This window comes from Deltaproteobacteria bacterium (assembly GCA_021737785.1).
Taxonomy (GTDB): Bacteria; Desulfobacterota; DSM-4660; order Desulfatiglandales; family Desulfatiglandaceae; genus AUK324.
The window spans coordinates 1-57,350 of the sequence record JAIPDI010000024.1 but is presented as its reverse complement, the minus strand read 5'-3'; the positions used below and the strand labels follow the sequence as shown (position 1 = coordinate 57,350).

The window sequence follows — 57,350 nt, the reverse complement described above, 5'->3', positions numbered from 1 at the left end:
GGGGCGTTCGATGGGGGGTCGCGTTAAAATCGGTGGAACACGCAAGGAGGTTGTCAAAGACGGCAACCGTGGTCGTATCATATTCATCCGCGCCCCCGCAAATCATGGCGTCCTGCATCCCGAATTTGATCGTCTCGTAGCCGAAACCGATGGACTGACTGCTGGTGGTACAGGCGGTGGAGGAGGCGATTACCCTTCCGGTGATCCCGAACATCTTGGTGATGTTCACCGCAGTGGTATGAACCATGGATTTGAGATAGTCCACCGCGCCTATGGATGAAAACTGCGATTGGGATTTGCTGAAAAAATGCTTATAGATAGACCTTTGAACCGTCGGGCTTCCGTGGGTGGAGCTGAATGCAACCCCTACGCGACCGGAAGAGAGCATCCCTGGGTCCATTCCCGCGGCCTCAATGGCCTCCTTTGCCACCTGGCAGGCATAGAAGGACACCGGTCCCATGGTCTTACGGAATTTTCGCTCAAAATCATAGGCAATGGGGTAGTTCACTGTTCCGAAAACCTTTGAATGGATACGGTCGGACAGCAGGCCGTCCTCCAGCAGGGTGGCTACTCCTGACTTCCCATTTACGAGACTGTCAACAATCTCATCTTTCTGATGGCCGATAGGCGTTATTGCAGCCGCGCCCGTAATTACCACCCTTCTTTCCATGGCAGTTCCTATTATTCGTCTGTAGATTGTCGATTGATGATCAAAAACCTGAATATTAAAACCTGAAAAAAGCATGAAATGCGATTCATTCAGGGGATGGAGATTCCGGCAAAACGCGCTGTGACGCGTGTCGCGCGATCACTATGAACCAGGGGAGAAAATCTTATTGCGACGGCTGAGGCTGGAATTCAGTTCCCGATCTGACATTACCGGTATTGCGCGCGACAGAATGGCCGTAGGGGTGACTTCAGGTCCTTATCCTGGCCATAATTTCGACATAGTCTATGACCTGGTTGATCGTTCGAATATTCATGGCCTGTTTTTTTTCATTTTGGGTAAGCGCTGAACCGAGAAACTCCTCAATTCTGCTTAACAGGTCCAGCGCATCAATACTGTCAAATTCGTGTTTGTCGCCTAAATCATCATTCAGACCGGGATTTTCGATCTCGAACTCCTCTTTGAAGATCTCCAGGATCTTGGATTGTATCTCATCTCGGGTCATATGGCAGATCTCACTTTACGATCTCTTTCTTCCACATCGTGTGGCTTCAGGTGAACTGCATAGGGCGCAAGGAATAGGGCTTTCGGCGCCTCATCCCGCCTCTGAAGATCACAGCCCTCACTCCTGCAGCCGCGCTAATGAGAGGCCTGCGGCTCCAGGAAGGGTTCAAAATGGTACCATTCCAGGGGACTTTGATAAAGGGCCTGCTCGAGAAGATGGGCGTATTCCTGGGCAGACCCCTGGATTGCCTCGGTTCTTCGGGAACGGGACGACATCCTGACATATTTCGGTCCGATGATCTTAAAGCGGTATTCCCCTCTGCCGACGCGAAATGCGAAAAATACAAACAGGGGAGCGCCGGAAAGGAGGGCGAGGATATGGGGCGCCGCCGGTAATTTGACCTTGTGTCCCAGGAACCGGACATGGACCGTCCGCTGTTCCTGATTCCATAATACATCGCCGGTCATTGAAACAAATCCGCCCTCCTTTAACATGCGCAAGCCTTCAATTATGGCAAAGGGTGAGCCTCCATCCTGGTCTATGCCGACAATCTTCACGCCCCCCTCTGTTAAACTCTGTTTCTGGACATGCTCGATTTGATCCTTCTGTTTCACGCCCATATAGAGGAGGAGGTTCATTTCAGGGCTTTTCGTCTTTAAAAGATGGGCTGCGATCTCCCAATTTCCCAGATGGGACATAAGGATAATGCCCCCCTTGCCCTCCTTATGAACTGCTTCAAGATCTGCCCACCCTTCGGAGGTATACGTCAAGGACACCGGCTTCCGGAGCCGCAGCCGGTCGAGAAAAATATGTGAAAAATTGTGGTATTGTCTCCATGCACACCCTAACGGAAAAAACCGGCCGCTGTCTGGAAAGACTTCTCTATAGAATCGCATGCTGACCCGAACTCTTTCGGGAGAAAAGAGGAAAAATCCGGTGGAAACCATCCAGACCATGAACTCCACGACCCATGGCGGAGCTGTTTTGGACAGTGACGTGACAACCTCGTAAAACCATTTTTGCACCGGCGATGTTTCACCCCTTATCCATGGCCATGGCATCCCATGGCAGGAAAGCTACCGCCCATGTTCCCGGCCCCATGTGTGCGCCGGAGGTCAAGGAGAGGGGTCGCAGCATGATTTCGGCAAAAGGGTAGCGCGTTTTGATCTCTTCCATAACCGTCTCCTCCACCCACGATCTGTTGTCGGAGTATTGGAGCATGATAAATGCCTTCGAGCCCTTCCGGATGGAGGCGTCAAGCTTCCGGAGGGCAAATTGCAACTGATCGTTTTGATCCCTTACCACCCCGACCTTCTTTGCCCCTTCGGCCGTGGGACTGATAATCGGCTTCATATGGAGCATATCGCCGAAAAAGGCGCTCGTTTTGGACAACCGCCCTCCGGCTGCCAGATACTGAAGCCTGTCGAGGAAGACATATTCTTCACACGCACCAACAGCCCTGTTTGCAAACTCGATAACCGCATGGGGGTCGGTTGCCCGGGTTGAAAACCTGGACGTTAAGAGGGCGATGGTCCCTAAACGTCCGGAGGCCGCAGTCGTATCAATCACCGTCAGCCGGTCATCAGGGTCATTGGTTTGCTTCCATCCCATGATAACATCATAATTCCCCGTATAGACCGCCCCGACGCAGAGGTAGAGCACCCTGTCATGTTGATTTAAGACGCTCTGATAATGCTGGTGGCGCTCAAAAATGGATGCCTGGGATGTTGAAACCTTTATGCCTTCTCTCATCCGTTTATAGAGTTCGGATGGCGAGAAGAGGGTTTCGGGCAGGGACCTCTCTCCGACGGTGATATAGCTGTCAAGGAGTGTCATGTCATGGGTATCCGAGTCTTCACGCGTAACAGAACCGGCCGCGTCGGTCATGATATGGATGCATCTTGAAGTCTTCTGGTTCCTGAAACGGGCGACCTGCGTGCCCAGGTTATCGTCCGACCACGCTACGATATCGCCAAGGGCCTCTATCTCTTTCCTCACCTTTTCTCTGTCAATGGTGTGGAAATGGACCTTCAGGAAATCATCGTGGGGGATGACCAACATGCTCTCCAGGTTGCCGGATAAACTGCTGATGCCCCCTTGACCTCTGGCGGCCAACTGAACGACCGTATCGACACAATACCCCTCTTCCAGGTCCTCGTTGAAAGCGGCCGAAACCTTCAGCATATCTTTGAATGTTGTGGTTACCGGCTGAAACTGAGCGGCCTTATTGCTGAGACTGACAAAAAATCCTTCAAAGAAAATATACATTCCAAGGGCGCCCGAGTCCACCACCCCGGCCGTCCTGAGTCTGGGAAGAAGTTCAGGCGTTGATCGTACGGTTCTTTCCAGATGGGAAACCAGCTCTGTTACAGACGGGTCATCCAATCGGACGCCATCCTTTCCCAGGGCCTCTGCCATCTCGTCGAAAATCGTGAGCATGGTCCCCGGCACCGGATCATGGACCGCCTGCCAGGCCGCATCCCTCCCCGACCTGGCTGCCTCGGGGATGGCATCCATCGAATCCGCATGGATAAACTCTGAAAAAAACCGGGCCGCGATGTTTCCCGAATTCCCACGGGCCGACATCAATAGCCTGTGCACGGTCTCTTCCCGGTGGGTATCCAATTGCCGCAACGGGGACAGGCTCACCACCAGATTTCGTCCGGTATCTCCATCGGCCACAGGGAAGACGTTAATCTCATCCAGAAGCCCGGACCAGGCGGCTATCCGTTCAAAACCCAGAATAAGTGCCTGCTGAATCATGGCTGCTTCCACTTCAAAACCCCAGGGCCCTTCGGATTTCCTCCGGAATTTCCAACATCATCTCCATTTCGGGATATTTCACCGCGACCTGATCGCCTCTTCCTTTGGTAAAGATCTCATCCCTTCCGTCAAGCCTTATCTCAAAATCTATGACAATCTTGATCTTTGCCTCAACAATAGTTGCGGTGCAACAGAATTCGTCGCGATACCGCAATGGCAGGATGTGCTTTGTGTTCGTCTTGGTAATCGGAAAAAGGTAGCCTGTCTTCTCATAAAACTCCCAGAGATCAATCCCTGCCTTGTTGAACACCCCAAACCTTGCGATATCAAAATATTTCAGGTAGTTGCCATGCCAGACGATCTGCATGGGATCCACATCATGAAAAGGAACCGTCATCCTCACTTCATGGCTGATGGTGATTTTTTTCGTCATCTCCTCCGACATACAGAAATACCCGATAAGTGAGACCGTTGTCCTATATTTCAGCAATTCTGAGCTTGGAATTCAGATGTTCCGAATCTCCCGTTTGCAGTGTCGCCGTAAGACGACTCCAGACACTCACGGCCCCGCTGCAACCCTATACCATCCGTGCAAAAGGCAACATGAGGATTGCCGGTTATATTCGACGTCTTCAGGTGAAAAAGAGTGTGAAGGCACCCGGTTCAGCGAGGCCTGAGTACCGGGAGGATAACCCCGCCCGAGGGGATGACGTGAACATTGCGGCCGGGGGAAACAGCCTCAGCCAGCTCAAAGGCCTCCTGTAGATCCCCGGCATGGGCAAAGCCCATTTTCCCTCCCTCTTCCCTGGAAATGTCTTCAGAGACCAGGATTGTCTTGAATCGGTGCTGGGTAGCCAGTGTCATGGCCAACGCCATGTTGAAATCGATGGCGCCTCCCTCCATGATCAGGCGGTTCTCCCGGAAATGATCCAGAACGCCCCCCAAGAGATCATGACCATGGTCCTCGTGAAATCGTTCAAAGCGCTCCACAAAAGGATCCGGAAGCTCCCCCGCAAGATCTGCACACAGGATGATACAGCCCCCCTCCCGGGTCACCATGGCGGCCGGGGCCAAAGGCTTGACGATCTGGGGACCTTCTGAATAGGGAAACGAGGTGATGACGGTCAAATCCGCCTTTTCAGGAAACTCCTGAGAGATAATTCCCCTGCTTCTCTCGATGCCCGCGAGATGGGCGTGCACCGGATCGCCGCAAACGAGATCGTGGGCCTGATCCTTCTGATCGAGGACGGTGTTTATGATGAAATCCAGGCCGGCTTCCCTTGCGATGCCCGAGACCTGTTCATAAAAGGGATTCTCCGCCACCTTTCCTAGGGCGGTACCCTCATGAAAGGTGTATTTGAAGTGATGCTCCCGTATGGAATCAAAGTCTGCCACCCCGGGGAAGAGGATCTTCCCGCCCCCGCCGAATCCGTTCATGGGATGGGGGAAGATGGAGCCTATCCCGATCTTGAATCCCGCCTCCTTGACTGCCCGATTAATTTTGACCCACTGCCCTGTGGGAAGCCGGCCCACCGGGACCAGGTCCGGCGCGCGACAGTCGTGATTGACAAATGAATATCGTGCCAGGAGATCTGTGCCGAACGCGCCCGCCAATTCATCGGACGTCAATCCCCGATGGGTGCCCAAGGCCATAACCATGACGATATGGTCATCGGGGATGCGGACCTCCTCCAGTTCTTCAAGGACCGCTTTCAGGATAATCCCTTTGGGCGAGGCCCGGGTCAGATCCTCAACCAGTATGGCCACCGTGTCCGACGGCGAAAGCTGTTCCTGCAATGTCGGCGATCCCACCGGACAGTTCAAGGCCCTCTTTGCCAGGCCGCCGATGTCTGCGGCGGGAGGCGGGTCCTTGGGGTCGGCGAAGGTCAGGAGATTCCATCCGGCAGGAAGGTCAAAGAAAACCTTCCGCCCTTTCTTCACAATAAAAACATTCCCCATCCGAATCTCTCAACCTGTGGTTCTCTCAACTTCCAAGGCCCTGACTTCTGCGCGTTAATGCCTCAGACCAGCAGGTACTTTTTCTTTACTTCTTCGTTTTCCCGCAGATCATCGATGGTTCCGTGATAGCGGATGGCCCCGTTATCAATCACGTACCCCCGGTCGCTGAGGCGCAGGGCGACCTTCTGATTCTGCTCGGCCAACAGGACGGTGAGCCCTCTCTCCCGAAGTCTGCCGATCCGTTGTTCGAGGTCATCCACAATAAGGGGCGCCAGGCCTTCCGTGGGTTCATCTAAAAGGAGAAAGTCGGGGTTGGTCATGAGGGCCCGGGCAATGGTCAGCATCTGCTGTTCTCCGCCGCTCAGAAAACCGGCCTTTCGGGAATCGATATGGCCCAGGGCAGGAAAAAAATCATAGACCCCTTGTTTGGTCCAGGGGAAGGGCGCTTCCACCTTGCGCTCGGATATGTCGAGGTTGTCGCCCACCGTCAAATCGGCAAAGACCCTGCGGTTATCCGGCACATATCCCATGCCCTGGCGGGCCAGTTGATAAGGCTTTCTCCCCTTGATGGATGTTCCCTTGAAGCGGATGCTCCCCTCCTTGGGCGGAGTCAGACCCATGATGCTCCGCATGGTGGTGCTTTTTCCGGCGCCGTTTCTCCCCAGAAGACAGACGATTTCCCCTTGAGTCACCTGGAGCGACACGCCGAACAGGATGTGGCTCAGGCCGTAATAAGTATGAATTCCTTCCACTTGCAGCATGATCAGGCCCCCCCCAGATAACATTCCTGAACCTGACGCGAATTGTGGACAGCCTCCGGTCCTGCCTGGAGGATGGTTACCCCCTGATGCATGACCATGATGCTCTGGGCCACATTGAAGACCATCTCCATATCGTGCTCGCAGAAGAGGATAGTCAAGCCCTGTTCATCCGCCAGTCGCCGGATGAGCGCCATGGTCGCCCCGGTTTCTTCGGCGGACATCCCGGCCGTGGGCTCATCCAGCACCAGGAGTTGCGGATTATTGCCCAGGGCGATGGCGATCTCCAATGCCCTCTGGTCTCCATGGGCCAGGGCGCCTGCGATGGTATCCGCCTTATCAAAAAGGCCCACATTTTCCAATATTCTCCGGGTCTCCTCCAGGGCCATTGTCCGGACAGGGCGGAACAGCCGGGTGCTCTTCCGCTGCTGGGACAGGACAGACACCTGCACATTCCGAAACACGCTGAGCCGGGGGAAGATATTGGCGATCTGGAATGAACGGGCAATCCCTTTCCTGCAGATTTCATAGGGGGGGAGCCTGGCGATGTCCTCATTATTGAAGGTGATTCTTCCCATATCCGGCTTGAGCTGCCCGGTGATCAGGTTGAAAAGGGTCGTCTTGCCTGCGCCGTTCGGTCCGATGACCGCCACCAACTGGCCCGCCTCCACCGTGAGATCGGCGCCGCCCACCGCCCGGAAGTCGTCAAATGATTTGTGTAATCCCTTCACCCGCAGCATTTATCTATATTCCTTATGTTTCCGCCCGCCCAGTTTTTCCAACAGGTAGCCCCATACCCCTTCCGGCAGGAAGAAGATGAGGAGGATCAGCATGATACCGAGAATCAGGGTCCAGTACTCGGTGTAGGTTCCTACGAATGTCCTGAGGGATACGATGATGGCAGCCCCGAAAATGGGTCCGGCAAAGGTGAACCATCCTCCCAACAGGCACATGATGAAGACCTCCAGAGAGAAGACCCAGAAGAGAAGATCTGGAAAAACAGACCCTTCCACCACCACAAAGAGGACCCCTGAGATCCCTGCAAAGAAGGTGGCGATGACGATGGCCATGAGCTGGTGGTGCCTCACATGGATGCCGATGGCCTCGCACCGTTCGGGGTTATCTCGAATGGCCTGGAGCGTGGCGCCGAAAGGGGACTTGTAGATCAGGTACAGGACAAGTAGGGAGAGGGTGAGAAGGATCAGACCGCAGTAGTATGCGCCTGTGGACGAGGCGATCAGCGAAGGAAGGGGGATGCCGTGGATTCCGTCGTCGCCGCCCGTAACGTTGTACCAGCGGAAAGCGATGGCCCAGAGGAGCGATCCCAATGAGATCTGGAGCATGCCGAAATAGAGCCGGTTAAGCCGGACGCAGAAGACACCGATAACGAGTCCTACAAAGGCGGCCGCAAAAGGCCCGGCCACGAGTCCCATCCATGCGGGGAGGGACGTCTTGGTCAGCATCAGAGCGGCGGTATAGGCCCCGACGCCGTAGAAGGCCCCATGGTGAAACTGGAACAGACCGCCGTGTCCCACGAGCATATTGAGGCTCATGGCCAGCAGGGCCATCACAAAGATGACGGCAAGAATATAGACATAGAACCTGGGGAGGAGGGTAGGCAGAGATGCCAGTATGACCAGCATGACGGCTGCAGGTCCGAACGATTTCAGGTTGAAGATTCCCTTCGACACGATCCGCTCCTCCTTACCAGACCGATTTAAGCAGCCCGGTAGGCCGCCAGATCAGGATGATCACCACCTCAAGATAGGGAAAGACAATGGCGAACTGAGGCAGAAACAGCACGCCGAAGGACTGGGTGATGCCGAAGATGAGGGAACCGACCATGGCCCCCCACATATTGCCCAGGCCCCCGATGGTGACGATAAGAAAGGCATCCATGATGATGTCATGGTCCATCCCGATGGTGATGCTCACCGTGGGGGAGACCAGCGCCCCGCCCAATCCTGCCAGGAAGCATCCCAGCACAAAGGCAAAAGCGAAGACCCAGCTCACATTGATCCCGATGGCGCCTACCATCTCCCTGTCCACCGCTGCCGCCCGCGCGATCTTTCCGACCCGGGTCTTATTGGAGAAGAGCCAGAGCCCGACGGCCACCAGGGGGCCGACGACCAAGAGAAAGAGGTTGTAGCGGGGAAAGGGGGCCTCGAACAGGGTAACAGACCCCCGGAAAAATTCGGGGGCCATAATGGACCGGTAATCCGCCCCCCAGACCATCTTAACCAGATCGCCCAGGATGAGCATGAGCGCAAAGGTGAAGAGGAGGAGCATGAGGTGCTCTCTTTCGTACAGATGACAGAACAGGGAGCGTTCGGCGATGAGGCTCACTGCGGCCACCACGAAGGGAGAGAGGATCAGTGCCAGCCAGAATCCGAGAGGTCCTCCGCCGAACAGGTGGGAGATACTGAACGCGGCGAAGGCGCCGATCATATAGAGGGAGCCGTGAGCGACATTGGGGACCCTCAATACACCTAATACAAGGCTCATCCCGGAGGTTACCACAAAGAGGATCATGGCACGGCTGAGACCTACCAGGAGATGGCTGCCCAAAGCAGGAAGGGTAATGGTCTGCAATAATTCCATGGCATGGGTTCCTTGAAAGGATTCAGGAATTGAGGAATCAGAGAATGGATCATCTAATGCCTCAACCCCCGAATGAACAATCCCTCAATCGTGCCGGACTACTCGCCCCGCGCCGCCTTAATTTCGTCACAGGTGGGCATGACCTCGTCGCCGGTGAGGGTGACGATCTCAGTGGAAATCGCGAAATCCTTCCCCTCTGCCTTTTTGGTAACGCCCAGATACATGGGAAGCACGACCTGATGGTCGCAGGCCCGCATCTCCAGTTCACCCACAGGACTTTGAATCTTCATCCCCTCCAGGGCATCAATGAATTTTTCCGTGTCCAGAGAGCCCGCCTTTTTGAATGCCTCAGCGATGTAATATGCAGTGATATAGCCGTGGAATGCGGGGAACCCGGGCGCCTGACCGTATGCGGCCTCGAATTTCTCTACAAACGCCTTGTTGGTTTTGGAGTCGGGATAATAGAAATGGTAATCCATAGTCCCCATCACGCCCTCCGGGGCCTCTGACCCCAACGGTTTCAGGACGGCGTGATCCGTGGCCGTATGGATCCAGATGGGGACCTTTTCGGCCATGCCTGTGGCCTTGACCGCCTTCAAGACGTTGGTCATACTCTTTCCGCCCGTGCAGAATATGACGGCATCCGGTTTTGCCGCCAATATGGCGGTGATGTAAGGCGTCAGGTCCGGCTCGCCCGGCTTCCACCACGATTCCCCGATCTTCTCCACATCGGGTTTCCCGGCCTTCAAGTTTCGCCATGCAGCGTTGCCGATGGCGTGTCCATATTCATAGTCATCCCCGGCAATCCAGTATTTGACATAGGGCTTTTTGGAAAGGGCCACCCCGCCGGCCTTTCCGGCCATGGCCGTGTTTTCGCCGGTGGAGAAGACGTAACGATGACCCTTCTCGCCGGTGATTTTTTCACTCTTGGAGATCCATGCAATAAACGGCACCTTTTCCTTTTTGGCAATGGCCTCTGACACGGCCATGGCGGCCCCGCTGTTGATGGTGCCCACAATGACATCCACATCCTCCCGCATGACCAGTTCCTTGGCCATGTTGAGGGCAAGGTCCACCTTGAATTTGGTATCCCTCTTGGTCCACTCGATTTTGCCCCCCAAGACCCCTTCCTTGTTGATTTCGTCCACGGCCATTTTGAAGCCGTTGAGCGCGTCATTGCCGTAAACGGCCGCAGGCCCGCTGTAGCAGTCGATGATCCCCACCTTGATATTCCGGGCCTCCGCATGACCTGGCAGAAAGACAAGCGTCATGGCCAAAAGACATCCGAGCAGGGCGATGCCCGCCACTGAAAACCCCTGTTTCATTCCTTTCCCTTTCCTCATTGCGTTTCCTCCCTCTATTTGTGGTTGCTGTATCGAACCTCAGGCGCGTGTGCCGATATCCCCTGAGGCAGTGGATCCTGCAATCGTGATTCACCCGCGGATCTCCCTTTAGGGATCATTGACGGAGTGGGACATGGCCCTTTCTTACACGCTGAACCTTGCCCACTCATATACATCTTGAAACCGGCGAGGTCAACCTGAATATGCTGGCAGGCGCCTCTGGCTGCAGCCTGCCGTCAAATGAGTCGTCAACGCCGTGTATCAGAGTCCCAGGCTTTCATTGATCAAGACGATCTTGACCCTCCCTTTGGGGAAGGACTTCTGGGTAATGGTCCAGGTGTTGCAAATGCGGTCCGGGGATTTGCATTCCTCGCAAATAGATGTTTTTACGCAAGGCGCCTTCTTATCCAACCGCATGGCATTGGCAGGTGCGGCATATTCCTTGATCCGTACCATCGCCGCCTCCAGATCGGAAGCGATTTTGTTCCTGCCGACCAGGATTACCACATGTCTGGGGCCGAAGGTGATCGCGGCCACACGGTTGCCGGTCATATCCAGGTTGACCAGCTCCCCTGTCTCTGTTACGGCATTGGTTCCGGTGATGAAGAGATCTGTCAAGAGGGACTGCCTTCGCAGCTCCAGGGCATCCTCCGGGGTCAGGGACTTGTTGAAGGTGTCCAGGACCTCCAGGTTCGGCATCCCCTTCAGCGCGTCATAGAGGCCGGTGGCGATAAAGGTCATGGACCCTCCCCATGAGATACGGCGGGGGCTTATTTTGGGAAGGATCTTTTCCAAGACCAGATGGCCTGCATCAACGGCATTGTCTGCGATGAACACCTCGAAATTATTGTTTTCCAATGCCTCCTTGAGGGCTGTCAAACGAAGCTGCCAGTAATGATCAATCGGATGCTCCATGCTGTTTCCTCCCTTCCAAATAGAATAATATTGCCCGAGCGCAATTGGCACTTGCCAATCACCCTTCCTCAGAGTCCCATGAATTTAGCGGCGATGCCCTTCATGATCTCGCTGGTCCCGGCAAAGATGGAGAGCACCCGGGCATCTCTCCAGGCCCGGGCGATCGGATATTCCTCACAGTATCCGTAGCCCCCGTGGAGCTGGACACACCCGTCGGCCACACGCATGGCCATTTCAGAGGTCCAGTATTTGGCCATGGATACATTGACCACCACATTGGCCCCTTCCATGTGATCCACGATCAGCTTGTCCACAAATGTCCGGCCCAGCCGGATCTCGGTGGCCATCTCAACGATCTTGAACTGGGTATTCTGAAATTTTGAAATAGGGCGGCCGAAGGCGCTCCTCTCCTTGCAGTATTGGATGGTCATTTCCAGCATGCGTTCGGCAGCGGTGACCGCGATAATACAGCACATGAGCCGCTCCTGCTGGAGCTTTTCCATCAGTATCATGAAACCGCCGCCCTTATTTCCCAGACGGTGTGTCCCGGGGATGCGACAGTCGCTGAAGAAAAGTTCGGCCGTGTCCTGGCTGTGCCATCCCACTTTCTTAATCTTTTTTCCCTTTTCAAACCCCGGGGTGCCTTCCTCCACCAGATAGAGATCAATGGCCTGATAGGGATTTTCGATCGTTGGATCTCTGGCCGCCAGGACCACCAGCCCGCAATTCAGCCCATTGCTGATAAAGGTCTTCTGGCCGTTGATCACGATTCCATCCCCATCTTCCACGGCAGTGGTCCGGATGGCTGCCAGATCGCTTCCGGTGTTGGGTTCGGTCATGGCCACGGCAGTGATCAGCTCTCCGGAAACGCATCCGGGAAGGTATTTTTTCTTGAGTTCTTCGGAGCCGAATGAGGTGATGTAGGGGACCACAATATCGCTGTGAAGCGGCGCGGCCAATCCGGTGTTGCCCGTTTTCCCCAATTCCTCGGTCAGGATGACCGAATAAAGAAAATCAGCCCCCAGTCCGCCATACTCCTCGGGCACATCCATACAGAGAAACCCCTGCTCCCCCATCTTCCGCCACACGCTTTTGGGGACCCTTCCGGCCTCTTCCCATTCGTCGGTATAGGGGATGACCTCTTTGGCAAAAAACCGCCTGACCGCCTCCCTGAAAATCCGGTGTTCCTCTGTATATTTAATTATTTCCAATAGATGTTCCTCCTCTCCGTGATTGTTGGTGGAAAATACCATCCTTATCGGAATTGCGGAGATGCGATTACCGGATTTCGGATGCCTTACGCTTGAAGCGTGAACCCGATAAACTCAATACCCCGGGTAACCCAAGAACCCCACTACACCCGCATCCGGGGGCTCTAATCCCGGTCCTCCTCATTCAATGGCAAAGCGTAGGCGTTGGCATCCCTGTCGTACAAGACCAGTTCCCTTGCCTCCTTCCAGAGGACCTCGTCCATCATGCAGTAGAAGGCCTTGACCTCTCCCGGCCGGATTTGCTGATCGCCGTTTGGCACAAGCGTGGTGATCCGGCATGTCCCACGACTTCCGTGGAGGTCACAGTAACTGGGGACCATTACCGGACGGATCCCCCGGTTTTTGATAAGAATCTCCAGGTTCTGATCAAAAGCCCGTGCGCCGCAGCAGGTCTTGAACGCAAAGATCTCTTCCACTGCGGAGTTCATGGTAGCGCTGATCTCAAGCATAGGATTTCTCCCAGAGGTATTGACGGGGGGACGTCTTTATGCTGCCGGTGGTCTTCAAAGAAGGAAGACGCCAGGCACTATAGAATCTTTGGTTGTAACTTCTCTGCACCCTGCGGAGAAGTTGGCGCCATATGGGTAAGCGCTCAAAAATTGCCGGGATTTGCACCCATACCCTTTTGGTTGCGGCTGTTAGGCCGCCTTGGGATAATTGAGGCATTTGTGCAATGGGATGTTCTCTTCTGCGTTGCAGCCCATAGAAGAGTTGATTTTTGTCTATTTTTTGCATAAATTCAAGGGAAAATGGACCGGGCGGGGGATGTGAGGGAAAATGATCAAAAGAAGAGGGTTCATCAAGAAGAGTCTGCAATGGGCGGTTTCCCTCCTGGGCGGATCGCTCCTGGCCTATCCTGCCTTCTCATTTATGACCTTCAGGAAGACCACAAAAAAGAGGATTGTCTTTCATCCGGATGATCAGGCTGGGTCTGTGAACTTCAAAGAGGGGGTCTATCTCATCCGGCAGCCGGATGAGACGGTTGCCCTCTCCGCCCGATGCACCCATCTGGGATGCACCCTCAACTACGATGCGGTCTCCCGCAGATTCGTATGTCCCTGTCACGGGAGCGTTTTCACCGTGTCGGGCAACCGGGTCGCAGGCCCTGCACGAAAAGACCTACACAGGGTCCCCCTGACAAGGACCGCCAGTGGGGACATAGAGGTTGTCCTGGAAATTGGATAGAGGATTCAGTGTGTCATCCCCCGGCAGAATTATCAACAGGATATCTATTTATCTTCCCCGCCTGGGGCTTTCGGCCCTGATCCTCTGCCTTGCCTCCGGAATGGTCCTGATGTTTTACTACCGTCCTATCGGGAACGTCTTCCAGAATGTGGAAGAGATCACCTCTCTGGTCCCCTATGGGTGGTTTTTCAGGCAACTTCATTACGGGGCCGGTCAGGTATTTGTCATCCTCATGTTGCTCCACACCGTGGATCATTTTGTTCGAAAGCGCTATTCGATGTACGCACTTAGAGAATGGCTCGCTCTCGTGGTCTCTCTTGCCCTCTGTTTTTACACCCTTTTCACCGGTTTTATCCTCAAAGGGGATCAGGAAGGACGGTTCGCAGGGGCCATTTTCATGAACATCCTTGAAACCCTTCCCATAGCGGGGAGGGCCGTCGCAGCGCTCTTCATCGTGCCCGGTGAGAGTTTTTTCTTTCTCCCCTATCTCTATCACTGTTTTTTGCTTCCCCTTTTGGTTCTCTACCTGATGAGAGGGCATATTCGTGAATGGCTCCCGAACCGGAGATTCATGCTCAGCGGGGGCATCGGGCTTTTCCTGTACGCCCTGTTGGTAAAACCGGGTATGGATATTCCTCCCGAGGCGTCAATGGCCATGGTGGAAGGCCCCTGGTTTTTCCTGGGAATTCAGACGCTCCTGAAATTTCTCCCTCCGCTGGTGGCCGGTCTGGTCATTCCCGGACTTTTCATCGGAGGTGTCCTCCTGCTTCCTGCCACAGGAAATGTCCTCAGGGCGCTCTCTTTCAAGAAGGGCGCTGTGCAAATGGGAGAAAAGAGCCTTTACGGTCTCCTCATGATTCTGGCCTGTCTCTACGGCCTCCTAACGCTCAGGGCCGCCATCTGGGGACCGTGAAGCTTTTTGGGGGCATGAAAGCCGGTCCGGGCCCCATCCTCGAGTATCTTACGGAATTGGTGGTGACCACCCTTTATGGGATCGCCTGTGAGAATGGGATGTTGCCGCGAATGCCCGGGCTGGAAAGCCTTGCTCACGTGTGAAACAGGCCTTTTGCCGATTCGGCCCATTCGTATGATTCGTGGTCAAAACCGCATTTTCGTGGTAATGTAGCAGGATATTTTTTTGTTACAGGTGAAAAGAGAAATGGGATTTCTGGTTTGAAGGTGTATGCATGACGACTGATTTCTTGACGCTGTTTGATTCAAAAGAGGACCAGGAGATTATCTCCGAAGACGAATTCGGACGGATTCTGGCGCCCTTTGCCGGGCCGTTTCTTTCCCTTTCAAATTACGTGGAAGACGCTCTCAAGCTGGATAGGAACAAACTCCTGGACATGGAATTCCTGGCCAACGTCATCAAGCATTCCTCGGATGTGGAGCATTTTCTGGACCGTTACAGGGCACGGAATAACAGAAACTGGATCTATTTCCGGGAAATCACAGCTACCGCAAAAAATTTCGGCAAGGCCGCTTTCCTGTTGGAGGAGATCAAAAAAAATTCTCATCCGGAGCGTCTCTTTCCCCGAGAGGATCGGGAATTTATGGAAAGGGCGGAATCAGCGGCGCGTTTCTTTGTGGAGATCATTATCCGTACTTTTGGGGAATTGCAGGCAGAGGCCCGGAGACTGGACCTCGCCGTCCCCAAAGAGAGGCCGCTTCGCAGTTACGCCGTCAAAATGCACAATGAAATCATCCTTCCTCACACCATAGAAGAATCAGATGGCTCGGATAAGGCGCATGTGGTAAAAAAGCTTGTGCATGGCTTTTCAGACCTTGCGGGGGAAGCCCTTTCTCTGGAAGAAGTCATACGACCGGGGGACGACAATCTGGCTTCAAGGATTCCCTCCGGCGTCAACGAAGGAAAGTTGAGGCGTCTGGGAACCCGCCTACATAATTTTCAATCCTGGTATGACACCCATATCGAACATACCCGGATCGGCGGTGACATCCCGGAGTTGAAAGGACTGCGTGAGATTTTCCGGGTTCAACTGAATCTCTTCAAGATAGCGACCATTTCAGTCCACTATTTTGAAAGACATCTCCTCGTTCCATCATCACCGGTTGTTGAAAGGTTGCAGGATATGGTTCCGTCTTCACGTCTCCTGGAAGAGGCCGTTGGGTTCAGCCTTTACTATCTTGTTCGACTCTTTCATACGGGGAGAGGGCTTGCCGATTCCATATTGAATCGCCTGGTTGATATCATAACCTATGAACTCCCCATACCTGAGATAGGATTTCATGCCCGTCCATCCACTCGGGTGGCCAAGGTTGTCCAGCACTACGGCTCTGATGTAAAGATGCTTGTGGAAGACCAGGTATTCGATGCCGGCAGCGTGTTGCAGATGCTCAGCGCGGGGGGCTATATTGTGACCAAGCGGCTGGACAGGGTTCGGTTTCGAGGGGACAGGCAGGCCTTGAATGATCTAAAACTCCTGGCCGAGCACAACTACGGAGAGACCCGGAACGGAAAGGATAGTCCTCTCCCGGATGCCCTCTCTTATCTGAAATAGGATAACACTCAAGACTTCTGAAAATATGGCACAAGACCCCGGGCACGTACCCCTGCACGACTAATGGGACAGGGCGCCTATCCTGAGAATCCGACCTTCAATCGGAAAGGGCCTCTGTACCGAACGGCACCCAACTTCCCCGCTCATTTCCCGAGCGAAATGCCTGCCGAGTCTTTCAAAACTCGTTCTTCCCGGATCAGCAATGGCCACAAATTGAACGCCTTCCCCCAGGGCACGGCATATGAGCTTTCTTAGAGAATCAGCCAATGAATCCAAAAAGCAGATGTCCGCACCGATCATGACGTCAATCCCCTTCAGATGTTTACTTATCAGATCGTCGAATCCCAGATGCATGGTTGAGACATTCACATGGTTGATCTGGGTGTGTACCCGCAGATATGGAAAGACCTCTGAATCGATGTCAACGCTGGTGACCTTTGCACCACGATTTTTTGCACAGAAGATGCCGGCCAATCCCCAGCCGCACCCCAATTCCATGACTCGGGCACCTTTGCGCAATCCTTGACCATTTAGGAAATCCATTAACAGCCAACTTGAGGGCCAGAGTCTGAAGCCGTGACACGACGCGGCGTGCGTCCGTTTGAGTTCCCTGATTTTATGGTGCCGCGGGCGAAAGGCGCGCACGCCGTATTCCAGAATCTCGTTCTTTTTGTCAGAGGCCGGACATGTCTCTATTTCCGGTTTTGCTCTCATGGATGTTTTCACTGGTCCCTTACCCCAAGGCGGCCTGACGGCCGCAACCAAAAATGTATTGGTGCAAATCCCGGAAATTTTCCGAGCGCTTATCGGTAAGGCACCCACGTCTCCGCAGGGTGCAGGGAAGGTGGTGCCAAAGATTCCAAACCCGGATACGCCGGAGCCAAGAAAAGTCTCACACGGAGACACTAAGACACGGAGGTCGATTTATCCGGCGATGCAAGACTCAAGGGGTACTGGTCGAATCTTCCGGAGGCGGTCGGTTAACCGGAATGGGATTTTCGACGGTTGGGTGTGCCGGCCCTGCTTGTTACCCGCCGGCCACGTGATGGAAACACGGTGCTCTTTTTGGCGGAAGACACCTGGACCAGCGGCGGCATCTTTTCCAGCAGCGAGCTATCCGGATACACGCAACTTAAAGGGTGCCCAAGGTATTCCTCTATGGCCGGGATAAAAAAAGAATCGTCCTCGCACGCAAAACTCACTGAAATACCCGTGGCGCCGGCACGGCCCGTGCGTCCGATCCGATGCACATAATCCTCGGGCGACTGGGGCAGCGTAAAATTGATGACGTGACTGATGCCCTCGATATGGAGTCCTCTTGCCGCTACGTCTGTGGCCACCAGGACACGAATCCTTCCGTTGCGAAAATCATCGAGGGTCTGGATTCGCTTTTTCTGGGGTACGTCTCCTGACAGGATGGCACAGCGGATGCGGTATTGTTTCAGCCGGTCCGCCAGACGAACGGTTTGATCTTTTCTGTTGGTAAAGACGAGCACCCTCTGCAGGTCCTGTCCCACAACCAAATTGATGAGAAGGGTGAATTTTTCTTTGGCCGTAACAATATAGACCATCTGGTTGACCGAATCCGCGGCCACCTGTTCGGGCTCAATCTCCACATGAACAGGGTCCCGTGTCCACTGTTCGGACAACCGTTCCACCTCGGGCGTCAGTGTGGCGCTGAAAAACATCGTCTGCCGCCTGTCTTTGGGAGGGGTACTGTGCACGATCTTTCTCACGTCGGGGATAAACCCCATATCGAGCATGCGGTCGGCTTCGTCAATGACGAGAATTTCCACCTCATTAAGGTGCACACGCTTTTGTCTCTGAAAGTCAAGCAACCGACCCGGTGTGGCGATCATGATATCGACGACTTTTTCTGCCAGGGCCCGTTTTTGCTTCTCGTAATCCAATCCTCCGAAGACAGGTTCAATGCGGATGTCGGTGTATTTTCCGATATCCCGGGCGTCTTTTTCGATTTGTAGCACCAGCTCCCGTGTGGGGGCCAGGATCAACACCCGCGGGACCCCGTGCCGGCGCCGGCCCTGAATCGGGTTCGAGAGAAGCCGGGTGTAGATATCGATCAGAAAAGCCGCGGTCTTGCCGGTTCCGGTCTGAGCCCTCCCAGTGGTATCCGATCCGGCCAGGGCCTGGGGCAGGATCTCCGCCTGTATGGGCGTGCAGTATGTAAATCCCTGGTCGGCAATGGCATGCATGATTTCGGCCGGCAGATCCAGATCGTGAAAACGGACCCGGCCTTCGGCAATTGGAACATCAAACCGGGAAACATCCCAAGAAGGGTCCTTCGATTTTGTTTTTACCGTCCGTTTGTGCCTGGACGGATGAGGCCTTTTCCCCGCGTTTTGTCGCAAAGCGCTATCAGGCCCGGGGGCCCCGTCCATGCCTTCCGGCAGAACCGGATCGGCTGTTTTCTGTGGTTGAGTATCTGGGGATGAGGGGGTTGTCAACTGATCGTAAAACTTCATAACTAACTGTGTAAGCAACTATTTTCCTTTCTCGTACAAAGTACAATGACTCTCAAAAACCGGGACCCCAATGAGACGGGTTCCCGGAGTGATTATTTATTTTTTCCTTGTTTCCCACGCCCTGCGATGGCCATGTATCTTCGCCACGCGCTGCATCCTTTCGGACTGTTGACGATGCTTGTGCCACCATCCAATAGGATGCGTGATAGGGTTTTGAGGGCGGATTCTTTAATCCGGTGCTTCAATGCTTGTGTTCGATGTTAATAGCGCCGTCCGCCGCCGCCCGGTCTTCCTTTGCCCCGACCTCCTCCGGATCGAGGACCTTCGGTGCGGGCACGGGCCTGATTCACCTTGATTGCCCGTCCTTTCAGCTCTTTTCCGTCCAGACCCTCTATGGCGGATTGGGCGCTGGAATTATCCTGCATCTCCACGAAACCGAATCCTTTGGATCTGCCGCTGTACTCATCTTTTATCACCTTGACGGTGTCGACCTGCCCGAACGCACTAAAGGCATCCTTCAAATCTTCTTCTGTCACTTCGTAAGACAAATTGCCCGCGTAGATATTCATTTGCTCCTCCTCTGGTCTAAACCCCTGATGATGATCCGAAATCCGTCCCTGTTTCAATACACGATATGACTTTCTGCTCCCGAGGGTGAATTCAAAAGGGTCGTAGTACTCCCCGGTATCCAACGCCTTGCCATCTATCTTTTGAATAAAGCCGCGAATGGAAATTTGCATCCTGACCGCCTGAAGCAACGGTAAGACGGCGGCTAAGCGCTTTCAGCGCCCTCTTCACGTGAGGACTTTTGAGGCCGCCCAGGGAGGAGGAAGACTTGGCCGAAATGGTTACCACTATAATAATAGCCTGATCGAGGATTATTGAAGTCGAAGAAGAATTTTAAATACTATCTCCCGCAACCGGGTGCTCCGGAAAAGGCCAATATCCGATAGTTACCCAACATAATATATCCTTAATTATTATAAGTCAAATTTTTTGTCAGTTTCTGAGAAATTATCTCCAGGCATTGCAGACCTTCCGGCGGCTTACAAGGGGTCTTCGCTTGTTTTTCAAAAGTGTGTCTGGTAAACTTGACTGCCTTTTCGATGATATCGCAATGAAGATTCTGCACATGGTCTGACCTGCCGGCCCCTGGATGCCGTTGTTGCGCCGGGCAAGCGACGCCATGGGTTTCTATCCCAAACCAGATTGCCCTGGAGATCATGTCCATCTGAAAAATCTGATGTCCGTCAATGTCCACCGCCATGAAATCCACCGCCGGTTTACCGACGATATGGAGTTTGAGGATATTGGACAACCATGAGATTTAAAATCGTTTTTCTGGTTGCCGTCACCTTCTGGGTTACCTTTCATCCCCTGATATATCCGCCTGACACCCGTTCCTTTCCGGGGGCCGGCCCTGTCCACGGCACCACAAAGGCATTCCTGGTCGATTCCGCATCCGGCCTTCGGGCGGATCAAGGCCGACGGTCCTCGAAAACCGCGTCCATGGAGGCGGATCTCACCCCGGGGCAAACCTATGCATCAGAAGTGCTGGCCTATCTCCTGCAGATAACCCTCGGAATGGCCGGGGATCCTGAATATCGCCAACAGTGGCGAACCCGTGGGCTGAATGAACCCCTCGATTTTCAGAATATCGTTTCCATCATGACTGAAACAGAGCGGAACGCCCTTGATGTTATGGTCCTGGATCCCAATATCCTGGACCTCACCACCGTGCTCTACCATTACGACAGGGGCCTCAGCCTGTATGAAGGGGATTACGGGGTAACCAGCATCTACCCGGCCTCGGAATTCATCGCCATCCGCCTCTTTCTACTTAAAAAAATCCACAGCGGGGAAAAGGTGAGACTGTCCGGGCTCATGGCCCGGGAAGATCTTCTCCACAACCCCGCTGTCCCACCGACCGAACAAGATCTTCAGGCCATGAACCTGACCCCCGGGGAAGTGAAATTTCTGCAGGAGGTCATCCAAAGCAAACCCCACCTGTTTCAGTATCTCAAGTCGCCCTTTCTGGTAAAGGCCCTTTACGATGCAGGTGCAGTCGTTGAAGACGGCGTGGTAAAAGAGAAAATCTCACAGGTCGGCTTTCACGCATACCCAGGCCGGCATTTTCAGGGCTCGGACCGGCCCAATGCGATAAAAATATGCGTTCTCCCGTCCTTAACCGATGAGTTCATTCATGGACGGTCGACCGACGATCCCTTGTCAGATGACTTTGAACCCACCGATTTTCTCCTCGAAATGATCCGGAAACTGGTCCGGGAAATCGAGGCAGCCACCAAAAAGTGTATGGAAAAAAAACTCGTTTTCTCGGAAGATTCCGATGTCGCCATCAAAAGATCACAATGGGAGACGCTCTGGCCCCGGATGGCCCGAAGATATCTGGGGGCTTACGTGGTAGATCACAGGCCTTTGGTCATCTATCCGGAAAACGCGGCCCAGTCGGTCCAGGAAATCTGCCCCCAGGCGGACTTCACCGTGATCATTCTGGGTAGGAATGTTTACAAGTCCATCTATTTTGATCGGAAAGCGGATTGCTATCCCGCTGTCAACCGGATCTATCTGGATATTATGGACATCAAGCACTCACGAACAGAAGAGGACGTCCAGGCTGCGGCGTGTTTCATCAGCGAGCGTATAGCGGATCGCATACTGGCGGAACAGATGCGCCCGGAATAATGAAATAGAATCTTTGGTAGTGACTTCTCTGCACCATGCGGAGAAGTTGGTGCCTTATGGGTAAGCGTTCAAAAATTGCCGGGATTTGCACCAATACCTTTTTTGGTTGCGGCCGTCAGGTCGCCTTGGGAAGATGGGTGTCAAACGCTGCGCTCTGGTTTGATGAGGGAAACGCTCCTGCCGCCCATTTTTTTCGGCAGGGGATCGGGGCTGAAACCGGTCTTTGCGGCGACGGCGAGGGTGCCTTCAAAATGTGTCTTCGATACATGGCCCCTGGGCTCCACTATAAGGAGCCTCCCCCCGGGCCGGAGGGCGTTCCACATCTCGGTGAAGAACATGGCTTTATCAGGGATTTCGTGGACCACATGAATGGCGGCGGCAAAGTCCGCCCGGCCCGAAATATCCTCCAGTCCATAACCGTCCGCCCTGATCCGGCGAAGATCGATCCTGTCAAGGAGACCGGCTTTTTTAGCCCTGCGGGCCAGAACAGAGAGCATTTTGTCTTGTATGTCCAGCGCTATTATACGTCCGGCCGGACCGACCATGCGGGCCAAAGGAAGTGTGAAAAATCCCATGGCGCAGCCCGGCTCCAGGACGACCATCCCCTCGCGGACAAACGGCCCGAATATCCTGCCGGGATTTTCCACCAGCTTCCTGAGCGGATTCAGGAGGAAATAACCGATCCAGGGGGGACATACGTGTTCGGCCATAAGGCTTGCTCCGGTTTGGGAAATGGGGTTGATACGCTGATAAGACCCTGTATAATGCAAAGGGAGGCCCGATTTTTCTCACGGAGATTAGTGGAAGCGCACCGGGATGTCAATGATGAGTTTCCCGATCTGTCCTGACGCGTATTTCAGGAACGTCCGGTGGGGATGCTTCTTGACTTTTTTCCCTTCAGCACGGTATTCATTTACAGAGCAATGACCCTGATGACCGGCACCGGCATATTCCGGAGGAACAACTGAAACATGAAGATATCGCCCGGCTCTTTTGAGGTGGAGCTGTTTCCGGAAGCGGTGAACAGCCCGGACCACCCGTATGCTTCGCAATTCAGAGAGATTCTTGAGGGCGTGGCAAGAGAATACGACTGTACGCTTCTCTCCTTTGACGTGAATAAGGGGACCGTGACCTTTTCTTTTGACAGTGATGAGTTGACTGCGGAGATCATGCGGATACTCAAAGAGAATGTCTGAAAGTCCCATGAAAGCAAATCTTGATCATATCGCAGTCGTCCTGATTCAACCCCAAATCCCTGAGAATATCGGGGCCGCGGCACGCGCCATGAGCAACATGGGCCTCAGCAGACTGGTTCTGGTCTCGCCCAAGAACTGCGATCTCTGCCGGGTGCTCAAGACGGCCACCGGAACCTCCATCGATCTGGTGGAGCAGATGGAGGTATTTGACAATCTGAAGGAGGCGCTTGCGCCGTATCATCATATCGCGGGCACCACTGCCCGCACCGGGGCCATGCGGCCCACACAGTCCAGACCCCGGGGCCTTGCCCGCGAACTGGTCTCCCTGTCCCAGAATAATTTGGCGGCCATTCTCTTCGGGCCGGAGGATCGGGGACTTTCCAATGATCAGCTCCGGTACTGCCACACCATTGTTACGATTCCCACCGCCTCTTTTTCTTCCGTGAACCTGGCGCAGGCCGTGATGATCGTCTGCTATGAACTCTTCTCAGCCACACGGGAGAAGGGTGTTGAGGTCGAACCGCGTCTGGCCAACAGCTTTGAACTGGAGGGGATGTATGGACATCTCAGGGAGGTGCTGCTCAAGATCGGATTTATTGATCCCCAGAATCCGGAGCATTGGCTGCTGAACATCCGGCGGTTTCTCTCAAGGTTTCCGCTCAGGGCCCGGGAGGTACGGATCATCAGGGGCGTGTGCCGTCAGATAGACTGGTACACGTCGCAGGCCAGAAAGAAGACCGTGGATTCTGCTGGCCGCGGGAAGGACCCCCCTTCGAACATCGAACATTGAATGAGAAATGAAGGGGCATTGCGGCCTTATCCCTTGGCGTCCCGTCAAAAGACAAAAGAATTCCCTTTGCGCTTCTGCGGCGTTGTGTGAGACATTTTGGTGGCGGCGATGCCGATTCAGGCGAGAAGGGTGCCCCAGTCCAGAGTCTTGAATGTCCTGTGGAGGTAATGGTCATCGTGGACCGTGTGAAATGCAAGGTCGGTGAAGAGTTTTTCCGCCATACGCCGCACCTCTGACAGGGGGATGACCGTGTCCTCTGTCCCATGGTAAATGGAAACGGGCATATCCACCTTTTCTTTTTTGCCGGGGGCGGATTCGATCATGTTGATGGCCGGGGCAAGCAGGATCATCCGCATGACCCGCAACGGGTTTTCCATGGCAAAGAGCGTGGCCATCAGACCGCCGAAACTGGACCCTACGATCCGGATCTCTGTTTTTCCGGCGAGGATACGATTCAATTTTTCCATCCGCGCCGTCAAGGGGCCTTCAAAGGTGGGGAGAACCATGTCAGGATATTTTTCCCGAAAGAAGACCGCCTTGGTTCCCTGATTGCTGCTCTCCAGGCCGTGGATGAAGATGCGATTCATTACCCACACCCGATCTTCTTCTTGAGATGACTTTCATGGGCCTCGGCGATCTCCGTCTCGCTTGCCGGGCGAACGGATACCACCTTCCCCTCTACAAAGGAGGAGATTCCGGCCATCGGCTCATTAAAGTCCACCAGCACCGTATCCAGTCTGACCTCCAGGACCTTAAAGGAGACCAGGCTGCCCATCTTCATCTGGCGATAGAATTTCCCTTCCCGGAGTCGCTGTTTTACCAGACCCTGCTTGGGGATCTCCCGGATCAGGGCGGGATCGTGCTCGCCGTAGATCTCGGAGGCGGGTATGTGAAGGGAAAACGAATACCCCGCCGCTTTCCCTTCCAGGGCCGCCTCCAGGGTAGGGACCTGTTCCTCCACCCCGAAGACGAACCGGGTCTCTGTTTCGGGGCGCTCTTTGAATTTACCCGGGGCGATTTCGGTCCTCATGGTAAATCGGAGGGTTACCATTGCACCTTGTTTGATGACGTCCATTAGGTCTCCCCTGAATTGTCTCATCGGATTTCCAGGATTTCAAATTCCTGAATGCCGCGGGGGATCTTTATCTTCACCTCATCCCCCACAAATCTTCCGATCAACCCCCGGCCAAGGGGGGATTCGATGGATATCTTTCCATTTTCAGGGGCCGATTCATAATGCCCCACCAGTTGATAGCTGACCTCTACCTCTGTGTTGAGGTCATATAAGACAACGGTCCGCCCGAAAACAACGCGATCGGTGGGACCGTTCTCCACATGGATTACTTCGGCCTTGCCCAGGGCCTCTTTTAATTCGTTAATTTTCCCCTCCAAGAAGGATTGCCTTTCCTTGGCAGCATGATACTCTGCGTTCTCGCTGATATCTCCGTGGCTCCGTGCTTCCGAAATGGCCTTGATATTCATCGGTCTTTCTATGGTTTCGAGGTGCTTCAGGTCTTGTCTCAGCTTGTCGAGTCCCTTCTGGGTGATCGGCATTTTTTCCATATCCACATCCACTCCATCAGAAGATTTATCGGGTTGATTGTTGTTCGCCTGTCATTCGGTATTAAAAGCCTAATGCCAATCCAGCCTGGCGGATGCATAGGGACACGACATAGGCCACCACCAGATTGAAGATTATGGAAAATCCGGCCCACGCCCAGGACGCCTCCCTGCGAATACTGATAACAGTGGCAATGCAGGGGACATAGAGCATGGTAAAAACGATGAGCGTAAATGCCTGCAGGCGGTTCCACCCCGGGTCCTTTTTTAGGCGTTCGGAAAGGGAGCCGGTTTGCTCAGGATCCACCTCGCCCAGGGAGTAGGCGGTCCCAAGGGTGGAGACCACCACCTCTTTGGCGGCGAAGCCGCCCACCAGTGCAATATTGGTCCTGTATTCAAATCCGAGGGGCCTGGTAATGGTCTCCAGACCCTGGCCGACCCACCCGGCAATGGTCCCCTTGAGGGCGGTCTGCTGCTGCAGTTGTTTATGATACCCTATCCGGTCCCTGAAAGCCAGATATCGAGAAGCGGCGGTGACATATCTTTCGTCCCATTTCCCCGGATCCGTTTCCCCACGTTCCAGCCCGGAGGCCGCCTGCGCCACGATCGCCAGGTCCCGGTTATCGTTGGCGTCGGCAGGGGGTATTTTCCTGCTGATGCCTGCCTGCATCATTTCATTCAGGGCGGCCAGGTCTCCTTCGCCGGTTATAATTCCATCGACCTCAGGGGAGCGGAGAAAGGCCCGGGTCATCTCCTCTCGCGTTTTCTCAAATTGGGCGATCTGTCTCTCGGAGAGGCCCGGAAAGGTCATCATGGCCCACAGTACGACCGAGAATGCCAGAATAACCGTCCCCGCCTTCTTGATATATTGCCAGGTCCTCTCCCATGTATGAATTAAAAGTCCCTTAAGGGTGGGCGCCCGGTAAGGGGGGAGTTCCATGACAAACGATGTCTTCGGACCCTTCAGGATGGTGGCCCGGAGAACCTTTGCGGCAAAAAGGGCGAATAGCCATGAGAGAAGGGTCAGAAGAAACATGATGCGGGCTTTGTCGCCGGAGAAGAAGGCCCCTATGAGCAGGGCATATACCGGCAGCTTGGCCCCGCAGTTCATGAAGGGGATCACCAGGAGGGTGGCGAATCGCTCCTTGGGATCCCTCAGGACCCTGGTGGCCATGACCCCCGGGACTGCGCACCCCCCCGAGATGCCTCCGCTGACGATCAGGGCGATGACAGAATTGCCGTGAAGTCCAAACCATCGCAGGACCCTGTCCAGCATATAGGCGACCCGGGCCATATACCCGGAATCTTCCATAATGGCAATGGCAAAGAACATGAACATGATGAGGGGTACAAAGCCCAGAACCCCCCCGACCCCGCCGATGATGCCGGAGACGATCAGGGATTGGAAGACGCCCTCCGGGACCACCGTCAGGACGATTCTGGTGAGACCGTCAAAAAAGGCCTCCAGCCAGAGGATCGGCAGCTCGCTGGCCCAAAAGGTGAAGGAGTACATGCCGTAGAGGATAGCGATCATGACGAAAGGACCGATGATCCGGTTGGTCAGGACCTTGTCTATCTTGTCCGACATATTAATGCGCGATTCGATTTTTCTCTTGACTACCTTTTTGGTAATCCCCGCGATGTATCCATAGCGGTGGTCTGCAATGATGGCCTCGGGCTCCTCTTCCAAGGTGTTCATGGTATGCTTGTAAACATCCTCGCATATGGCCTCTATCTCCTGACCGAGGGGCGGGTCCTTTTTGAGGCGTTGGGTAATTTCACTATCCATTTCGAGGCACTTGAGGGCGCGCCACCAGGAAGGATACTTCCTGTCATAGACCTCGGATCGTTCAATGATGGCGGATATCTTTTCAATGGCCTGGTCGATGTCCATGCCGTAGGAGATGGGGGCGGGCTCCCACTGCGGTTTTTCATCCGCTAATGCCACAACCTTGTCCAAAAGGTCCTTGATCCCCTTATTGGACCTGGCCACCATCGGCACCACGGGCGCACCGAACTGGTCAGACAAGGCCTGGGCGTCGACGAGGATGCCCCGGGATTCCGCCATGTCCATCATGTTGAGGGCAATCAGCAGGGGAACCCCCAGCTCCTTGAACTGGACGGCCAGGTAGAGATGCCGCTCCAGGCTGGAGGCATCCACGATATCCACCACCAGGTCCGGTCGTTCATCGATCACGAAATTTCTGGCCACCAGCTCTTCCAGAGAATAGGCGGTCAATGAATAGGTTCCCGGCAGGTCCACCACCTCTATTTCACGTCCCTTGTGGAAAACGGTACCGTATTTCTTTTCCACGGTGACCCCGGGATAGTTGGCAATATGCTGCCGTGCGCCGGTGATGGCGTTAAAGACCGTGGTCTTTCCTGCATTGGGGTTCCCTGAGAGGGCGATGGTGATTTTCTTCTTCATTCATGAACCGGATACACCGGATAGACCGAAATTGCGGATTTCGGGTGATCCCTAATCCCGATCAGCCGGAATAAAAAAGGTCTCACACGGAGACTTAGAGACACAAAGATATTATTAAAAAACCATGACCGTTTACAGTGTTCAGGTTAGACAGAGGTCCGATTGCGCTGAACCGTTGCAAGATACGTTTCTTGCGATTCTCCTCAATTTCTTATCCCTTCTGTTTCCGGCACATCCACTTCTACAAAAATGCTGCTTGCTTCGTTGTTTCTGAGGGTCAGGACAAAATCCCTGAGCTTGACTGCTACGGGGTCTTTGAGGGGCGCCCGGCCCTGGATTTTGATGACTGTTTCGGGGACCAGCCCCATCTCTCTCAGTCTCCTTCCTGTATCGCCGGTCGCGGTAATCTTCTTGATAATGCCCCCCTGGTTGTTGGACATCTCCCTCATTCTAATAACCTTTTTCATGACGAATATTCATTGCTCCGATATTTCTAAAGCGGTTCTGTAATTGTCAGTCGAATTGAAGGCAGGTGAAAGCGCAAGGCGTATGGCGCAAACGGGGATCAAACCCATGAACTCAAATATCCTCAATGCGCCAAACACCCGGATACTGCCGATATTCGGCCCTGCGGCAGCGGTTTCAGACAGTCCCGGACCAACCTCGACATCTCGGGGGTCGCCACCAGCAGATGTTCATCGATTTTCTTTCCATCCAGGTACTCATTCACAAAAAACCCCTCTCCGTCCATTCGGTAGAGCTTTGCCCCTGAGGCCTCAATGATCACCCGGGTGGCGGCAAGGTCCTGAAAGGTTTCGTAAGATAACACCGCAGCGTCCGCCTGGCCGCCGGCCACATAACAGAGATGGGCGGCGGTGCAGCCGAGACTTCGGATCTTTCCCGGAAATGAGGTTTGATAGTGGTTGTGAAACCGCGAATAGGTGAGGAGAACGCTCTCATCGTTGATTTCCGAATGCCTGGAGGCGGCCATCTCATGGTCTCCTCTATAGGCTTTCTGGCCGGCCCGGGCATGAAACAGGTCGCCCGTGACGGGCATATAGAAGGCTCCGAAGACGGGCCAGGAATTCTCCAGCAGGGCCAGCGACATCCCCCAGACCGGAACGCCTCCTTGAAAATTGGCCACCCCGTCCAGGGCGTCAAAAACCCACAAGTACCTCTCCCCTTCGTGACTGTAGCCCCTATCTTCCTGATGATTGGTAAAGATCCGGTGTTCGGGAAACCGGGCCGCAAGCCGGTCCTGGAAAAAATTGGACAGCCGGAGTTCTGCCTCTGTCACCAGTTCCTCGTCGAATCTGGCATCCGGTTGCCGCTTGCCGTAATAGGAGAGGGCGACCTCTCCGGCATCCCGAATGGCCTGCACGGCAAAATCCGTCAGGTGTTCGATTGAATCCACTTTTATAGCCACTCTGTTCCTCCGTAAACCTCGTTGCTGGTTACTGGATACTGGATACGATTGCTTTCAGCTTTGAGCTCCTGAAGCACGGAGCGTAAGCATGTCCGACATCAATAACCGATAACCGATCACCTTCCCCCTTTGGGCTTTGAGCTTCGCGCTTTCAGCTCATCTTAACGCCTCACCCCAAAATGGATCTCGATACAATGGTCTTTTCCATCTCCTTCGTCCCCTCATAAATCTCGAGTATCTTGGCATCCCGGTAGAGCCGTTGAACCTTGTATTCGTCGATATATCCATAACCTCCGTGCATCTGAAGGGCCTCGTCGGCGCACCGGACCGCCATCTCGGCGGAAAACCACTTGGCCATGGCGATCAATCCGTGATCCACCTTTCCATGGTCCACGGACCAGGCCGCCTCATAATAGAGGTTCCTTGCCGCCCGGATTCTGGTGGCCATTTCAGCGAGCTTGAACTGGGTCACCTGAAACGAGGCGAGAGGCACGCCGAACTGGTGCCGCTGTTTGGTATGCCGGACCGACTCCTCCAATGCGGCCCGGGCCAGGCCGACGGCCTGGGCGCAGATGTGCAGCCGTGTCCGGTTGAAGAAGGCCATCAACTCGTAGAAGCCTTCGCCTTCGTTTCCCACGATATTGTCCAGGGGTACCCGCATGTCGTTGAACGAAAGTTCCGCGGTATCCGATGCCCGAATGCCCAGTTTGCCCCGAATCTTGGTAGACTGGTACCCGGGCGTCTCTGTGGGCACCAGAATAAAGCTGTGCCTCTGATGGCGCGAGGGATTTTCCGGATCGGTTTGACAGTAGATTAACATATATTTGGCCAGATTGCCATTGGTAGCGAACATCTTGGCGCCGTTGATGATCCATTGGTTGCCGTCTTTGACCGCGGTGGTCGTAGCGCCCGTGACGTCACATCCGGCATCGGGTTCTGTAATGGCGGTCCCCATGATGGCCTCCCCTGCCACCAATTGCGGAAGAACGAGCTGCTTCTGTGCCTCCGAACCGAACAGACCGAGGAGTTCCGCACCAAAGGTGGCGGCAAGGATGGCCTGGCCGATCCCGGGGTCCACGGCCCAGAATTCCTCAGTGATCAGGCAGTGCTCAAAGAACCCGTAATCGGCCCCGCCATAGTCCTCGCCTATAAAAACCCCTACAAATCCCAATTCACATGCCTTGCGCCAGAGATCCGTATCAAAGGTCTCATCGCGGTCGAACTCCTGGGCCCTGTCCGGGAATTCCCTGGACGCGAATTCCCTCGCCGCCCTGAGGATATCCTGCTGCTCTGTGTTTAATGTGAAATCCACCGTTAGTCCTCATGCGCCTGCGAGTTTCTCTTTCAGGGCATCGGCCACCTTGAAAAGGTCATCCGCCACCCCGTAATCCGCCACTCTGAAGATCGGGGCCTTTTGGTCCTTATTCACCGCAATGACCGTGCCTGCGCCCGTAATCCCGGCCACGTGCTGAAACGCCCCGCTGATGCCGAAGGCCAGATAGATTTTAGGCCGGACCGATTTTCCCGACGTACCCACCTGATGAAATTTGGGGAGCCAATTCTTATCCACCACGGGCCGGGAACAGGAGAGGGTGGCTCCCATCCGGTCTGCCAACTCCCGAATGGAGGCGATATTTTCCTCCTCCCCGATCCCCCTTCCGATGGAGACCAGTAGGTCTGCCTGGGTGATATCGATCTCCCCGGCCCCGGTATCCACAAACTCGATAAAGGTCCCTCGGGGTTCGGCCAGATCCACGGGCACATCCTGTTTCATGACCTCTCCCTCCAACACCGGTGTATCATCGGGGACAAGAAAGGCCCCGGGCCTTACGGTGACCAGATAGCCGGGCGATTCCTTGAAGGACACCCTGCTGAAGAGCTTTCCGCTGTATATCTGACGGATAACCGTGGGTCGGCCATCTTCCGCCTGAATATCCACACAGTCCGTGGCAAGGGGGAGCCCGGTCTTGACGGAAAGGGCAGGGGCGAGGTCCATCCCCCAGGAGGTATGACCGATCAGGGTCATGAATGGGCGATCTGCCCGGATGACCCGATTCAAAATATCCTTATACAGATCCGAATTAAAGGTTTCCAGCCGGTCGTCTTCAAAGACCACGACCCGGTCCGCCCATCTGGCCAGATCGTCCGCATAGCCCGTATCCTTTCCCGCCAGCAGGAGGGCGGTCAGTGGAAGGGAAAAAGCCCGGCAGAGCGCTCTTGCCTTGAAGAGCATCTCAAAGGTGATCTCCCGGATTTCGCCTTTCCTGTGTTCTGCAACCACGCATATCTGTCCCATTTATATGCTCACCCCCTTTTCTTTGATAATTTTGATGAGTTGTGCAGCCACCGAAGCGGCATCGCCCTCGATCATCTCGGCCCCCGTGGTCTCGGGCGGGAGAAACACCTCCTCGATCCGGGTCCTCGGGGTCAGGTCATCCTCTGAGAGGCCCAAATCGGCCACGGGGATGATTGTGAGTTCCTTTTTTCTGGCCTTTCGGATCCCCATGATGGAGACGTATCTCGGTTCGTTGATGCCGGTTTGGATGGTCAAGAGCGATGGGAGTTGTATCTTGGAGACCTCGTCCATGCCGCCTTCCAGTTCCACCCGGATGGCGGCGATATGCCCTTCCGGTTGCACATCGGTGACCACCGCCGCATGGCTCAGGGCCAGCGTTTCGGCCAGCATGATCCCGACCATGCCGCTGTTGTCGTCGTCGGCCTGGACACCGGTCAGGATCAGATCGTAGTCCATCCCCTGAATGGCCTTTGCAAGGACCTGCGAGATGACGAACCCGTCCAATTCACGCGCTCCCGGATCTATGCGGACGGCCTTGTCAGCCCCCATCGCCAGTGCCCGTCTCAGGATCTCCTCATCATCCTCGCTCCCGATGGTGATGGCGGTCACACTGCCGCCCAAGGTCTCCTGGAGCCGCACCGCCTCCTCGATGCAATAGTTGTCCCAGTCGTTGATTACGTATGCCAGGGCATCCGTCTTGATTCCCTTGCCGTCTTTGTCTATCTCCAGGTCCACCTCCTGGGTCATGGGAACCCGCTTGATGCAGACAATAATGTTCATCGGTTGCCTCCCGGTGTTAAATGAATTATGAATTATGAATCAAGAATTATGAATTTGCGAATTTAGGAATTAAGGAATGAAGGAATTATGAATTCAGGAATTAAATGCAATGTTCTCCTTCCAAATCCTTCAATCCCTAATCCCCGGCTCTCTGAATTCCGCCATCCAAGGTGGCGACCAGGAGGTTCATGAGATCAACCACCCTCATTTGCCCTTCCCACCCGTCGGTCTTGATGGCATCTTCAAAGTGTATGTAGCAGAAGGGACAGGCGGTGACAATCACATTTGCGCCGGCCTCCCTGGCCATCTCTATTCTTTTTGCGGCCATCCGCATCTCTTCCTGCTCGATTTCATGCCAGAGCATCACATCCCCTCCGCCGCAGCAGAAGCTCCTGTCCCGGGAGCGCTGCATTTCAACCAGATTGAGGCCGGGGAGGGCGCGAAGGAGTCTTCTCGGGGCGTCATAGATGCGGTTGTGACGTCCCAGGTAGCAGGGATCGTGATACGTGTATACATCCTCTGTATCCAAAGGGGTTGAGGGCTTCAGCCTTCCCTCGTCCACCAAAGAGGCAAAGAATTCCGTATAGTGCATCACGGGGAAAGCACCGGGGTAGTCGTTTTTAAGGGTGTTGAAGGCGTGGGGATCGGTGGTGACGATCCGGTTGAATCGAATCTCTTTCAGGATTTCCATGTTCTCTTCCATCAGGAGCTGAAAGAGGCCTTCTTCCCCCATGCGGCGGACCTGATGCCCCGAATCTTTTTCCGAAGGGCCGAGTATGCCGAAGTCGATCCCCCCACTATGAAATGCCCGAACCATGTCGCAGGCGATGGACTGGCCGGCCGGATCATAGGAGCCGTAGCCGTCGACAAAAAAGAGAACATCCACGGCATCGCCCTGTTTCAGCCGCCTTACAGGGATGTCCCGGCATTCCTCCACCCAGTCGGCGCGCTTTGCCGCGGGCTTTCCAAAGGGATTCCCTGTCTTTTCGATGTGCATCAGGACCTGATTGAAGGTCTTGGGGTTCTGTGAAGTCTCAATCAGGTGGCGTCTCATATCGATAATCTTATCGATGTATTCGATGAAAACCGGGCATTCGGCTTCACACGCGCCGCAGGTGGTGCATGACCAGATTTCATCGTGAGACACGATGCCCCCCACCAAGGCCGCACCATTTCCCTCTGAACGGTCCTTGTTTTTTCCTCCAAACAAGGGCACCGCATTAAAACAATGGTCCCTCAGCTTCATGGTGAGCATCTTGGGCGAGAGGGGCCTCCCGATGGTGTATGCCGGGCAGTTGTCCGAGCAGCGGCCGCATTCGGTGCAGGTATAAAAGTCAAGGATGTGTTTCCAGGTGAAATCCTCAATTTTTTCGACTCCCATGCTGTCGAGGTCGTCAATATCCTCGATATCCCACCTCGCAGGCTTGACGCCCCCGGTGGAGAGCCTCTTGAAAAACACGTTGGGGAGTGCGGTGATGATATGGAAGTGTTTCCCTAAAGGGAGGAAGTTGAGAAAAAAGAAAAAGGCCAGGATGTGGAGCCAGTAGCTCCCTGCATGGATCCCGGCGAGAAGCCGCGGATCCGACCCGCTCAGGATCAGGGCGGCCCCTTGAGACGCAGGCAGCCACCCTCCCGAAGGGGAGGGCTCCAGGAGCAGTCCTGCGCCCTCATAAAATATGTCCGTGAGCATCAGAAAACCGATGAGACCCAGGACCAGATAGGCCTCCCAGTGATGGCTCCCCTCATAGCGTTCCGGCCGCATCAGTGCCCGCCGCAGGATGGCCCAGATGCATGCGACCAGGACGATCACCTCGAAGAGGTCTTTGAGGGTATTGTAAAACAGGCCGAATCCCGTCTGCATCAGGGGGTCAAGGATGGGGATGTTCAGTCCCTGAGTCACCAGATCGATGGAACGAAGTCCAAGGACAACAAATCCCCAGAAAATCATCAGGTGAATCAGGCCCGCCCAGAGATAGCGGGGTTGTCGCTTCTGAAGAATCCCATACAGGAGGAGATGCACCAGCCTTTTTCCCATATGGGCAAACCGGGGATCCGGGGCCCCGGAACGGATCAAAACGACCCTTTTGTAGATGATATAGGTAAAGAGAGAGAGCCCTGCGATACAGATGATCCAGGCATAGACCCAGCCGGGCACTCCAAGATAGACGGCATCGGCGGGATGGTTCAGAGGCATGGTTCATGGCTCCTGTTTAGACGCTTCATTTTATGTTAACACCCCTCTGGTAAAGATTTCCGCAAATATGTCCGCCAGCCGCTCCAGGCCTATGGGTCCCTCCTTGCGGTACCATGTAATGGTGTAATGCACCATTCCAAGGAATGCAAATATGGCAATGCTGCGGGGAACCTCCTTTTTCAGGCGGATCCCTTCCAGTTCCTCGAAGACTTCCTTGAAGATCACCACATATTGTCGCTGTTTTTCCACCAGGATGCGACGGTGTTCAGGGGTCAATGAATTCTGCTCATTCACCAGAAGGATGAGACGTTCAGGGGCCCCGGCATAATATCGGGTATAGAAGTGAAGGATGTTGTACAGCTTGTCCCTAGGAAGAAGGTCTCCGGCACAGATCTCCTTCAGGGTGGTCAGGGCATTATCCACGGCATCATTCATGAGTTCGAAGAGGATGTTCTCTTTGCTCCTGAAATAATGGTAGAGGGATGACTGGTTCATGCCGAGTTCCCGGGCGATTTCGCGCATCGTCGTGGAATGATACCCCTTATATGCGAAAAGGGGCGCGACAACGCTCTGAATCTCCTTGATTTTCTCACGACTTTTGGGACCGGGCACGGGTGAACCTCCCTGATAGCCAAACAAACGTTTGATCGATATCCGCAAAATACCATTGCAGGGGACCCTTGTCAAGCCTAAAGGGCTTTTTCGGTTGAGGCGATGCCGCTTCAGGGAGGTACCGGGTTGAAGTCTCTCTCACGCGCCCTTGAATGTCCCCTGTCGTTTCTGCACAAAGGCCGCGACAGCCTCCATGAGATCCTGAGAGGGGACGATCATGCTGGATCGGGCGGCATTGTACGCCAGGGATTCTTCCAGGCCGGCCTCCTCGTCAAAGCAAAGGACCTCCTTGGCGCCCTGGACCGCCAGCGGGGGATTCCCTGCGATTTCTTGGGCCATTTCCTTCCCTTTGATATCAAGGGCTTCCTTGTCTGGGAAGACATCATTGACCAGTTGAATGGCCTGTGCGCGGCGGGCGTCGAAGCGGTGCCCCCGGAAGGCGATCTCCCGGGCATGGCCCTTTCCCACCACCCTTGGCAGACGCTGCAGTCCCCCCACATCGGTGATGAAGCCGAGCTTGGCCTCTGGAAAGGCAAACAGGGTATCCTGGGTGCAGAGCCGGATGTCGCAGCAGAGGACCAGTTCGAGTCCGGCCCCGAGACAATGGCTGTGGATCAGGGCGATGGTGGGTCTCGTCAACTGCTCCAGCCGGGTATGGATATCCTGGACCTTCCTGATCTCCTTGAAAAACCAGACCTTTTGGGCTGCATCCGGGGTCTGGCCTACCACAGAGAGGAGTTCGTTTTCCGGACTCAGATCGAGCCCTGCGCAAAACGATTTTCCCTTGCCGGTGAGGAGAATCACCCGCGCTTCCCCGTCTTTTTCCGCCGCTCCGATAGCCTTGTCCAGGGCATTCCACACCACCGGGTTCAATGCGTTCCGTTTAGCGGGCCGGTTCAGGGTAATGAATCCGATGAAGTCCTCTCGATGATAGGTAACTGGATTTTCTTCTTCGATTGCTGGCATGTGATCCTCCTGATTTCGGGTTCTGGTTTCCAAAATGCTGGATTCCGGATACTTCGCGGCCCGATTATACCCAAGACATGGTTCGATGTCACACAAAGAGTACAGATGTGGCGGTATTCAGTTTTCCAGAGAGGGATTCAAGTCTTGGTGAGGCGTAAGGGTCGCGGCATAAAGCTGCCCTCATGGGGATTTCATTGGATATTTGAAACCGGGATTCCCAATTTTGATTTTGCTTTTTTGCGGATTTTGAAGTAGCATACAAAATTTCGCACCAGCAGGTGAGTCCTTGAATTGTCTATGATTGCATAAGGGAGTATTGAGCCATGCAGGAATTCAGGAGAATGAGCCGTCTGCCCCCGTATGTCTTTGCAACGGTCAACAAGATCAAGATGGAGGCCAGACACCGGGGAGAGGATATCGTGGACCTGGGCATGGGAAATCCGGATATCCCGACGCCCAAGCATATCGTCGACAAACTGGTGGAGGCCGCAGAAAAAGGGCATAACCACCGGTATTCCGCCTCCATGGGCATCACCAAACTGAGGCATGCCATCTGCGACTGGTACAAACGCCGCTATGATGTGGATCTGGACCCGGATGAAGAGGCGATTGTTACTATCGGGGCCAAAGAAGGGCTTTCCCATCTGGTGCTGGCCACCATCAGCCCCGGGGACGTGGTCTTTGCGCCCAATCCGACCTATCCGATACATCCCTATTCGGTCATCATCGCCGGGGGGGATTTGAGGAGCATACCCATTGGGCCGGACAGGGATTTCTTCGAGGACCTCCTCGTGGCCGTGAAGCAGACATGGCCTGCCCCCAAGATGCTGATCATCTCCTACCCCCACAACCCGACGACCGCGGTGGTGGATCGCGCCTTTTTTGAGAAGATCGTGGATTTCTGCCGGGAACACGACATGGTGGTGATACACGACTTTGCCTATGCAGACCTGGTCTTTGACGGGTATGAGCCCCCCAGCTTTCTCCAGATCCCGGGTGCCAAGGAGATCGGCGTGGAATTTTTCAGCCTTTCCAAGAGCTATTCCATGCCCGGATGGCGGGTGGGCTTCTGCGTGGGCAACCCCGCGCTGGTAGGAGCGCTTCGGCGGATCAAGAGTTATCTCGATTACGGCGTGTTCCAGCCGATCCAGATCGCCGCCATTATCGCCCTGAACGGACCCTATGACTGCGTCCGTGAGATCGTGGAGGTCTACAGGGAACGGCGCGACGTGCTTGTGGACGGCCTGGACCGCGTGGGCTGGCATATCGAGAAACCCAAAGGGACCATGTTCGTGTGGGGAAAGATCCCTGATACATATGCCCATATGGGTTCGGTGGAATTCTCCAAGATGCTCATCAAAGAGGCCAAGGTGGCAGTCTCTCCCGGCATCGGCTTCGGGCAATACGGGGACGATCATGTCCGGTTCGCCCTGGTTGAAAATCCCCACCGCACGCGTCAGGCCATCAAGGGGATTAAAGCGGTGCTGTAGGGGTTGAAGAATTGAGGGATTGAGGAATTGAAGAATTGAGGATTGAGGAATTGAGGAATGCTGGAATGCTGGAATTGAGGAATGCTGGAATGAGGAATTGGGAAACGTGGGAAACAGGCTATCGGCGGCAATTCCTGAACCTGACGCCTTGCGCCTTGCGTCTGACGCCTTGCGCCTAAAATAAACCGAGGAAAATTTTGATGTCGACAATAAACATAGGGATAATCGGATTTGGGACCGTAGGGGCCGGGGTGGTTGAGGTCCTGTACACCAATCGGGAGATTATCGCCAGCCGGGTCGGGACGGAGGTGGTGGTCAAAAGAATCGCGGACCTGGATATCACGTCTGATCGGGGGATTGCCCTGCAACCTGACAGGTCCCTCTTCACCCTTGACGCCATGGAGGTGATTCGTGATCCGGAAATCGACGTGGTGGTCGAGCTGATCGGCGGGATAGAAACCGCCAGGAATTTGATCCTCGAGGCCATGAAGACCGGAAAGCATGTGGTAACCGCCAACAAGGCGCTTCTGGCGGAATGCGGGCCTGAGATATACCGGGCCGCGGAAGCGCAGGGGGTGGGTCTGGGCTTTGAAGCCAGTGTGGGGGGCGGCATCCCTATTGTCGGTGCCTTGAAAACCGGACTTTCCGCAAACCGCATCCAGACCTGTATCGGCATCCTGAACGGGACATCCAACTATATCTTGACCAAAATGACGCAGGAGGGGCTTCCCTTTGACAAGGCGGTGGCTGAGGCGGTCCGGCTGGGTTTTGCAGAAGACCCGCCGACCCTGGATGTGGATGGCGCCGATGCGGCCCATAAACTGGCCATCATCATCTCCCTCGCGTTCGGTGCCCCGGTCTCGTTCAAGGATATCTACCGGGAGGGGATCGTGGCCGTGACCCCCGACGATATACGATTCGCGGACGAATTCGGGTACGGCATCAAGCTGCTGGCCATTGCCAAGGACCTGGGAGACCGGATCGAGGCACGTGTGCACGCGACCATGATCCCCAAGGATCATATCCTGGCCAATGTCAACGAGGCATTCAATGCCATCTACCTTGAAGGCGATTTTGTGGGGCCTAATCTCTACTATGGTCTGGGGGCAGGGAGGAGACCCACAGGGAGCGCAGTGGTTTCGGACATCATCGCCCTGGCACGGGAGATCCGTTGCGGAAACAGTGTCCGCGTGCCTCCCCTGGCCCATGTTCACGCACCTGTGAGAGATATCGTCATCCAGCCCATCCAACACCTGGTGACGCCTTATTATTTCAGGGTATCGGCCCTGGACAGACCCGGGGTCCTGTCGCGGATTGCCGGGATTCTGGCGGATCACCGGATCAGCATATCGTCTGTGATCCAGAAGGGGCGGGGACGCAAAGGCCCGGTAGCGATTGTCATGCTTACCCATGAGGCCCGGGAAAGCGCCGTGCAGAAGGCTATTTCGTTAATCGATGATTTGGACGTGGTGGCGGAGAAAACCGTGGTGATCCGCGTGGAAGGAAGCCAGCCATGACCCGCTGGCAGAAGACCGGCCCGAAATATGTTCTTTTGGTCGGAGACGGGATGGCCGACTATCCCCTCGCCGATCTGGATGGAAGAACGGCCCTCGAGGCCGCTCATACCCCCAATATGGATCGTATCGCGGCGTGCCGGGTAGGGCTCGTCAAGACCATCCCCACGGGATTATCCCCTGGGAGCGATGTGGCAAACCTCTCTCTCCTGGGGTATGATCCGACCCTGTGTGTTACCGGCCGGGCCCCTTTTGAAGCGGCCAGCATGGGGATCCCGTTAGGGGAGCGCGATGTCGCCTTCCGGATGAACCTGGTGACCCTCGACCACCGCTCTGAAAGGGAGATCGTGATGGTCAGCCACAGCTCAGGGGACATTCCCACGCCGGAGGGGAGGGCGATTGTGGAGACACTCCGAAGGGATCTTGTGCTTCCGGAGACAACCATTCATCCCGGCGTCGCCTACCGGCATCTTCTGGTCTGGGAGAACGGACCCCTTGCCGCAGAGACCATCCCGCCCCATGACGTCCTGGATCAGAACATGGCCTCCTATCTCGACCCTGAACGCAAGGACCCGGTGGTCGCGGTCATTCGACGATCATGGGACATTCTGAAGCAACATCCCGTTAATCTGGTGCGGAGGGGACGGGGTTTGAAAGAGGCCAATTCCATCTGGCTCTGGGGTCAGGGAAAGGCGCTCCGCATCCCCCGGTTCAGGGACAAATACGGTCTCGAAGGGGGCGTGATTTCGGCAGTGGACCTGCTGCGGGGGATCGGGGTCTATGCGGGGCTCACACCGATATCCGTGGAGGGGGCGACCGGCTATCTGGACACCAATTATGCGGGTAAGGCCCGGGAAGCGGTAACGGCCCTGCGTGATCTTGACTTCATGTTCGTCCATGTGGAGGCCCCTGACGAGGCCAGCCACAACGGCAATATCCGCGAAAAGCTCCAGGCCATCGAGGCCTTTGACCAAAAGGTGGTGGGGCCTGTGCTGAGCGGTCTGGAAGAGTTTCCGGATTACCGGGTGATGGTCGCCAGCGATCACTTCACCCCGATCTCCATCAAGACCCACGCGAGCGACCCTGCCCCCTTTGCATGGGCCGCCAAAGGAGAACTGGCCTCAGGGAAAAGGGGGGCGGCGTTTACAGAGGCGTCTGCAAAGGCGTCGGGACTCTATTTTGAAAAGGGATGCGACCTGATGCCCTCCTTTCTGGGGCGGGCATGATATGCGTGCGAATCCCTTGACAACGGCGATGATTTTGAAATAGTTTTTAAATTAAAAATTCGGAAAAGGAGATGCGAGGATGAAAATTCTGTTTTTCGGCCCGAACGGAAGCGGCAAGGGGACCCAGGGAGCTATTTTAAAGGACAAGTACGGCATTCCGCACATCGAGACAGGGGTTATTTTCAGGGACAACATCTCACGGGGTACCGAGCTGGGCAAGGAAGCCAAGGGATATATCGACAGGGGAGAGCTGGTCCCTGACAGCATCACCATCCCGATGATTCTCGACCGTCTCAAGGGAGATGACTGCAAGAACGGTTGGCTTTTAGACGGCTTTCCCAGGAATCTAACGCAGGCCCAGGAATTGGATAAGGCCCTCAAAAAAGAAGGGATTGCCCTGGATGTGGTCATCGACATGGTCCTCCCCCGCGAAGTCGCCAAGGGCCGGATAATGGGCAGGCGCCTCTGCGTTAATGACAATAACCATCCCAATAACGTCAATATCGAGGCCATAAAGCCCGATGGTGATAAATGCAGGATCTGCGGCGGGGATCTCAAGACGCGGTCGGACGACCAGGACGAGGCGGCCATTGATCAACGTCACAACATCTATTACGACACCGAGACCGGCACCATGGCCGGGTTGAATTATTTCAAGGAGCTCTCCGCAAACAACAACGGCATTCCCAGGATTATCGAACTAGATGGGAGACCCGGCGTTAAGGAGGTCTCCCAAGAGTTGTTGTCCAAACTTGGAGCATAACGCCTGAGACAAAGGGCCGGCCCCTGACCGACAGGGATGGGGCCGCTCTTGTCCTGTCAGCAACACCCGCTGGAGGTCACCCATGAAGACAAAGATAGGCGTGTTATCGGCAGGCGGCGACTGTGCCGGGATCAACAGTGCCATTCATTGGCTCGTTTATTCGGCTTTTGACAAGGATCTGGTCCCCTTGCGGGGGACCATGTTCAAGGTGTTGGGTATTCTGGACGGTTGGAGGGGCCTGATAGAGGTCAAGCCGGACAAAAAGGCCAGCCTCGGTCAGTGGACCATGGATCTTACCATGGATATCGTCCGTACCTGGGACAGGTATGGGGGTACCCGTCTCGGGACCAGCCGCATCAACCCTTTCGCCCCTGACGACGATAAGTCGGAACTCATTCTGGAAAACTGCAGCAAATTGGGTTTGGATGCCCTGGTGGTGATCGGAGGGCCAAACAGCCTTTCGGTGGCCTACAAGCTTTATAAAAAGGGCCTCAAGGTGATCGGGATTCCCAAGACCATCGACAGGGATCTGGCTGCTACAGAGTACACCCTCGGCTTTGATTCGGCCCTCAACACCATTACCCAGGACATTGACCGGCTGCGGATAACCGCCGGATCTCACAGCCGGATATTTGTAGTGGAATGCATGGGCAGACATGCGGGATGGCTGGCCCTGGAAGGAGGCGAGGCAACGGGCGCCGCCATTATTCTCATCCCTGAACACGATTTTGTCATGGAGCGGGTGATCGAACTTCTGGCCATGAGACGAAAGGCCGGCGAACGCTACAGCATCGTTCTGGTCTCCGAGGGGGCCAAACCGAGGGGGATGGAGCCGATTCTGGAAAGGCGGGGAAGGGATGGGTTCGGGCACTTTTACTTGGGCGGCGTCGGCGGGTTTATCGCAGAAGAGATACAGAAAAGCGAGATGGAGGTAAGATATGTGGCCCTCAGGCACCTCCAGCGGGGGGGCGTTCCCACTGCCTATGATCGGCGTATGGGCCGGAAATTCGGGGTCGCAGCGGTGGATATGATTGTGGGCGAGGACTTCGGCCGCATGGTCAGCATCAAGCAGGGCCAGGTGACCTCGGTGCCCCTCAAGAAGGCCCTGGACAAGCTCCACCTGGTGGATGTTGAAAAGTATTATAATACCAAAAATTACAAGACATTGAATCAGATTGTGTGACATACTGGATGCTGGATGCTGGATGCTGGATGATGCTGGTTGACCTGTAGCGGCGGGATTGACTGGTCAAACCCTGACCTGAGTTATTTGCTTAATTGACAGAATCCCTCAACTTTAGGCACTTTAGTTCACTTTAGTCATTTTAGGCACTTTCCTTTATTGAAATATCTTGCCCGGGTTGAGGATCCCTTTTGGATCGAAGGCCTCCTTGATGCGCCTCATGAGTCGGATGCCTCCTTCCGGAATCTCCATCCCCAGATAGGGGGCCTTTGTGATCCCTATGCCGTGCTCTCCGGTAATGGTCCCTCCCATGCGGATCACCTGACCGAACAGTTCTTTCACCACGATCCCGGCGGTTTTCACCTGGCCGGAGACGTCCCTATCCAGCATGATGTTGACATGAATATTGCCGTCGCCCGCATGGCCGAAGGCCGCGATGGGGAGGCCGTGCCTGGCGGTCAGGTCCTCCAGAAAGGCCCCTAACTCAGGCATCCGGCTTCTGGGAACAACAATATCTTCGCTGATCTTGTGGGGTTTCAGCCGGAAGAGGGCGGGGGATACGTTTCGCCGGGCCTCCCACAGCCTGTCCGCGGCTTCGGTTCCCGCGGCCGCCTCGAAGCGGATGGCCCCGCCCATACGGCACAGCTCCTCGATGATCTCCGCATCTCGTGTCACCCGCATCTCATCCCCATCCACCTCCATCAAGAGCATGGCTCCGGCCCCTTCGGGCATGTCGAGATCCGTCTCCTGTCTCACACAGTCGATGCAGATGCTGTCCAGAAACTCCAGGATGGCCGGGATGATCCGGTTCCGGATAATAGTAGAGACCGTTCGAACCGCGGCAGAGACATCCGGGAAGAAGGCGATCATGGTCTTTTTGCCCGCCGGCTTGGGGATGAGCCGGAGGGTGACGGCGGTGATGACTGCCAGGGTGCCTTCAGAACCGGTAATGAGACGGGTCAGGTCGTAGCCCGCCACCCCTTTCATGGTCTGGACGCCGGTATGGATGATCTCGCCGGTGGGAAGCGCCACCTCCAGGCCCAGGACATAGTCCCGGGTGACCCCGTATTTGACCGCCCGCAATCCGCCCGCGCATTCCGCCACATTGCCTCCGATGGTGGAGATCTTGAGGCTGGCCGGATCCGGAGGATAGAAGAGCCCCACCTTTTCAACTGCTGTCTGGAGATGGGCCGTAATGACCCCTGGCTCCACCCGCGCGACGAGATTGTCCTGATCAATGGCCAGGATGCGATCGAACCGTCCCATGGCCATGACGAGGCCGCCTTTCACCGGGACAGCGCCGCCGGTCATGCCGCTGCCTGCCCCCCTCGGGATCACCGGAAATCCGGATTCAGCCGCTACGGTCAAGATTCGGGAGATCTGCCGGCTGTTTCCGGGAAAGACCACTACATCAGGGGCGGACGCCAGCCTGGAGGCATCGGCCCCGTATTCGGCCAGGATTTCCCCGGCGGTCTTCACGTGAGCCGGGCCGACAATCTCTGCCAGCTCTTTGAGAATATCTGCGGGTATCATGGGGTGACCGGGAGGCGCGTCTTAAGGGCGTGTTCGATGGTCATCCGATCCATATATTTGAGATCCCCTCCCATGGGAATGCCCAAAGCGATCCGGGTAATGCTGATGTGGGGATATCTTTGGGACAAAAGAGCGGCCAAAAAGGATGCCGTGGCCTGGCCCGCTGTGGTGGGGTTGGTGGCCAAGATGATCTCCTCGATGCCTTCGGGTTCGAGTCTGCGCAGGAGATGGCCGATCTTCAGGTCTTCCGGGCCGACCCCGTCCAGAGGGGAGAGGACCCCGTTGAGCACATGGTATCTGCCCTTGAAGCTCCCCGAGGCCTCCAGGGCGAGCTGGTCTCCCGGTCCTTCCACCACGCAGATCGATCCGGTGGCGCGACGTTCGTCTCTGCAGAGGGCACAGGGATCGTCATCTGTCAGATTGTGGCAGGTGGAACAGAAGCGGATCTTTTCCTTGACCTCCAGAAGGCTTGCGGCCAGCCCTTGGGCCAGGTCCCGGTTGCTTCTCAGCACATGGAGCGCCACCCGTGTCGCCGACTTCTGGCCGATGCCGGGGAGCCTGGACAGCTGTTCGATCAGTTTTTCCAGTGATGGCGGATAGATGCCCATGAGAATAATTGAGAAATCCTCAATTGAGGGATCGACGAATTGGATGTAACAGCCGTTTCTCCCTACAATCCCAAATTCCTAAATTCCTAAATTATGCATTTACATGAGCCCGGGCATGCCGGGGATGTTCATTCCCTTGGTCAGTTTTCCCATCTCCTCGTTGGTCATGTCTCTTGCCCTGCTCAAGGCGTCATTCACGGCCGCGAGGATGAGGTCCTGCAGCATCTCCACATCATCCGGGTCCACTACCTCGGGGTCGATGGCAATGGAAAGTACCTCCTGCCTGCCGTTGGCCACAGCCGTAACCATTCCCCCGCCGGCTGACGCCTCCACGGTCCGTTGGTTCAACTCTTCTTGCAGTTCCGCCATTTTGCTCTGAAATTTCTGGGCCTGTTTCAGGAGTTGGCCCATGTTAGGCATTCCTTTCATCAACGGTTCCTCCTATATTATCTGTTTTGTCTGAATGCAGATTTTCTTCCATCATATGTCCGTCAAAGAGGTTCAGGACATCCTGAGCCGTCCTGGGGAGGGTGTCATCCTCCCTTTGCGGACCTTTGACGGCCTTCTTTTCGGGTGTTTGTTTTGGAGGGTGGGGGGATGAGCGGCCATGGGCGCTCAGGGTGATCTTCATCTCCCTGCCAAAAAATTCCCGGCAATGGGCCATGAGTTGGGTATACCGTTCCGGGTCGTCAAAGTAGCGTGAGGAAAAGGACTCTGTTTGCCCCTCAATTTCCAGGGCATCCGCGGTCAATTTCAATGGCCGCCAGTCTTTGAGAATGCTGTGTGCAGCCCTGCTCCGGGTCGCCATAAAAGCCAGAAACTCATCCCAGCCTCTCTGTGGACGCCCCCCCCCAGGGGGGCCCTTCCCCTGTTGAATAGGATCAGGGGGGGGTCTGTCAGGGGTTTCGAGCTTTTCAGACCGCCACCCTGCACCGGGATCTGAAAGCCGTTCAGGACCCGCCGGACCGGCGGTCTCGACGGCACTCGGTGCGGCCCCTGCCAGTCTTTGTTCCAGCGCGGCCATTCTCTTCAGGAGTGCTTCAAAAGAAAGGATATCGCCGAGGCTGCACAGTTTGACCATGGTGGTTTCCAAGACCAACCGGGGGTGAGAGGTGAATCTCAGGTCCTCCTCTCTGTTGATCAGAAAATTCAGGAGGAGATGGAGTTTTTCCTCCCCGGCCATTTCAGCCTGTTTCTTGATCTCGTCTTTATCGCCGTCGCTCACATCGATCAGGTCATTTTCAGGGGCTATCAGAAGAACCAGGAGATTCCTGAACTGCTGCATGAGGGCGCGATAGAATTCCTTAATATCATACCCGTAATTATATATTCTTTCCACGATATCGAGACACCGGTCCGGCGCCTTTTCAAGGATGGCCGCGGATGACTCCAGGATGATCTCCCGGTCAATGATCCCTAAAATGTCGGTGATATCCTTGTCCCGGACCGACTCGCCGCTGAATGAAATCACCTGATCCATCAGACTCTGGGCGTCCCGCATGCTCCCTTCGGCCTCTCGCGCGATGATGCCCAGACCTGAAACCGCGATATCAATCCCTTCATTCGATGCGATCTTTTTCAGGTGGGCGATGATGTCTGCCGCAGGGATCCGTTTAAAATCATATCTCTGGCACCGGGAAAGGATGGTGACGGGCACCTTGTGGGACTCGGTGGTGGCAAATATGAATTTCACATGGGGCGGCGGTTCTTCAAGGGTCTTGAGGAGGGCATTGAAGGCCGGAAGCGTCAGCATATGCACCTCATCGATGACATAGATCCGGTACTTGCTCGAGGACGGCATATACTTAATGCTTTCCCTGAGTTCCCTGATCTCGTCGATCCCCCGGTTGGATGCCCCGTCAATTTCCTGGACATCAACGGACGATCCGTTGGTGATTTCGATGCATGACCGGCACTGGTTGCAGGGGACCCCTGGTTCCCCCTGATTGCAATTGATGGCCTTGGCAAAAATCCGGGCGACCGAGGTCTTCCCCACACCCCTCGGTCCGCTGAAGAGATAGGCATGTGCCAGCCTCTCGGTCTTGATGGCATTCATCAGGGTCTGTGCAACATGTTCCTGACCAATGACGTCCTGAAACACCTGAGGACGCCATTTTCTGGCTAATACCTGGTAAGCCATGGTGTGGGGATTCTCCGGATTAAAGGGCCGCCCCCGCAGGAAACGGCCGGGTTACGGATGGCGAAGACATTCCTCGGATGGAGAGGGGATGGCAACAGCCATGGAAAAGGACAACTTTTTTGATGGCGGAGAGAGAGGGATTCGAACCCTCGGTACCGCTGTTGGCAGTACACGCGATTTCCAGTCGCGCTCCTTCGGCCAGCTCGGACATCTCTCCAATCTTCAGGCGTACTCAACTCTTTTAATAGGTCGTTTTTTAAAGAACTGTGGCGGAGAGGGTGGGATTCGAACCCACGTGCCCTGCTATTAACAAGGCAAATCGATTTCGAGTCGACCCCGTTACGACCACTTCGGTACCTCTCCGGAATTTATTGATATCAGATTCCCCGCCGGGCTTGGAAAAATCGTCGCATCAGCTCCTGACACGGTTCTCCCGTGATTCCGGACACAACCTCCAGTTTGTGATTGAGGCGGGCATCCCGGCTCAGGTCATACAGGGAACCTGCAGCGCCCGCTTTTGGGTCAAAGGCCCCGAACACAAGCCGGGCGATTCTCGCGTGGATGATCGCTCCCATGCACATGAAACACGGCTCGACAGTGACCGCGAGAATACATCCGTTGAGGCGGTAATTCCCCACCACGGCCCCTCCGTGCCTCAGCGCAAGGATCTCAGCGTGGGCCGTCGGATCTTTCAGGGCGATCGGCCGGTTATGGGCCCTGGCCAGAATCCTGCCGTCCGAACCGGCCAGCACAGCGCCCACAGGGACCTCCCCCTCTGAGAAGGCGCTTTCGGCCTCTTCAATGGCCAGTTTCATTAAATAATAAAGATCATCCGTCAATTTTCAATGCCTTTTACACTATTTCTCTCTTCTAAGTCAATATGATAAGGTGCCCGGAACAAAGATTTGTGGATTCAGGGGGTCAAAGATTCAAGGTTCAGAGGTTCGGATGTTCGGGAAAGGGGGCGGGAGCGGTAATCCGGCGGATCTCTCCGGAATTGCGCCGGACGTATTCATCAAGGGACGCTTTAACCGTCCTGACAAAGCAATAGAAGGTTTCGGTCTTCTCCCTTGTGGGATGCTTCAAGAGGTTCTTAAACATCTTTTCCCTCAGCCCTTTGGATATTTCTACCTGAACGCCCCGTCCGGAAAGACATCGATTGCAGATATTCCGTCGGCTCCTCCCTTGCAATGCCGGTTTCAGGCTTTCCTCCGCATGGAACCCTGCCCGGTTGAGTGCATCGATGATCCTCATTTTGACCTTGTGACTTCTGCCGCCGACGTAAATCCGTTCCTCCTGTCCACGGCAGCCGTGGATCGTTATGACCTTACGACACCTTTCCGCAATCCCGGCCCCAGGGAAGTCATCGAACCGGTCGCTTCTGATATGAAGCGCCCGGTTTCCCGACTTTTTTATTCCTTTGAATGCTGCGAAGGCGTGGTGATCCGCAGCGACCGCATCGGCGATATCCGCGGTGCCGGGCTCGATGCCCCCGCCGTGCGGGGCGATAACGGCGATTGAGGAGGAACCTTCCCGGGCCGATATCACGTAGTCAGCGCCTTCGGATTCATGCTGAGCCAGTTCCTTGTAGCTTTCGTATCCGGCCATGCCCTGAGGCGGCCAAACGGCCGCAACCAAAAAGGTATTGGTGTAAATCCCGGAAATTTTCCGGACGCCCGTGGGGGTCTCTGCCCAAGAGCTGCAATAAAATGCGGTCGTATGGTTCGGCGGCCGCCCCCGGGCTCCGGATAATGTTTACGAAAAGGCAGCAAGGACATACCGTCCCATGAAAGCCTGTACTTGGGGTTGGAACAGACTGTATTGTAAAGCCCTGCTGCCGTCCCCAGGAGCTGTATTCGGTTTTTGTCCCGCCTCCTGGGCGGGAGGCAGAGACCCCCACGGGCAAAGTTCTTCGCTCGTTGCAGAGAAGTTACAGATAAAGCGTCTAAGTCCCAGAAGGCCTTTGATTCCCGCTGCCGGGCCTGGGCAAAGGATAGCCTGGTGCCGGGGCCGAGAATCCACTGATCTTATCACCATTGAGAATAAATGGATAGGGACTTGTGCATGGAAACGGATCTGATTATAATCAGCTGACTGGACAGCAGATGTGGGGTTTCCGGACGCGGCATCCCCTCAGCCAAAAGCGGCATTGGGCAAAACCCATTTACCGGGCCTATCCGGGATCTTAACCGATAGGGGCGCCAACTTCCACGCCCTGTTGTCCCGCAAGGCGGGATTACAGATACAGCGTCTCATCCGGACATTTGATAGTCAATTCTTCTGAGGTTTGACCCATGGACAACGCCTTTTCGTCGGTGATTATAGAAAGCATGAGCGACGGGGTCCTGGTCCTTGATTTCCAGGGACATATCAGCCATATCAATCCCGCTGGTCTGGATCTCCTGGGTTTCGGCGCCGAAGACATCCAGGAACGTACCTATGCGCAGCTCTTCATGGACCAGGCCGAGAATGACGGGTTTAATGATATCCTGATTCGGGGCATTCAGGAGCGGGAGACCCGGCTGTACCGGGAGGTCCCCTTCAGGAGGCGGGACGGCCGGTTGCTCGACCTTGCTGTGACCACATCGTTTCTGCGCCTCGAATCCGGCAGATGGGAGACCCCGGGCATCGTGGTGGTATTTAAGGACATCACCCAATTCAAGGCATTGGATCGTGCGCGGCGCAGGGTCCTGGACCATCTGTCCCATGAGTTGAGGACCCCGCTCTCCATTGTCTCCAGCTCTTTGAGGAGTCTGGAAACCCCCGAGAACCAGAGAATTCTGGACCGGATCCGGCGGAATCTGAAGCGGCTTCAGGATATTCAGATGGATGTGGAGGACATCGTCAGAACAGAGGCACCGGATCAGGAAGACGGGCACAGGACCTGTGTGGAACAGACCGTTGATCTCCTCCAAGCCCTGGCAGAAGGAACCCCGGGGCATGCGGAGGCCCTTAATGCCGTCGAAGAAATTATTGAAGTCCACCTACCTCACAGGGACATCGATCTGCAGGCGTCGAGATTAAAGCCGGTTATTGAACGGGCGGCGGCCATGGTCCCGGCTCTCTCATCCCATAGGCATGTCCGGATGAACATCGAAATCAGGGAGGATCCCTATGCGCTGATGAATGTATCGGCAGTGGAGAAAGGCCTGATGACCCTGACCAAGAATGCCATTGAAAACACCCCTGACGGCGGAACCGTCACCATTTCCCTCGGGGCCTTACCCGACGGGGTTGAACTTGTGGTCCGGGATACCGGGGTCGGGATCACCGAGGAAAGTCAAAAGCAGATCTTTGGCGGCTTCTACCATGCCAGGGAGACGGATTACTATTCCACCAGAAGACCTTTTGACTTTGATGCAGGGGGGAAAGGCCTCGAACTCCTGAAACTCGGGATGTTCGCAGATGCGTACCGTTTCCATGTGGCGTGCGAGAGTTCCCGGTGCGTCCATCTATCGGGTGAAGATGCAACCTGCCCGGGGACCATATCCCAATGCCCTCATGTGGAGGACGACGCCGGGTGCGCAAGCGCCGGGGGCACCACATTTTCCCTCGTCTTTCCGATTGCCACGGATCCCGATCAAGTTTGAGGACCCCCTGGCGTGGGGATAGAATATTCGTTTTCAGTATCCGGTTTCACGTTCTCACGAGGCGCTGGTGGATATCTTCTTAAGGACAACGCTGCCGCTTTTCCTCCTCATCGGTCTCGGTTTCTTCTCCAGAAAAGCCGATCTGATGAAACAGGGGGATGAACGGACACTGAGTGCTTATGTCTACTTCTTTGCGCTTCCTTCCCTCTTCTTTATCAACCTGGCGGAAACCCGTTTTGACCGAATTATTGCCACCTTTGTAGGGGCCGGCATTATCCCCGTCCTCGTCATTTTCTCGCTGCTCACCCTCCTCTATTTTATCTTCCGCTTTTCAAAAGACACCTATTTTCTCCTTGTGCTGGGGTCTGTTTTCGGCTCCCATGCTTTTTTCGGTGTCCCCTTTGTCATGTTCGCCCTTCCAACAGCCCAGGGGGAGCAGCTGGCCACCCTTTCTTCCGGCACCATATCAATTGTCAGCGTTGTTATCTCGATTTCCGTGCTTGAACTGCATCAACTTTCCCGTGAAAAAAGACCATCGGTACTTGAGGCCGTCCGACATGTCGCCCGCCGTCTCACCAGGAATCCCCTTGTGATTTCAATTTTTTCGGGAGCGATTTTCTCTTATCTGAAGGTCCCCATTCCGGTTGCCGTCAGTAAACCCATCCATATGCTCGGGGGCACCACGGCAACCGTGGCGATTTTCATGCTCGGCGTCTTTTTTTACGGCCGTCAATACAAACAGCTCACTCAGGCCCTTGGGGTGTCTCTTCTGCGTATGATTGTCCTGCCGCTGATTGCGTTTGGGACCGTAAGGCTGCTGGGCCTTGAAACTCCGGAATCATCGGTGGTGGTCTTGATGAATGCCATGCCGATGGCCGTATCCATGGTCATTCTAAGTGAACGCTACCGGTTCCATCAGGAGCTGATCGCCTCGATTGTCCTGATCTCCTCTGTCCTGGCAGGCTTCTATCTCAATGGCTGGCTGGCGGTGCTGGGCCTTGAGTGATCCTTACCTTGTGTGATAGGGCGGGAAATGGCGGATGAAAACCACCTTGCCCGCTGCCCGTCGGTCACTCCATCGGCAAGGTTAGTACCTGGTCTTCTGTCATGAAAAACAAGAAAATGTGGCCATCCTTCCCCTGCACGCTTAGCCTTTTGTCATTCCGGCACGATTCCAGCCGGAATCCAGAAATACGGGGGACTGGATTCCGGCTGAGGGCATGCCGGAATGACGGGACAGCACACAGCCGTTTTGCCTGCGGTTATCAGTTTTAGTTTTAGATGAGAAGGGCTACCGGTGAAATTTTGGGTTGACAACCTTCGTCATCTGGGATATAGAAAAAATCCAGGAGAAAAAGAATGCGCGTCATGCACACACTAAAGAACTTTTTTTATTATTATTTTAGCCGGAGGGCCGGAATGCCTTAGTGTGTGTTTTCGCAAAAAATCATATGAAAAAAGGCGGAGCACATGCTCCGCCTTTTTTTTGACGGAAAAAAAATCCTGTTCACAGGAGTGAATGATGAGAAACAATTTGCCTCAGAGCATGATTTCCGATAATGAGGACGCTGCCCGGAAAGACCTGGGCCTCAACGAAAGGCTCGGGCTGATCAGTTTGATTGACGAAGGGATGCGAATGAAATCCGCTGAATCGCCCATTGTGGCGGACCTCTTCAACAATCTCTGGGACCTCGTCAATAAGACCGTTTCCGGGAGCAGGATCAACCGGCTCAAACCCGAAGATTCCAAGAATGGCTTTCGGGTGATCGAGGTCAATGCAGAGACCGGCGAAAATCTGGGTCGGCTGAACATGGTCTATCTTCGGAAACCGGTTCCCTGTTATTATCTGGTCTATGTCGAGGTGGGGGCGCCGTTCAGAAGAAAGGGTTTAGGCACACAGATACTGAAGCACTTCAAGAAGTTTCTGATCAGAAGGTCAGCGGTCGGGATCCTGGACAACATCATCCCCGAGGAAGACCCCACATATGATATTTACCTGAAACAATCGTGGAGACCGGCGGAAAGTATCATCGGGAACTCTGCCCTGGCAGACCGGCACTACTACATGATCTTTACGCCCCCGGGTCTGGAAGGAAAGGACCTGAAAGGACCGGTCCTGAAGCTGCTGCACCACCTGCGCCGAAAACAGACCTTTATCGACATGCGGGATAACCAGATCATGGTCCAACGCACCATCGAAGAATTCAAGGGCCTCCATTCGGCTTTGATGACCTATTTTGGAGACGAACTCAAGAGAGGGGAATCCACGCCCCTGATGCGGTTCATGTTCACCCGTTTCATAACCAAGTTCATCGCCTTCAGACGACGCATCGAGTCCCTGATCGGATATACCGGGGGCGATTCCCTGGAACAGATCACCCTGGCGCCTGAAGTCGCCCGAATGCAGGCACAGTCCTATGCGCCCTACGATCTGGGAAACGGTCCCAATCTTGTAGATGGGGATATGAAACTGTGGAACCGTCTTCCGGAGACCCTGAAAAGACATCCCGCGCGTTTCATCGAGGGGCTCCCCAATTACGAGAGACCCAGCTTTACAACCTGGCTGGAGGAGCAGAGAAACGCCTGCAATCATGTGTTGACTATCGGCAACCTCATGGATCTCGGGTTTGATCCCACCCGATTGAAGGAAATCGATGTTGACGGTCAACCATGCATCTTCGAACGAATTCAGGCAAAACAGCTCCCGGATCTGAAAAAAAAGGAGACGCTGTTGACAGAGATGGACGGGAAGATGCGCGGCCGGCGGATCCAGAATACTAGCTTCAATGTGAATCTTCCGCTGCTGACCATCCGGGACAGGGGGAATGCCTATGTCCTGCGTCGCAAGATCGCCGGAATTCACTGGGAGGAGGCGGTGGAACAGATCCAGGGGTCTCCCCGGTTGAGGACCCTGGATGCCTCTCTGAAGCTGCACCGGATGATTGCCGGCACTGTGAAGGAGGCCCGCCGGGCCGTGTCTGAGGAATTGAAGGTGGCAGAGGAGGTCCTGAATGACCTCCTGGCCTGCTTTGTTTCTTGGGACATCAAGACGAACCAGCCGCGGATCATGGTTGATTTCACTGACTCTTATCTGGCATCGATCTGGATGGCATAAATCAAGGATCTGCTGGGTGTGGCTGTTGCACCACGGGATATCCGGGTGCATCCGGCCACCCTGTGCCTGACAGGGATCGGATTTTTACAGAAGGCCATTTGATAGAGGATCGGATGTGCGGACCCAAGGGCTTTCAGCCGGTTGAGTTTGGCCCCGCTCTACCCAACTTACCGGTTTGGGATAGGACGCGGAGCCTCCCGAAAATGCGTTCCCACGCAGAGCGTGGGAACGAAGGTATCCAGTATCAAACATCCAGCATCAATCCAGGACAAACTCTTTCTCCTTGAGCTTGGCATGGGCAGCGGCCAGCCTGGCAATGGGGACCCTGGGGGGGGAGCAGGAGACATAACTCATGTGGATGTGATGACAGAACCGGATGGATTCCGGATGGCCCCCCTGTTCGCCGCAGATCCCGACCTTCAGATCGGGCCGTGTCTTGCGGGCCCATTCCATGGTGATCCTCATGAGCCTGCCCACGCCCTTGATATCCAGAACATCAAAGGGATTGTGCTGCAAGATCCCCCGTTCCTCATACAGGGGGAGGAACTTGTTTTCAGCATCTTCCCTGGAAAAAGAAAAGGTCGCCTGGGTCAGGTCGTTTGTCCCGAAAGAGATGAATTCAGCCAGTTCGGCGATCCTGCCTGCCCGCATGCAGGCCCTGACCACCTCCACCATGGTCCCGAATTTATAGGGGATCTTGATCCTGTATTTTTTCTCTACGTCGCTGTTAATCTGCGTCACGTAGCGGTGGACCCATTTCAACTCCTCCAATGTGCATACCTGCGGGATCATGATTTCCGGGGAGACCCGCCCCCCTTCCTGGATATGCTCGGCCGCGGCCTCGAGTATGGCCCTTATCTGCATGGCGTAAATCTCCGGATAGGTGATCCCGAGCCTCACCCCCCGATGACCCAGCATCGGATTGATCTCTGCCAAGGACCTCACCTTTTTGAGCATAATCTCTTTGGACTCGATCATGGGACCGGCCAGATGCCTGGCCTTGAGTTCTTCCAGTCCCTTAAGGATCACGTCCAGATTGGCTGCATAGCGGTCATTCAGCTCCGGATCCAACATCTTCAGGGTATCCGGCAGAAAGGTCATCCCGTCCACGGTCTGCTTCAACTCCCCAAGTTTATCGATCTCGTCTGACAGCTCTTCCGCAGAGGGGAGAAATTCGTGGATGGGAGGATCCAGAAGACGGATGGTGACGGGGTCGCCGTCCATGAGCCGGAAGATCTCCTTGAAATCCTCTTTCTGGAACGGGAGGAGGCGGTCCAGAGCGGCCTCTCTGTCTTTGGTGCTCTCTGCCAGGATCATCTGCTGGACCACAGGCAGCCTTTCCGGCTGATTGAACATCCTTTCCGTCCTGCAGAGCCCGATTCCCACAGCCCCGTATTTCTTGGCCTTGGAGACCGCCTCCGGGGTGTCTGCATTGGCCATCACCTGGAGTTCGCTGATTTCATCCGCCCATTCCAGCAGGACCAGGAGGTCTTCAACAAATTCCGGTTCGATGGTCGGCACCTTGTCCAGGTAGACGTTGCCGGTGGTCCCGTCAATGGTGATCATATCTCCTTCCCTGAGGGTTACCCCGGAGATGACCGCCTCTTTGCTGAGATCGTTGATGACAATGGCCTCGCATCCGGAGACGCACGGCTTTCCCATGCTTCTCGCCACCACGGCCGCGTGGGATGTCTTGCCTCCCCTGCTGGTGAGGATCCCCTGGGCGGCAAAGAATCCGTGAATATCATCGGGCTTGGTCTCCTCCCTTACGAGAATGACCTTTTCACCCAGTTTTGCCTTGCTTTCGGCCCTGTCCGCGTCAAAGACCATCTTGCCGGATGCGGCCCCCGGGGACGCCGGAAGACCCTGGGCCAAGACCTCGGCCTTGGCGTCCGGATCCAGTCGGGGATGGAGGAGCTGCTCCAGCATGTCCGGTTGGATCCTCAGGAGGGCCTCCACTTCAGAGATGAGGCCTTCGTTTACCATATCTACGGAGGTCTTGATAAAGGCCGCGACGTTCATCTTGGCGTTCCGGGTCTGCAGACAATAGAGCTTCCCTTTTTCAATGGTGAACTCGATATCCTGGACCTCGCGGTAATGATCCTCCAATGTGTGCCGCAGCTTCTCCAATTCCGGATAGACATTCGGCATGTCTCTTCTGAGTTCGCGGATGGGTTTGGGCGTGCGAATGCCGGCCACCACGTCCTCGCCCTGGGCATTGATCATGTACTCTCCGAAAAAGCGGTTCTCGCCCGTGGCCGGATCTCTGGTAAAGGCCACGCCGGTGGCGCTGTCATTTCCCATATTCCCGTAGACCATGGTGCAGATATTGACGGCAGTCCCGTTCGCCATTTCCTTGGTGATCTTGAATTCCTTCCGGTAATCCACCGCCCGTTTTCCCATCCACGATTTGAAGACCGATTCCACCGCCAGGTTCAGCTGCGTGTAGGGGTCCTGGGGAAAGGGGGTGCCTGTTTTTTCCTTGAAAAGGTCCAGGAATCTGGTACATGCCTTCTTGAGGGATCCGGCATCCAGTTGGACGTCTTCCCGGACGCCTTGTTCCTTCTTCAACTCATTGAAGATCTGGTTGAAGTCTTCATCCTTCATGTGGAACGTCACGGTGCCGAAGAGCTGTATCAGCCTTCGATAGAGGTCATAGACGAATCGCTCATCTTTGGTTAAACGGATAAAACCAGCCACCGTCTCGTCGTTGAGCCCGAGGTTTAAGATGGTGTCCATCATACCGGGCATGGACATGGCGGCCCCGGACCTGACCGATACCAGCAGGGGGTTTGCGGGATCGCCGAACCCTTTTCCGGTTTCTTTGTCCAAGCGGGTCATGGCGTCCTGTATCTGTTTGGCGACTTCGGGGTGAAGCCCTTCTTTACCCTTCTTTTGATCCAGATAGGCGAGACAGGCCTCAGTGGTAATCACAAAGCCCGGCGGCACCGGGAGTCCGATCTGCGTCATTTCGCATAGATTGGCGCCTTTTCCGCCAAGAAGTTTCTTGTTCTTGCCGTCGCCTTCAGTAAATGAGTATACATATTTTATAGGTTCCATTTACGCCCCTCCTTTTTTGTTTCTGATTCTCACATACTCAAACAGGTAGGCGAAGCCAAACAGGGCCACACCCAACCCGAGGACTTTTGTTGCCGACATACTCTCGAAGAACAGGCGGGAGATGACAAATGCGAATATGCCGGAAAGAATCAAGCGGATCACCACGATTCGAATTTTTTTCATTGAATGATACCTCATAAATCCGTGTGTGTCAGGAGTCGGCCATGACGTCACACAAACGCCCACGATCTATGTCGAGGGCTTCTTGAAAGGGAGGATCGTCCCTGGTTTATTCGATTCCTTTTTTGCGCCGGATTTCTCAGGCGGCGCTTTCTCCCTGGTGGGGGTTTTCTTGACCAGTTCCAACCGCATCGGCACTCCGCCCATGGTGAATGTCTCGCCCTCGATATACGAGGATCTGAGTATCCATGTGACGGGTTGGGCCGGGACACTAAGGAGCAACAGGGTAATGTGATACCAGTCTCTCTTGATATCCGGCTCGATATGCTCTACCCGTGCATAAACGGTTGGTTGTTCCTGACGGTAAATCAGGACAACATCTCCTTCAGTTGCCATAGGATCTCTTTTTCCAAGGATGGTGAATCTTGTAGGAGCCCAGGGTTTTTACTCGCTGTCCTTCAGAACAGCGCCCGGATCGGTCCGCAGCTTCTCCAGTTTTGATTCAAAGCCGCTCCCCAGGTCCACCCCCATTTGCTGCGCACGTTTTTTGGCCTGGAGTCCGATGTTCCTACTGTCCTTATAGAAACTGTCGCTGAGGCGGGACCCAGGATCGTAGCTGTCCAAACGATCCCTCTCGGACTGGTGATAGGCGACCCTGGAAATTAAACGATCCAGCTTACGACTGCCGCAGGTCGGACAGGCAAGTTCCTCTTCATCGACCGCGCTCATGATCAGCGTCTGAAACTCACTCTTGCAGCGTCCGCAAGCATATTCATAGATCGGCATGGCCGGTTTCCTCCGTCAATGGAATTTATTCGTCCCCAGGGGGTATGCCTGATTTATAACAGATATGTCGGAGTTAGACAATCCTTCTTGTTTATTCCTGGAATTCCGATATAAGGATTGAACGAGAAACTGGGTTATCAAGAGAAAGCCCCGCTACTTTGTCAGGGATTCTGAGTTATGGTCTGAGCCGTGTATTTGGCATAGACCTGTTCTCGGGTGATATTGAGTTCCTTTGC

Annotated in this window: 55 protein-coding genes and 2 tRNA genes (1 of these 57 running past the window's edge); 14 read left to right on the top strand and 43 right to left on the bottom strand. The window is 54.9% G+C overall.

Annotation, left to right across the window (positions count from 1 at the left end; all coding sequences use genetic code 11):
• The 14 genes from K9N21_13120 to K9N21_13055 all read right to left on the bottom strand — a co-directional run.
• On the bottom strand, positions 1 to 670 hold the 5' portion of the coding sequence (locus K9N21_13120; GenBank protein MCF8144850.1) for a 3-oxoacyl-ACP synthase. It extends 566 nt beyond the left edge of the window; the window shows 670 of its 1,236 coding nt (coding positions 1–670); the start codon lies at positions 668 to 670; its stop codon lies beyond the left edge, outside the window.
• 247 nt (positions 671 to 917) lie between these two features.
• A complete protein-coding gene (locus K9N21_13115) occupies positions 918 to 1,172 on the bottom strand; it encodes an acyl carrier protein (GenBank protein MCF8144849.1) in 255 nt (84 codons plus the stop codon).
• A 134-nt stretch (positions 1,173 to 1,306) separates the two neighbouring features.
• Positions 1,307 to 2,197, bottom strand: a complete 891-nt coding sequence (locus tag K9N21_13110; protein MCF8144848.1) for a lysophospholipid acyltransferase family protein — start codon at positions 2,195 to 2,197, stop codon at positions 1,307 to 1,309.
• Between the two features lie 10 nt (positions 2,198 to 2,207).
• Positions 2,208 to 3,935: a DegV family EDD domain-containing protein gene (locus K9N21_13105; protein ID MCF8144847.1), complete on the bottom strand. Its 1,728-nt coding sequence runs from the start codon at positions 3,933 to 3,935 to the stop codon at positions 2,208 to 2,210.
• 13 nt (positions 3,936 to 3,948) lie between these two features.
• Entirely contained in the window at positions 3,949 to 4,380 is a 432-nt protein-coding gene (locus K9N21_13100) for an acyl-CoA thioesterase (GenBank protein MCF8144846.1), read from the bottom strand.
• Positions 4,381 to 4,598: 218 nt separating this feature from the next.
• Positions 4,599 to 5,894: a lactate racemase domain-containing protein gene (locus K9N21_13095; GenBank protein ID MCF8144845.1), complete on the bottom strand. Its 1,296-nt coding sequence runs from the start codon at positions 5,892 to 5,894 to the stop codon at positions 4,599 to 4,601.
• 62 nt (positions 5,895 to 5,956) lie between these two features.
• The gene (locus K9N21_13090; GenBank protein ID MCF8144844.1) at positions 5,957 to 6,655 is read right to left on the bottom strand and encodes an ABC transporter ATP-binding protein; all 699 of its coding nucleotides are present in this window, start codon (positions 6,653 to 6,655) and stop codon (positions 5,957 to 5,959) included.
• 2 nt (positions 6,656 to 6,657) lie between these two features.
• Complete coding sequence (locus tag K9N21_13085) at positions 6,658 to 7,392, bottom strand: ABC transporter ATP-binding protein (protein ID MCF8144843.1); 735 nt, start codon at positions 7,390 to 7,392, stop codon at positions 6,658 to 6,660.
• Positions 7,393 to 8,295 (bottom strand): branched-chain amino acid ABC transporter permease, encoded by a 903-nt coding sequence (locus tag K9N21_13080; GenBank protein ID MCF8144842.1) that lies wholly within the window; start codon positions 8,293 to 8,295, stop codon positions 7,393 to 7,395.
• Between the two features lie 61 nt (positions 8,296 to 8,356).
• Positions 8,357 to 9,253, bottom strand: coding sequence for a branched-chain amino acid ABC transporter permease (locus K9N21_13075; protein ID MCF8144841.1), 897 nt, complete (start codon positions 9,251 to 9,253; stop codon positions 8,357 to 8,359).
• 98 nt (positions 9,254 to 9,351) lie between these two features.
• Entirely contained in the window at positions 9,352 to 10,578 is a 1,227-nt protein-coding gene (locus K9N21_13070) for an ABC transporter substrate-binding protein (GenBank protein MCF8144840.1), read from the bottom strand.
• Positions 10,579 to 10,857: 279 nt separating this feature from the next.
• The gene (locus tag K9N21_13065) at positions 10,858 to 11,511 is read right to left on the bottom strand and encodes a lactate utilization protein (protein ID MCF8144839.1); all 654 of its coding nucleotides are present in this window, start codon (positions 11,509 to 11,511) and stop codon (positions 10,858 to 10,860) included.
• Positions 11,512 to 11,579: 68 nt separating this feature from the next.
• Positions 11,580 to 12,722: an acyl-CoA dehydrogenase family protein gene (locus tag K9N21_13060; GenBank protein MCF8144838.1), complete on the bottom strand. Its 1,143-nt coding sequence runs from the start codon at positions 12,720 to 12,722 to the stop codon at positions 11,580 to 11,582.
• Positions 12,723 to 12,886: 164 nt separating this feature from the next.
• The gene (locus K9N21_13055; GenBank protein ID MCF8144837.1) at positions 12,887 to 13,231 is read right to left on the bottom strand and encodes a hypothetical protein; all 345 of its coding nucleotides are present in this window, start codon (positions 13,229 to 13,231) and stop codon (positions 12,887 to 12,889) included.
• Between the two features lie 328 nt (positions 13,232 to 13,559).
• On the opposite strand from K9N21_13055, the gene K9N21_13050 reads away from it, so the two are divergent.
• The 3 genes from K9N21_13050 (at position 13,560) to K9N21_13040 (ending at position 16,492) form a co-directional block, all read left to right on the top strand.
• Positions 13,560 to 13,967, top strand: coding sequence for a Rieske (2Fe-2S) protein (locus tag K9N21_13050; GenBank protein MCF8144836.1), 408 nt, complete (start codon positions 13,560 to 13,562; stop codon positions 13,965 to 13,967).
• A 10-nt stretch (positions 13,968 to 13,977) separates the two neighbouring features.
• Entirely contained in the window at positions 13,978 to 14,880 is a 903-nt protein-coding gene (locus tag K9N21_13045) for a cytochrome b N-terminal domain-containing protein (GenBank protein MCF8144835.1), read from the top strand.
• Positions 14,881 to 15,154: 274 nt separating this feature from the next.
• Positions 15,155 to 16,492, top strand: coding sequence for an HPr family phosphocarrier protein (locus K9N21_13040; protein ID MCF8144834.1), 1,338 nt, complete (start codon positions 15,155 to 15,157; stop codon positions 16,490 to 16,492).
• 60 nt (positions 16,493 to 16,552) lie between these two features.
• On the opposite strand, the gene K9N21_13035 is transcribed toward K9N21_13040, so the two are convergent.
• From K9N21_13035 to K9N21_13020, 4 genes are all read right to left on the bottom strand, one after another.
• Entirely contained in the window at positions 16,553 to 17,206 is a 654-nt protein-coding gene (locus K9N21_13035) for a methyltransferase (protein MCF8144833.1), read from the bottom strand.
• A gap of 266 nt (positions 17,207 to 17,472) precedes the next feature.
• Positions 17,473 to 18,975 (bottom strand): DEAD/DEAH box helicase, encoded by a 1,503-nt coding sequence (locus K9N21_13030; GenBank protein MCF8144832.1) that lies wholly within the window; start codon positions 18,973 to 18,975, stop codon positions 17,473 to 17,475.
• A 260-nt stretch (positions 18,976 to 19,235) separates the two neighbouring features.
• The gene (locus K9N21_13025; protein MCF8144831.1) at positions 19,236 to 19,544 is read right to left on the bottom strand and encodes an RNA-binding protein; all 309 of its coding nucleotides are present in this window, start codon (positions 19,542 to 19,544) and stop codon (positions 19,236 to 19,238) included.
• A 404-nt stretch (positions 19,545 to 19,948) separates the two neighbouring features.
• Complete coding sequence (locus K9N21_13020) at positions 19,949 to 20,242, bottom strand: hypothetical protein (protein MCF8144830.1); 294 nt, start codon at positions 20,240 to 20,242, stop codon at positions 19,949 to 19,951.
• A gap of 53 nt (positions 20,243 to 20,295) precedes the next feature.
• Here K9N21_13020 and K9N21_13015 point away from each other — a divergent pair, with 53 nt between their 5' ends.
• Entirely contained in the window at positions 20,296 to 21,678 is a 1,383-nt protein-coding gene (locus K9N21_13015) for a hypothetical protein (protein ID MCF8144829.1), read from the top strand.
• A gap of 140 nt (positions 21,679 to 21,818) precedes the next feature.
• On the opposite strand, the gene K9N21_13010 is transcribed toward K9N21_13015, so the two are convergent.
• Entirely contained in the window at positions 21,819 to 22,388 is a 570-nt protein-coding gene (locus tag K9N21_13010) for a methyltransferase domain-containing protein (GenBank protein MCF8144828.1), read from the bottom strand.
• A gap of 261 nt (positions 22,389 to 22,649) precedes the next feature.
• Between K9N21_13010 and K9N21_13005 the strand changes: the two genes are divergently transcribed.
• Together K9N21_13005 and K9N21_13000 are read left to right on the top strand one after the other, a co-directional pair.
• Positions 22,650 to 22,874: a hypothetical protein gene (locus K9N21_13005; GenBank protein MCF8144827.1), complete on the top strand. Its 225-nt coding sequence runs from the start codon at positions 22,650 to 22,652 to the stop codon at positions 22,872 to 22,874.
• On the top strand, positions 22,867 to 23,664 hold the full coding sequence (locus K9N21_13000) for an RNA methyltransferase (GenBank protein MCF8144826.1): 798 nt from the start codon (positions 22,867 to 22,869) through the stop codon (positions 23,662 to 23,664). Before K9N21_13005 ends, K9N21_13000 begins: the two co-directional genes overlap by 8 nt.
• A gap of 116 nt (positions 23,665 to 23,780) precedes the next feature.
• On the opposite strand, the gene K9N21_12995 is transcribed toward K9N21_13000, so the two are convergent.
• The 12 genes from K9N21_12995 to K9N21_12940 form a co-directional block, all read right to left on the bottom strand.
• Positions 23,781 to 24,251: a dienelactone hydrolase family protein gene (locus K9N21_12995; protein MCF8144825.1), complete on the bottom strand. Its 471-nt coding sequence runs from the start codon at positions 24,249 to 24,251 to the stop codon at positions 23,781 to 23,783.
• Positions 24,251 to 24,739, bottom strand: coding sequence for an FKBP-type peptidyl-prolyl cis-trans isomerase (locus K9N21_12990; protein MCF8144824.1), 489 nt, complete (start codon positions 24,737 to 24,739; stop codon positions 24,251 to 24,253). The genes K9N21_12995 and K9N21_12990 overlap by 1 nt, the downstream gene beginning before the upstream one ends.
• Positions 24,740 to 24,759: 20 nt before the next feature.
• A complete protein-coding gene (greA, locus tag K9N21_12985) occupies positions 24,760 to 25,227 on the bottom strand; it encodes a transcription elongation factor GreA (GenBank protein MCF8144823.1) in 468 nt (155 codons plus the stop codon).
• A gap of 61 nt (positions 25,228 to 25,288) precedes the next feature.
• A complete protein-coding gene (feoB, locus tag K9N21_12980) occupies positions 25,289 to 27,652 on the bottom strand; it encodes a ferrous iron transport protein B (protein ID MCF8144822.1) in 2,364 nt (787 codons plus the stop codon).
• 203 nt (positions 27,653 to 27,855) lie between these two features.
• Positions 27,856 to 28,119 carry a ferrous iron transport protein A gene (locus K9N21_12975; protein MCF8144821.1) on the bottom strand — a complete coding sequence of 88 codons (264 nt, stop codon included), beginning with the start codon at positions 28,117 to 28,119 and terminating at the stop codon, positions 27,856 to 27,858.
• A gap of 122 nt (positions 28,120 to 28,241) precedes the next feature.
• Positions 28,242 to 29,078, bottom strand: a complete 837-nt coding sequence (locus tag K9N21_12970; GenBank protein MCF8144820.1) for an inositol monophosphatase — start codon at positions 29,076 to 29,078, stop codon at positions 28,242 to 28,244.
• A 169-nt stretch (positions 29,079 to 29,247) separates the two neighbouring features.
• Complete coding sequence (locus K9N21_12965) at positions 29,248 to 30,390, bottom strand: acyl-CoA/acyl-ACP dehydrogenase (GenBank protein ID MCF8144819.1); 1,143 nt, start codon at positions 30,388 to 30,390, stop codon at positions 29,248 to 29,250.
• Positions 30,391 to 30,399: 9 nt separating this feature from the next.
• Positions 30,400 to 31,374 carry an electron transfer flavoprotein subunit alpha/FixB family protein gene (locus tag K9N21_12960; protein MCF8144818.1) on the bottom strand — a complete coding sequence of 325 codons (975 nt, stop codon included), beginning with the start codon at positions 31,372 to 31,374 and terminating at the stop codon, positions 30,400 to 30,402.
• The gene (locus K9N21_12955) at positions 31,375 to 32,154 is read right to left on the bottom strand and encodes an electron transfer flavoprotein subunit beta/FixA family protein (GenBank protein MCF8144817.1); all 780 of its coding nucleotides are present in this window, start codon (positions 32,152 to 32,154) and stop codon (positions 31,375 to 31,377) included. It abuts the gene before it with no gap.
• 136 nt (positions 32,155 to 32,290) lie between these two features.
• Complete coding sequence (locus tag K9N21_12950; protein ID MCF8144816.1) at positions 32,291 to 34,348, bottom strand: (Fe-S)-binding protein; 2,058 nt, start codon at positions 34,346 to 34,348, stop codon at positions 32,291 to 32,293.
• A gap of 30 nt (positions 34,349 to 34,378) precedes the next feature.
• Positions 34,379 to 34,960, bottom strand: a complete 582-nt coding sequence (locus tag K9N21_12945) for a TetR/AcrR family transcriptional regulator (GenBank protein MCF8144815.1) — start codon at positions 34,958 to 34,960, stop codon at positions 34,379 to 34,381.
• Positions 34,961 to 35,098: 138 nt separating this feature from the next.
• Positions 35,099 to 35,926, bottom strand: coding sequence for an enoyl-CoA hydratase/isomerase family protein (locus K9N21_12940; protein ID MCF8144814.1), 828 nt, complete (start codon positions 35,924 to 35,926; stop codon positions 35,099 to 35,101).
• Between the two features lie 323 nt (positions 35,927 to 36,249).
• Between K9N21_12940 and K9N21_12935 the strand changes: the two genes are divergently transcribed.
• The 5 genes from K9N21_12935 to K9N21_12915 all read left to right on the top strand — a co-directional run bounded on the left by K9N21_12935 (position 36,250) and on the right by K9N21_12915 (position 42,102).
• Complete coding sequence (locus K9N21_12935; GenBank protein ID MCF8144813.1) at positions 36,250 to 37,416, top strand: aminotransferase class I/II-fold pyridoxal phosphate-dependent enzyme; 1,167 nt, start codon at positions 36,250 to 36,252, stop codon at positions 37,414 to 37,416.
• 200 nt (positions 37,417 to 37,616) lie between these two features.
• Positions 37,617 to 38,933 carry a homoserine dehydrogenase gene (locus K9N21_12930; protein ID MCF8144812.1) on the top strand — a complete coding sequence of 439 codons (1,317 nt, stop codon included), beginning with the start codon at positions 37,617 to 37,619 and terminating at the stop codon, positions 38,931 to 38,933.
• Entirely contained in the window at positions 38,930 to 40,156 is a 1,227-nt protein-coding gene (locus K9N21_12925) for a cofactor-independent phosphoglycerate mutase (protein MCF8144811.1), read from the top strand. The genes K9N21_12930 and K9N21_12925 overlap by 4 nt, the downstream gene beginning before the upstream one ends.
• Positions 40,157 to 40,235: 79 nt before the next feature.
• Positions 40,236 to 40,919, top strand: coding sequence for an adenylate kinase (locus K9N21_12920; protein ID MCF8144810.1), 684 nt, complete (start codon positions 40,236 to 40,238; stop codon positions 40,917 to 40,919).
• A gap of 82 nt (positions 40,920 to 41,001) precedes the next feature.
• Positions 41,002 to 42,102 (top strand): ATP-dependent 6-phosphofructokinase, encoded by a 1,101-nt coding sequence (locus tag K9N21_12915; GenBank protein ID MCF8144809.1) that lies wholly within the window; start codon positions 41,002 to 41,004, stop codon positions 42,100 to 42,102.
• A gap of 156 nt (positions 42,103 to 42,258) precedes the next feature.
• On the opposite strand, the gene K9N21_12910 is transcribed toward K9N21_12915, so the two are convergent.
• From K9N21_12910 to K9N21_12875, 8 genes are all read right to left on the bottom strand, one after another.
• A complete protein-coding gene (locus K9N21_12910) occupies positions 42,259 to 43,635 on the bottom strand; it encodes an FAD-binding protein (GenBank protein ID MCF8144808.1) in 1,377 nt (458 codons plus the stop codon).
• Positions 43,632 to 44,243: a recombination mediator RecR gene (gene recR, locus K9N21_12905; GenBank protein ID MCF8144807.1), complete on the bottom strand. Its 612-nt coding sequence runs from the start codon at positions 44,241 to 44,243 to the stop codon at positions 43,632 to 43,634. Before recR ends, K9N21_12910 begins: the two co-directional genes overlap by 4 nt.
• Positions 44,244 to 44,342: 99 nt before the next feature.
• Entirely contained in the window at positions 44,343 to 44,672 is a 330-nt protein-coding gene (locus K9N21_12900; protein ID MCF8144806.1) for a YbaB/EbfC family nucleoid-associated protein, read from the bottom strand.
• Positions 44,656 to 46,383, bottom strand: coding sequence for a DNA polymerase III subunit gamma/tau (gene dnaX, locus K9N21_12895; protein MCF8144805.1), 1,728 nt, complete (start codon positions 46,381 to 46,383; stop codon positions 44,656 to 44,658). Before dnaX ends, K9N21_12900 begins: the two co-directional genes overlap by 17 nt.
• Positions 46,384 to 46,506: 123 nt before the next feature.
• Positions 46,507 to 46,600, bottom strand: a tRNA-Ser gene (locus tag K9N21_12890).
• Positions 46,601 to 46,650: 50 nt separating this feature from the next.
• Positions 46,651 to 46,746, bottom strand: a tRNA-Ser gene (locus tag K9N21_12885).
• Between the two features lie 14 nt (positions 46,747 to 46,760).
• Positions 46,761 to 47,198, bottom strand: coding sequence for a tRNA adenosine(34) deaminase TadA (tadA, locus tag K9N21_12880; GenBank protein ID MCF8144804.1), 438 nt, complete (start codon positions 47,196 to 47,198; stop codon positions 46,761 to 46,763).
• Between the two features lie 121 nt (positions 47,199 to 47,319).
• Positions 47,320 to 47,991, bottom strand: a complete 672-nt coding sequence (locus K9N21_12875; GenBank protein ID MCF8144803.1) for a poly-gamma-glutamate hydrolase family protein — start codon at positions 47,989 to 47,991, stop codon at positions 47,320 to 47,322.
• A 686-nt stretch (positions 47,992 to 48,677) separates the two neighbouring features.
• Between K9N21_12875 and K9N21_12870 the strand changes: the two genes are divergently transcribed.
• The 3 genes from K9N21_12870 (at position 48,678) to K9N21_12860 (ending at position 53,088) form a co-directional block, all read left to right on the top strand.
• Complete coding sequence (locus tag K9N21_12870) at positions 48,678 to 49,973, top strand: PAS domain S-box protein (GenBank protein MCF8144802.1); 1,296 nt, start codon at positions 48,678 to 48,680, stop codon at positions 49,971 to 49,973.
• Between the two features lie 67 nt (positions 49,974 to 50,040).
• Entirely contained in the window at positions 50,041 to 50,979 is a 939-nt protein-coding gene (locus tag K9N21_12865) for an AEC family transporter (GenBank protein MCF8144801.1), read from the top strand.
• Positions 50,980 to 51,492: 513 nt separating this feature from the next.
• Entirely contained in the window at positions 51,493 to 53,088 is a 1,596-nt protein-coding gene (locus K9N21_12860) for a GNAT family N-acetyltransferase (GenBank protein MCF8144800.1), read from the top strand.
• 258 nt (positions 53,089 to 53,346) lie between these two features.
• Here K9N21_12860 and ppdK read toward each other — a convergent pair whose 3' ends face one another.
• From ppdK to K9N21_12840, 4 genes are all read right to left on the bottom strand, one after another.
• On the bottom strand, positions 53,347 to 56,148 hold the full coding sequence (ppdK, locus tag K9N21_12855; GenBank protein ID MCF8144799.1) for a pyruvate, phosphate dikinase: 2,802 nt from the start codon (positions 56,146 to 56,148) through the stop codon (positions 53,347 to 53,349).
• A complete protein-coding gene (locus K9N21_12850) occupies positions 56,149 to 56,331 on the bottom strand; it encodes a hypothetical protein (GenBank protein MCF8144798.1) in 183 nt (60 codons plus the stop codon).
• A 66-nt stretch (positions 56,332 to 56,397) separates the two neighbouring features.
• Entirely contained in the window at positions 56,398 to 56,724 is a 327-nt protein-coding gene (locus K9N21_12845; GenBank protein MCF8144797.1) for a hypothetical protein, read from the bottom strand.
• A gap of 48 nt (positions 56,725 to 56,772) precedes the next feature.
• Entirely contained in the window at positions 56,773 to 57,114 is a 342-nt protein-coding gene (locus K9N21_12840) for a zinc ribbon domain-containing protein (protein ID MCF8144796.1), read from the bottom strand.
• Positions 57,115 to 57,350: the final 236 nt, after the last annotated feature.

Excerpts from the sequence above, each read along its gene's own strand:
- K9N21_13115 (MCF8144849.1), bottom strand. The coding sequence starts at position 1,172 with ATGACCCGAGATGAGATACAATCCAAGATCCTGGAGATCTTCAAAGAG.
- K9N21_13105 (MCF8144847.1), bottom strand. The coding sequence starts at position 3,935 with ATGATTCAGCAGGCACTTATTCTGGGTTTTGAACGGATAGCCGCCTGG.
- K9N21_13100 (MCF8144846.1), bottom strand. The coding sequence starts at position 4,380 with ATGTCGGAGGAGATGACGAAAAAAATCACCATCAGCCATGAAGTGAGG.
- K9N21_13095 (MCF8144845.1), bottom strand. The coding sequence starts at position 5,894 with ATGGGGAATGTTTTTATTGTGAAGAAAGGGCGGAAGGTTTTCTTTGAC.
- K9N21_13090 (MCF8144844.1), bottom strand. The coding sequence starts at position 6,655 with ATGCTGCAAGTGGAAGGAATTCATACTTATTACGGCCTGAGCCACATC.
- K9N21_13085 (MCF8144843.1), bottom strand. The coding sequence starts at position 7,392 with ATGCTGCGGGTGAAGGGATTACACAAATCATTTGACGACTTCCGGGCG.
- K9N21_13080 (MCF8144842.1), bottom strand. The coding sequence starts at position 8,295 with ATGCTGGTCATACTGGCATCTCTGCCTACCCTCCTCCCCAGGTTCTAT.
- K9N21_13075 (MCF8144841.1), bottom strand. The coding sequence starts at position 9,253 with ATGGAATTATTGCAGACCATTACCCTTCCTGCTTTGGGCAGCCATCTC.
- K9N21_13070 (MCF8144840.1), bottom strand. The coding sequence starts at position 10,578 with ATGAAACAGGGGTTTTCAGTGGCGGGCATCGCCCTGCTCGGATGTCTT.
- K9N21_13065 (MCF8144839.1), bottom strand. The coding sequence starts at position 11,511 with ATGGAGCATCCGATTGATCATTACTGGCAGCTTCGTTTGACAGCCCTC.
- K9N21_13055 (MCF8144837.1), bottom strand. The coding sequence starts at position 13,231 with ATGCTTGAGATCAGCGCTACCATGAACTCCGCAGTGGAAGAGATCTTT.
- K9N21_13050 (MCF8144836.1), top strand. The coding sequence starts at position 13,560 with ATGATCAAAAGAAGAGGGTTCATCAAGAAGAGTCTGCAATGGGCGGTT.
- K9N21_13040 (MCF8144834.1), top strand. The coding sequence starts at position 15,155 with ATGACGACTGATTTCTTGACGCTGTTTGATTCAAAAGAGGACCAGGAG.
- K9N21_13035 (MCF8144833.1), bottom strand. The coding sequence starts at position 17,206 with ATGAGAGCAAAACCGGAAATAGAGACATGTCCGGCCTCTGACAAAAAG.
- K9N21_13030 (MCF8144832.1), bottom strand. The coding sequence starts at position 18,975 with ATGAAGTTTTACGATCAGTTGACAACCCCCTCATCCCCAGATACTCAA.
- K9N21_13025 (MCF8144831.1), bottom strand. The coding sequence starts at position 19,544 with ATGAATATCTACGCGGGCAATTTGTCTTACGAAGTGACAGAAGAAGAT.
- K9N21_13020 (MCF8144830.1), bottom strand. The coding sequence starts at position 20,242 with ATGGCGGTGGACATTGACGGACATCAGATTTTTCAGATGGACATGATC.
- K9N21_13015 (MCF8144829.1), top strand. The coding sequence starts at position 20,296 with ATGAGATTTAAAATCGTTTTTCTGGTTGCCGTCACCTTCTGGGTTACC.
- K9N21_13010 (MCF8144828.1), bottom strand. The coding sequence starts at position 22,388 with ATGGCCGAACACGTATGTCCCCCCTGGATCGGTTATTTCCTCCTGAAT.
- K9N21_13005 (MCF8144827.1), top strand. The coding sequence starts at position 22,650 with ATGAAGATATCGCCCGGCTCTTTTGAGGTGGAGCTGTTTCCGGAAGCG.
- K9N21_13000 (MCF8144826.1), top strand. The coding sequence starts at position 22,867 with ATGTCTGAAAGTCCCATGAAAGCAAATCTTGATCATATCGCAGTCGTC.
- K9N21_12995 (MCF8144825.1), bottom strand. The coding sequence starts at position 24,251 with ATGAATCGCATCTTCATCCACGGCCTGGAGAGCAGCAATCAGGGAACC.
- K9N21_12990 (MCF8144824.1), bottom strand. The coding sequence starts at position 24,739 with ATGGACGTCATCAAACAAGGTGCAATGGTAACCCTCCGATTTACCATG.
- greA (MCF8144823.1), bottom strand. The coding sequence starts at position 25,227 with ATGGAAAAAATGCCGATCACCCAGAAGGGACTCGACAAGCTGAGACAA.
- feoB (MCF8144822.1), bottom strand. The coding sequence starts at position 27,652 with ATGAAGAAGAAAATCACCATCGCCCTCTCAGGGAACCCCAATGCAGGA.
- K9N21_12975 (MCF8144821.1), bottom strand. The coding sequence starts at position 28,119 with ATGAAAAAGGTTATTAGAATGAGGGAGATGTCCAACAACCAGGGGGGC.
- K9N21_12960 (MCF8144818.1), bottom strand. The coding sequence starts at position 31,374 with ATGGGACAGATATGCGTGGTTGCAGAACACAGGAAAGGCGAAATCCGG.
- K9N21_12955 (MCF8144817.1), bottom strand. The coding sequence starts at position 32,154 with ATGAACATTATTGTCTGCATCAAGCGGGTTCCCATGACCCAGGAGGTG.
- K9N21_12950 (MCF8144816.1), bottom strand. The coding sequence starts at position 34,348 with ATGCCTCTGAACCATCCCGCCGATGCCGTCTATCTTGGAGTGCCCGGC.
- K9N21_12940 (MCF8144814.1), bottom strand. The coding sequence starts at position 35,926 with ATGCCAGCAATCGAAGAAGAAAATCCAGTTACCTATCATCGAGAGGAC.
- K9N21_12935 (MCF8144813.1), top strand. The coding sequence starts at position 36,250 with ATGCAGGAATTCAGGAGAATGAGCCGTCTGCCCCCGTATGTCTTTGCA.
- K9N21_12930 (MCF8144812.1), top strand. The coding sequence starts at position 37,617 with ATGTCGACAATAAACATAGGGATAATCGGATTTGGGACCGTAGGGGCC.
- K9N21_12925 (MCF8144811.1), top strand. The coding sequence starts at position 38,930 with ATGACCCGCTGGCAGAAGACCGGCCCGAAATATGTTCTTTTGGTCGGA.
- K9N21_12920 (MCF8144810.1), top strand. The coding sequence starts at position 40,236 with ATGAAAATTCTGTTTTTCGGCCCGAACGGAAGCGGCAAGGGGACCCAG.
- K9N21_12915 (MCF8144809.1), top strand. The coding sequence starts at position 41,002 with ATGAAGACAAAGATAGGCGTGTTATCGGCAGGCGGCGACTGTGCCGGG.
- K9N21_12910 (MCF8144808.1), bottom strand. The coding sequence starts at position 43,635 with ATGATACCCGCAGATATTCTCAAAGAGCTGGCAGAGATTGTCGGCCCG.
- recR (MCF8144807.1), bottom strand. The coding sequence starts at position 44,243 with ATGGGCATCTATCCGCCATCACTGGAAAAACTGATCGAACAGCTGTCC.
- K9N21_12900 (MCF8144806.1), bottom strand. The coding sequence starts at position 44,672 with ATGAAAGGAATGCCTAACATGGGCCAACTCCTGAAACAGGCCCAGAAA.
- dnaX (MCF8144805.1), bottom strand. The coding sequence starts at position 46,383 with ATGGCTTACCAGGTATTAGCCAGAAAATGGCGTCCTCAGGTGTTTCAG.
- tadA (MCF8144804.1), bottom strand. The coding sequence starts at position 47,198 with ATGAAACTGGCCATTGAAGAGGCCGAAAGCGCCTTCTCAGAGGGGGAG.
- K9N21_12875 (MCF8144803.1), bottom strand. The coding sequence starts at position 47,991 with ATGGCCGGATACGAAAGCTACAAGGAACTGGCTCAGCATGAATCCGAA.
- K9N21_12870 (MCF8144802.1), top strand. The coding sequence starts at position 48,678 with ATGGACAACGCCTTTTCGTCGGTGATTATAGAAAGCATGAGCGACGGG.
- K9N21_12860 (MCF8144800.1), top strand. The coding sequence starts at position 51,493 with ATGATGAGAAACAATTTGCCTCAGAGCATGATTTCCGATAATGAGGAC.
- ppdK (MCF8144799.1), bottom strand. The coding sequence starts at position 56,148 with ATGGAACCTATAAAATATGTATACTCATTTACTGAAGGCGACGGCAAG.
- K9N21_12850 (MCF8144798.1), bottom strand. The coding sequence starts at position 56,331 with ATGAAAAAAATTCGAATCGTGGTGATCCGCTTGATTCTTTCCGGCATA.
- K9N21_12845 (MCF8144797.1), bottom strand. The coding sequence starts at position 56,724 with ATGGCAACTGAAGGAGATGTTGTCCTGATTTACCGTCAGGAACAACCA.
- K9N21_12840 (MCF8144796.1), bottom strand. The coding sequence starts at position 57,114 with ATGCCGATCTATGAATATGCTTGCGGACGCTGCAAGAGTGAGTTTCAG.